The following is a 57671-nucleotide window of genomic DNA, read 5'->3' as shown; positions in this document are numbered from 1 at the left end:
CGCTGGACGGTTCGCGGCTTTGACGGTGAAAATACGCTTTCGGCCAATCAGGGCTGGTACTGGCGCAATGATTTTAGCTGGAATATTCCCACCCCCGACCGGCAGGTATATCTTGGCTTTGACTTCGGCAGGATCATTGGTACCGAGCGCGCCCGGCAGGGAAAAAGCCTTTCAGGCGCGGTCGGCGGTATTCGCGGAGAAATAGCGTCTACGCAATATGACTTTTTTATCGGCACGCCTGTCAGTAAACCTGATGACTTTCATAGCGATGCCATGAATATGGGTTTTTCATTACAGTGGAGGTATTAGTTTTCATCAGCACATTACTGCAATTTACTGATTCATTTTTTCATATTTAAAGGAATAAATTACATGTTTAAATTTAAGGTTTCATATGTTGCGCTGGCTGCAGCGCTAAGTTCATCCGTTGTTTATGCCGATCCGTCAAGCTATACGCATAGGTCAGGGGTAAATGTTATTGATATCGAAGCGCCTAATGCCGCAGGCGTCTCGCATAACTTATATCGCGAATTCAACGTCGGTCCTAACGGCACTATTTTAAACAACAGCGCCAGCGACGTGAACCATAGCACTCACGGTAACATCGCAAAAAATAACAACCTCACCAACGGCAGCGCTTCCGTGATTTTAAATGAAGTGACCTCGAATAAAATGAGTAACCTGCAGGGCTTTATCGAAGTCAACGGGCAAAAAGCCGATGTCGTTATCGCTAACCCCAACGGCATCACCTGCTCCGGGTGCAGCTTTATCAACACCAACAAAGCGGTACTCACCACGGGTCAGGTCAACCTGAGCGATACCGGCGCAATTGAGAGCTACACGGTCACGCAAGGGAAAATCACCATCGGTGATAAAGGTATGAATGCCTCAACTAACTATGCCGCCCTGCTTGCGGATGCCATTGCGATTAACGGCACCGTGGCCGCCGCCAATGCTACATTAGGCGCGGGTAACTTCACGTTTGACAACAACACCGGGAAAATAGCTTCCCTGGGGAAAACGGCGACGGTTAAGCAGATGCTTACACCGGAATACAGCATTGATATCAGTAAACTGGGCGGAATTAAGGCCAATAGTATTAGTATGGTGGGTAATACTTTAGGTCTTGGCGTGCGAAATAAAGGTACCATTACGACAAATACCGCGCTCGCCATGACCAGCTTTGGTTCTCTGGTTAATGAAGGGGCTATCAACGGGAACGGCATTATGGCGTCTATGATATCAGTCGGCGACATGAAAAATACGGGTTCGATCAATAGCAAAGCCTACGCTACACAGCTAAATAGCATGGGCGCGTTGACCAATGAAGGCACTATTGCCAGCAGCCAGACGCTAGCTATTGGCTCGACGGGTAACCTTGTTAATACAGGCAACATTAGCGGAACTGAAGCATTATCCGTGGCCAGCACAGGCAATATCACCACCCGCTATGGCTCATATATCGGCTCCGAAGGCCAGTTAGATGTGTCCGCCAAAAATATCGATAACGGAGGTTCAATCCGGGGCAATGCCACGAACATTTCCTTCAGCGGCGATAGCCTCAACGTTACCGGAAATATTTTGGGCTACTCCAACCTCAACGTGAAATCTGTAAAGGATGACAAAATCAATACGGGGAAAATATATAACTCAGGGCGAATTTCCGGCAATGACGTAACGATTACCACTAACGGAAAATTGGAGCAGGAAGGTAACCTTGTTGGCAGTAATTCGCTTACGATTAAAAGTGATGTCATATACAACGCTTATTATATTTACGGTGGTTCGCTGAATATCGAGAGTAACTACCTACGCAACAGGGCCACAATAGATGGGAACAATACCAGCATCAGCGCAAACAACGGTATTCTTAATGATGGTCTGCTTTATGCGAACAATGATATGACGCTGTATACACGAAATAGTGCAGACATCACTAACCGCTACCAAATTAAAGCTAATGGCACCTTGACAATGACTACCAGGAATGTCAAAAATGGCGGCTACCGCTGCGGCTTTTTGAACCTGGAAACCTGCGGTAAAGGTTCTATTTCCGCTAACAAACTGGTCCTCAATTCTTATCATAACTACGCCTCTGACATGGGCGGGAAACAGCAGTATAAATATGCTGAAATAAATACTATTCGCTAAAAATAAGCGATGCGCTGGTGACAGCGCATCGCCAATGATTAACCACTACTGACAACGCCTTGCATCAGGCGGAGCCCACCCACCTTTAGCAAGCGATCGCCAGCATCTTATTGCAAATTAATTTTGCCAAGAGAATATGCCATGATACCTGCGATGTGCTGCATGTCATGCTTCAGGATAAGTCGTAACTTAGTGAAAAAAGAATAAGTATCAAGCCAGAAGAGATAAAAAGGACGAACAGCATATTTTTAAAATGCAAGCCAATATATAACTTATATTGTCCAATAAATTTATCATTAATTATTTTTACACCGGCCCGGCGCAATCATTCAGCACCGGGCCCGATCGATCAGGGCTCAAACGGGCGACGCTGGAACTGATCGTGGCCGCACTTCGGACAGCGCGGTAGCACATCCGGGGTATACACCGCCAGGTGATAGTGACACTTCTCACACACCAGGTTACCTAAACCGACCACTTCGCCGCTGTGGTATACGCCGTGGTGATTCAGATCCTGAAAAACCTCCCGCCACTCAAGCTGGGTTTTGTCAGTGATATCGGCCAGCTCCTGCCACAGGCTCTCTTTGATCACCCGCATAAACACGCTGTCGCTCTCGTCTTCATGACTCTCTTCGTAGCTGCGGGCAAACTCCTCAAGATCGCGCTTGACCGCGGCTATCACCGACTCAATCTCGCTCTGCGTCAGATCGCCGGCGCGGACAATTTTATCGCGTGCCTGCGTCACCAGCGCGTCAATATCGCGCTCTCCATGGCGGAGCCGTTCGCTGAGCGAGGAGACCAGTTCACGGTAATATTGAGCAACCTTGTTCATCATTTCGCCTCCGGTGTGGTTAACGTCTTCTGATAATAGACCTTATTCCTCTCCCGCTGTGTCTGACAAGCCACAGACTTGCGAAATAATCTGCCCAGCTTTTGCCGATGTTGATGTGCGAAAAGCTGTTTTGACGTTGGCGTTTGGGCTATGCTATGCCGATCTGAAATAACACATCCATTGGCTACATTTTGTAGCTGTATTGAAAACAGGACCACTGGCTGCCATGCAAGAGCAATACCGCCCGGAAGAGATAGAATCGAAAGTCCAGCTTCACTGGGACGAAAATCGTACATTTGAAGTAACTGAAGACGAGAGCAAAGAGAAGTATTACTGCCTGTCGATGCTTCCTTATCCTTCTGGTCGACTACACATGGGTCACGTGCGTAACTACACCATCGGCGACGTGATTGCCCGCTATCAGCGTATGCTGGGTAAAAACGTCCTGCAGCCAATTGGCTGGGATGCGTTCGGTCTGCCTGCGGAAGGCGCGGCGGTAAAAAACAACACCGCGCCAGCGCCGTGGACCTACGACAACATCGCCTACATGAAAAACCAGCTCAAAATGCTGGGCTTCGGCTATGACTGGAGCCGCGAGCTGGCGACCTGCACTCCGGAATACTACCGCTGGGAGCAGAAGTTCTTCACCGAGCTGTACAAAAAAGGCCTGGTGTACAAAAAAACCTCCGCGGTGAACTGGTGCCCGAACGACCAGACCGTACTGGCCAACGAGCAGGTTATCGACGGCTGCTGCTGGCGCTGCGACACCAAAGTCGAGCGTAAAGAGATCCCGCAGTGGTTTATTAAAATCACCGCCTACGCCGATGAGCTGTTGAACGATCTGGATAAGCTGGACCACTGGCCGGACACCGTGAAGACCATGCAGCGCAACTGGATCGGCCGTTCTGAAGGGGTGGAAATCTCCTTTGACGTTAACCATTACGCCGACAAGCTGACCGTCTACACCACTCGCCCGGACACCTTTATGGGCTGTACCTACCTGGCGGTCGCTGCGGGTCACCCGCTGGCGCAGCAGGCTGCGGCCAACAATCCGGCACTGGCCACCTTTATCGACGAATGCCGCAACACCAAAGTGGCGGAAGCCGACATGGCGACGATGGAGAAAAAAGGCGTCGATACCGGCTTTAAAGCTATCCACCCGCTGACCGGCGAAGAAATTCCGGTATGGGCGGCTAACTTCGTGCTGATGGAGTACGGCACCGGCGCGGTGATGGCCGTTCCGGGTCACGACCAGCGCGACTACGAGTTCGCCAGCAAATACGGGCTGAACATCAAGCCGGTGATCCTCGCCTCCGACGGTTCTGAGCCAGATCTCTCGGAGCAGGCGCTGACCGAGAAAGGCGTCCTGTTTAACTCCGGCGAGTTCAGCGGCCTCGATTATGAAGCGGGCTTCAACGCCATTGCCGACAAACTGGCAGCCATGGGCGTCGGCGAGCGTAAAATTAACTACCGCCTGCGCGACTGGGGCGTCTCCCGTCAGCGCTACTGGGGCGCGCCGATCCCGATGGTCACCCTGGAAGACGGCACCGTGCTGCCGACCCCGGAAGATCAACTGCCGGTGATCCTGCCGGAAGACGTGGTCATGGACGGCATCACCAGCCCGATCAAAGCCGATCCTGAATGGGCCAAGACCACGGTTAACGGCCAGCCGGCGCTGCGCGAAACCGACACCTTTGACACCTTTATGGAATCCTCCTGGTACTATGCGCGCTACACCTGCCCGCAGTATCAGGAAGGGATGCTGGATTCGCAAGCGGCCAACTACTGGCTGCCGGTCGATATCTACATCGGCGGTATCGAACACGCGATCATGCACCTGCTCTACTTCCGCTTCTTCCACAAACTGATGCGCGACGCGGGCATGGTCAACTCCGATGAGCCGGCGAAACAGCTGCTGTGCCAGGGCATGGTGCTGGCTGACGCTTTCTACTACGTAGGCGAAAACGGCGAACGTAACTGGGTCTCCCCGGTTGACGCCATCGTCGAACGTGACGAAAAAGGCCGTATAGTGAAAGCGAAAGACGCGGCGGGCCACGAGCTGGTGTACACCGGCATGAGCAAGATGTCCAAGTCGAAAAACAACGGCATCGACCCGCAGGTCATGGTTGAGCGCTACGGCGCGGATACCGTGCGTCTGTTCATGATGTTCGCCTCCCCGGCGGATATGACCCTCGAGTGGCAGGAATCTGGCGTCGAAGGGGCGAACCGCTTCCTGAAACGCGTCTGGAAGCTGGTCTACGAACACACCACCAAAGGGGACGTTGCGGCCCTGAACGTGGCGGCGCTGAGTGAAGATCAGAAAGCGCTGCGTCGCGATATCCACAAAACCATCGCCAAAGTGACCGATGACATCGGTCGTCGTCAGACCTTCAACACCGCCATCGCGGCGATCATGGAGCTGATGAACAAGCTGGCGAAAGCGCCGCAGGAAGATGAGCAGGATCGCGCTCTGATGCAGGAAGCCCTGCTGGCGGTCGTGCGTATGCTCAACCCGTTCACCCCGCACGCCAGCTTCACCCTGTGGCGTGAGCTGAACGGTGAAGGCGATATCGACAACGCGCCGTGGCCGGTGGCAGATGAAAGCGCGATGGTGGAAGACAGCACCCTCGTCGTCGTCCAGGTCAACGGCAAAGTTCGTGGTAAAATTACCGTTGCGGTAGACGCAACTGAAGAGCAGGTCCGCGAGCGCGCCGGCCAGGAGCATCTGGTGGCGAAGTATCTCGACGGCAAAACCGTGCGTAAAGTGATTTACGTTCCGGGTAAACTGCTCAATCTGGTCGTTGGCTAAGCGCGGGAGGAAGCGTGCGATATCTGGTAACAATGTTGTTATCTCTGGCGGTGCTTGCCACCGCCGGCTGTGGCTGGCATCTGCGTAGCACTACCAAGGTGCCCACCACCATGAAAACCATGATCTTCCAGTCGAGCGATCCGAACGGGCCGTTAAGCCGCGCGGTGCGTAATCAGCTGCGTCTTAACGGCGTGGAACTGATCGACGCCAGCACGCTGCGTAAAGATGTCCCTTCTCTGCGCCTCGATGGATCGTCGATTCAGAAAGATACGGCATCGGTGTTCCAGGACGGTCGTACGGCGGAATATCAGATGGTCATGACCGTTCATGCCAGCGTCCTGATCCCGGGTCACGATATCTATCCGATAACCACCAAGGTCTATCGTTCGTTCTTTGATAACCCGCAGGCGGCGCTAGCCAAAGACGCCGAGCAGGATATGATTATCCAGGAAATGTACGATAAAGCGGCGGAACAGCTGATTCGTAAACTGCCAAGCGTTCAGGTAGCGGATGTTGAAGCCACCCAGCAGGAAGAAAAACCGGTCGCGGGCAGCACCGCGCCGGCGTCCTCGGGTAACCGCGTCTCCACCACGCTGGGTCAATGATGATTCGGTTGTACCCGGAACAGCTCCGCGCGCAGCTCACTGAAGGGCTGCGCGCGGCCTATCTGCTGCTTGGCAACGATCCTCTGCTGTTGCAGGAAAGCCAGGACGCTATTCGCGAAGCCGCTGCCGCGCAGGGCTTTACCGAACACCACACCTTCACTATCGATAACAGCACCGACTGGCAGGCGCTTTTCGCCTTAAGCCAGGCGATGAGCCTGTTTGCCAGCCGGCAAACCCTGCTGTTGATCCTGCCGGAAAACGGCCCCAACGCGGCGATCAACGAACAGCTGGCGACGCTGGTCGGTCTGCTGCACGACGACCTGCTGCTGATCGTTCGCGGCAGTAAGTTGACCAAAGCCCAGGAGAATGCCGCGTGGCTCACCGCGCTGGCTCAGCGCGCCGTCCAGGTCAGCTGCCAGACGCCGGAATACGCGCAGCTGCCGCGCTGGCTGGCCGCGCGGGCCAAACAGCATCAGCTGCAGCTCGACGACGCGGCCAGCCAGCTGCTGTGCTACTGTTACGAAGGCAATCTGCTGGCGCTGGCGCAGGCGCTGGAGCGTCTGGCGCTGCTCTGGCCGGACGGTAAGCTGACCCTGCCCCGCGTTGAGCAGGCGGTGAACGATGCCGCGCACTTTACCCCTTACCATTGGGTCGATGCCCTGCTGGCAGGCAAAAGTAAGCGCGTGCTGCACGTTCTGCAGCAGCTCCGTCTTGAAGGCTGCGAGCCGGCGATCCTGCTGCGTACGCTACAGCGGGAGCTGCTGCTGCTGGTCACCCTCAAGCGCCAGTCGGCACAGACGCCGCTGCGTTCGCTGTTTGATAAACATCGGGTCTGGCAAAACCGCCGTCAGCTGCTCAGCGACGCCCTCGCCCGACTCAGCGGCGAACAGCTGCGCCAGGCGGTGACCCTTCTGACCCGCGCGGAACTGACCTTTAAACAGGATTACGGGTACGACGTCTGGCCCGAACTGGAAAGTCTTTCGTTGTTGCTCTGCCACAAAGCCCTGGCGGACGTTTTTATTGATGGTTGATATGACTCACTTACAGGCAATCTATGGCGGCACCTTCGATCCGGTGCATTATGGTCACCTCAAGCCGGTCGAGATCCTGGCGAATCAGATTGGCCTGAGCAAGGTCATCATCATGCCTAATAACGTCCCGCCGCATCGTCCCCAGCCGGAAGCCACCAGCGCCCAGCGCGTGCACATGCTGAAGCTGGCGATTGCCGATAAGCCGCTGTTCACGCTCGATGAACGCGAACTGCGGCGCGATACCCCCTCCTGGACGGCGCAAACGCTGCAGGAGTGGCGCCAGGAGCAGGGGCCGCACAAGCCGCTGGCGTTTATCATTGGCCAGGATTCGCTGCTCACCTTTCCCACCTGGCATAACTATGAAACCATCCTCGACAATGTCCACCTGATTGTCTGCCGCCGGCCGGGTTACCCGCTGACCATGGCCCATGAGGCCGATCAGCGCTGGCTGGATCGCCATTTAACCCACGACGTGGAGTCTTTGCATCACCGCCCTTCCGGCGTGATCTACCTGGCTGAGACCCCGTGGTTCGATATTTCGGCGACGATCATTCGCCAGCGCCTTGAGCGCGGCGAGTCCTGCGCCGAGATGCTGCCGGCCGCGGTGCTGGACTACATCCGCGAGCAGGGTCTCTATTGCTGACCCCGGGCTGGGCCTGGCGCGAAAAAAGCGCTATCGTAACGCCACCTCTCCATCGCCTGTCAGAGCCTGTTCATGAAATTGTGGTTAGTACGCCATGGCGAAACCGAAGCCAACGTTGCCGGGTTATATAGCGGCCACGCCCCCACGCCTCTGACGCCGCGCGGCGTCGCTCAGGCGCGAGCGCTCGGTGAACGACTGCGCGCGGTGCCTTTCGATAAAGTCTTCTGCAGCGAGCTGGCGCGGACCGGGACAACGGCCGATCTGCTGCTTGGCGATCGCGCTATCCCGCGCGAATGCCATGCCGCGCTCAATGAGATGTTTTTCGGCGACTGGGAGATGCGCCATCATCGCGACCTCCAGCGAGAAGATGCGGAAAACTATGCCGCATGGTGCGCTGACTGGCAGCACGCGGCCCCGACCAACGGCGAAAGCTTTCAGCGTTTTGCCCGCCGCGTCAGCGAGTTTACCCCCACGCTGACCGACTGCCGCCATCTTGACCACCTGCTGATCGTCGGCCATCAGGGCGTCCTGAGCCTGCTGATCGCCCTGCTGTTGCAGATGCCCGCCGCGGCGATGTGGCACTTTCCGATAGCCCATGGCGCCTGGAGTCTCCTCGACATTCGCGACGATTTCACCACCCTGCGGGTATTAAATAGCCAGGCCGTCTGGCAGCCGCAAGAAGAATTCCCGCCGAACCATTGACAGGCCAGAGCAGGCTGCTATTCTCCGCTGCCAGGCAGCATCCGCCAAAGCAGGTTTGCAGAAATTGTTTTACAAAAATGGCGATGCAATCCTCGGCGAGGGATGGGATGATACTCCGCCGCGAACGCCTGCCGACAGACATTTCACCCGACTTTTTCATTAGTTCAGGTATACTGTCAGGCTCTTTATGATTATCAATCTTCACGCACCCAGGGGGAACACTTGCAGGGTAAAGCACTCCAGGATTTTGTTATCGACAAAATTGATGACCTGAAAGGTCAGGACATCGTTGCCATTGATGTACATGGCAAATCCAGCATCACCGATTGCATGATTATCTGCACCGGCACCTCCACGCGTCATGTGATGTCCATCGCCGACCACGTGGTCCAGGAATCCCGCGCCGCCGGCTTGCTGCCGCTGGGCGTTGAAGGGGAAGCCGCCGCCGACTGGATCGTCGTCGACCTCGGCGACGTGATGGTTCACGTCATGCAGGAAGAGAGCCGTCGTCTGTACGAGCTGGAAAAACTCTGGAGTTAATGCGTGAAGTTGCAGCTGGTGGCCGTTGGCACCAAAATGCCGGACTGGGTACAGACCGGCTTTAGCGAGTATCTGCGCCGTTTTCCCAAAGATATGCCGTTCGAACTGGTGGAGATCCCCGCCGGTAAGCGCGGCAAGAACGCTGATATCAAGCGCATCCTCGAAAAAGAGGGCGAGATGATGTTAGCCGCTGCCGGTAAAAACCGCATCGTGACCCTGGATATTCCGGGTAAACCATGGGATACGCCGCAGCTGGCGCGCGAACTGGAACGCTGGAAACAGGACGGGCGCGACGTCAGTTTGCTGGTCGGCGGCCCGGAAGGCCTCTCTCCAGCCTGTAAAGCAGCGGCGGAACAGAGTTGGTCGCTCTCCACCCTCACCTTACCTCACCCGCTGGTGCGCGTACTGGTGGCCGAGAGCCTGTATCGGGCGTGGAGCATTACCACCAACCATCCGTACCACCGTGAGTAATGATGATCAGGGTAGACTGAGCAGCGAATGAAATTACAGAATTCTTTCCGCGACTATACGGCTGAATCCTCGCTGTTCGTGCGCCGGGCGCTGGTCGCTTTTTTGGGGATTTTGCTGCTTACCGGCGTTCTGATCGCCAACCTGTACAATGTGCAAATCGTTCGCTTCGACGACTATCAGACGCGCTCGAACGAAAACCGCATCAAGCTGGTCCCGATCCCGCCGAGCCGCGGCATTATTTACGATCGCAACGGCACCCCGCTGGCGCTTAACCGCACCATTTATCAGCTGGAGATGATGCCGGAGAAAGTCGATAACGTGCAACAGACGCTGGATGCGCTACGCGACGTCGTCGATTTAACCGACGATGATATCGCCGGTTTCAAAAAGGAGCGCGCCCGCTCCCATCGCTTTACCTCGATTCCGGTCAAGGTCAACCTCAGCGAAGTGCAGGTGGCCCGCTTTGCCGTCAACCAGTACCGTTTTCCCGGCGTGGAAGTCAAAGGCTACAAGCGCCGTTACTACCCCTATAACTCGGCGCTGACGCACGTCATCGGCTACGTGTCGAAAATTAACGATAAAGACGTCGACCGCCTCGATAAAGAGGGCAAACTGGCCAACTACGCCTCGACCCATGACATCGGTAAGCTGGGTATTGAGCGTTATTACGAGGACGTCCTGCACGGTCAGACCGGCTACGAAGAGGTTGAAGTGAACAACCGCGGCCGCGTTATTCGTCAGCTCAAAGAGGTGCCTCCGCAGGCCGGACGCGACATCTATCTCACCCTCGACCTCAAGCTACAGCAGTATATCGAAACGCTGCTGGCCGGCAGCCGCGCCGCGGTGGTGGTCACCGACCCGCGTACCGGCGCCATTCTGGCGCTGGTTTCGACGCCGAGCTACGACCCGAACCTGTTCGTCGACGGCATCTCCAGCAAAGATTACTCCGGCCTGCTCAACGATCCCAACACGCCGCTGGTCAACCGTGCGACGCAAGGGGTCTATCCGCCGGCATCGACGGTCAAACCGTACGTCGCCGTCTCGGCGCTGAGCGCCGGGGTGATCACGCGCAATACCAGCCTGTTCGACCCGGGCTGGTGGCAGCTGCCCGGCTCGGAAAAACGCTATCGTGACTGGAAAAAATGGGGCCACGGCCACCTGAACGTCACCAAAGCGCTGGAGGAGTCAGCGGATACCTATTTCTATCAGGTCGCCTATGACATGGGCATCGATCGCCTCTCGGAGTGGATGAGCAAGTTCGGCTACGGCCACTATACCGGTATCGACCTCGCCGAAGAGCGCTCGGGCAACATGCCTACCCGCGAATGGAAGCTCAAACGCTTTAAGAAACCCTGGTACCAGGGGGACACCATTCCGGTGGGCATCGGCCAGGGTTACTGGACCGCCACGCCGATCCAGATGAACAAAGCGCTGATGATCCTGATTAACGACGGGGTGGTGAAAGTACCGCACCTGCTGCAAAGCACCGTGGAAGACGGCAAGCCCGTTCCGTGGGTCCAGCCTCATGAGCCGCCGGTAGGCGACATCCATTCCGGCTACTGGGAAATCGCCAAAGACGGCATGTTCGGCGTGGCCAACCGCGGCAACGGCACCGCGCACAAATATTTCGCCAGCGCGCCGTATAAAATCGCGGCCAAGTCCGGTACCGCCCAGGTGTTCGGCCTGAAGGCCAACGAAACCTATAACGCGCACCGAATCTCTGAGCGTCTGCGTGACCATAAACTGATGACGGCGTTTGCGCCTTATAACAACCCGCAGGTTGCCGTGGCGATGATTCTGGAAAACGGCGGTGCCGGCCCGGCGGTCGGTACGATTATGCGCCAAATCCTCGATCACATCATGCTGGGCGATAACAACACCACGCTGCCAAGCGAAAACCCGGCGGTAACCGCAGGGGAGGATCAATAATGACGGATAATCCGAACAAAAAATCGCTGTGGGATAAGATCCATCTTGACCCCACTATGGTGCTGATCCTGCTGGCGCTGCTGACCTACAGCGCGCTGGTTATCTGGAGCGCCAGCGGTCAGGACGTCGGCATGATGGAGCGTAAAATCGGCCAGATCGCCATGGGCGTGGTGATCATGATCGTCATGGCGCAGATCCCGCCGCGGGTCTATGAGGGCTGGGCGCCCTACCTCTATATTTTCTGTATTATTCTGCTGGTGGCCGTCGACGCCTTCGGCGCCATCTCCAAAGGGGCGCAGCGCTGGCTGGATCTCGGTATCGTCCGCTTTCAGCCGTCGGAGATTGCAAAAATCGCCGTGCCGCTGATGGTGGCGCGCTTTATTAACCGCGACGTCTGCCCGCCTTCGCTGAAGAATACCGGTATTGCCCTGGTGCTGATCTTCCTGCCGACGCTGCTGGTGGCGGCGCAGCCTGACCTCGGGACCTCGATTCTGATCGCCCTCTCCGGTCTGTTTGTGCTGTTCCTCTCCGGCCTCAGCTGGCGCCTGATCGGCATCGCGGTGGTGCTGGTCGCCGCCTTTATCCCGATTTTGTGGTTCTTCCTGATGCACGACTATCAGCGCCAGCGCGTGATGATGCTGCTCGATCCGGAAACCGACCCGCTGGGCGCGGGATATCACATTATTCAGTCTAAAATTGCCATTGGCTCCGGCGGTCTGCGCGGCAAAGGCTGGCTGCACGGCACCCAGTCGCAGCTGGAGTTTCTGCCGGAACGCCATACCGACTTTATCTTCGCCGTTCTCGCCGAAGAGCTGGGCCTGATTGGCGTACTGATCCTGCTGGCGCTCTATATTCTGCTGATCATGCGCGGACTGTGGATCGCCGCCCAGGCGCAAACCACCTTTGGCCGGGTAATGGCCGGTGGTTTAATGTTGATTTTATTCGTTTATGTCTTCGTAAATATTGGTATGGTGAGTGGTATTTTACCGGTGGTGGGCGTACCGTTGCCGCTGGTGAGCTACGGGGGCTCCGCCCTGATCGTATTGATGGCCGGGTTTGGTATCGTGATGTCGATCCATACCCACAGAAAAATGTTGTCGAAAAGCGTTTAAAGGGGTTCGCAATGCGTAAGCAATGGCTGGGGATCTGCATAGCAGCGGGGCTGCTGGCGGCATGTTCGAGTGATGACGTGCAACAAAAGACGGTCAGTACTCCACAGCCGGCCGTCTGTAATGGCCCGACGGTTGAGATCAGCGGCGCCGATCCGCAGTATGAAACGCCGAACGCGACGGCGAATCAGGATTATGAGCGCGATGGTAAGCGCTACAACATCGTCCAGGATCCGGCAAACTTTACTCAGGCCGGTTTCGCGGCGATCTATGACGCAGAACCCAACAGCAACCTGACCGCCAGCGGTGAAACCTTCGACCCGACGCAGTTGACCGCGGCGCACCCGACGCTGCCGATCCCGAGCTATGCGCGGATCACCAACCTCGCCAACGGGCGCATGATCGTCGTGCGGATTAACGATCGCGGTCCCTACGGCAACGATCGGGTTATCTCGCTCTCCCGCGCGTCCGCCGACCGCCTGAACACCTCGAATAACACCAAAGTGCGTATCGACCCGATCATCGTCGCGCCTGACGGTTCGCTTTCCGGCCCGGGAATGGCTTGTACCACCGTCGCCAAACAGACTTACGCCCTGCCCGCCCGTCCGAATCTGGACGGCGGTGACGCCGCTGGCATGAGCCAGCCCGCGCCCACTGACGTTCGCCCGATCAGCAACAGCACGCTGAAGCCGGAAGACAGCGTTGGCGCACCGGTGAACAGCGGCGGTTTCCTCGGCGCCCCGACGCCGCTGAACAGCGGCGTGCTGGAGAGCAGCGAACCCGCGGCCGCCGCCGCGACGGCACCTGCCGCCGGCGCCACGCCAGCAGCGCCGGTGACCGCGCCCGGCTCCATCCAGGGTAGCGTCGCGCCCGCAGCGGCCACCGCCGCAGCCGCCGGCGCCGTTGCCGCTTCGTCTTCCGCCACCTCCAGCGCCAGCGGTAGCTTTGTCGTGCAGGTGGGCGCAGTGAGCGACCAGGCGCGGGCGCAGCAGTATCAGCAGCGTCTGAGCCAGCAGTTCTCTGTGCCGGGCCGGGTCATGCAAAACGGCGCGGTGTGGCGTATTCAGCTGGGGCCGTTTGCCGACAAGGCGCAGGCCAGCGCCGTTCAGCAGCGCCTGCAAAGCGAAGCGCAGCTGCAGTCCTTTATTACTCGCGCCAACTAAAGGCCGCGGGCAGGCCGTTCACCTTGCGCATGTAAAAGTCATTAACAAACTCATGCGCAATGTCGGATGCTGGCCCGCAGAGCATTTGCTATAGTAAGGCACTTTTTTTAACTCCATCACGGATGCCGTTGTTCTGACCATGAAGACCTCTTTCACCGCTCGTTTACTCATCACGGCGCTCTCCGTTGCAGCGCTCTCCTCCGCTGCCCGCGCCGATGACCTGAATATCAAAACGATGATCCCAGGCGCCCCGCAGATTGACGCCGAATCCTGGATCCTTATCGATTACAACTCTGGCAAGGTGCTGGCTGAAAACAACGCCGACTCCCGCCGCGACCCGGCCAGTCTGACCAAAATGATGACCAGCTATGTTATCGGTCAGGCGATGAAAGCGGGCAAATTCAAAGAGTCCGATCTGGTCACCGTCGGCAACGACGCCTGGGCCACCGGCAACCCGGTATTCAAAGGCTCTTCCCTGATGTTCCTCAAGCCGGGGATGCAGGTGCCGGTTTCCCAGCTGATCCGCGGTATCAACCTGCAGTCCGGTAACGATGCCTGCGTGGCGATGGCCGACTATGTCGCCGGCAGCCAGGACGCCTTCGTCAGCCTGATGAACAACTACGTCAACGCCCTCGGCCTGAAAAACACCCATTTCCAGACTGTTCACGGCCTCGATGCTGACGGCCAGTTCAGCTCGGCGCGCGACATGGCGCTGATTGGCCAGGCGCTGATCCGCGACGTGCCGAACGAGTACTCCATCTATCGTGAGAAAGAGTTCACTTTCAACGGGATCCGCCAGCTGAACCGTAATGGCCTGCTGTGGGATAACAGCCTGAACGTCGACGGCATCAAAACCGGCCACACCGACAAAGCGGGCTACAACCTTGTCGCTTCCGCCACCGAAGGGCAGATGCGTCTGATCTCGGCGGTAATGGGCGGCCGGACGTTCAAAGGGCGTGAGTCGGAAAGCAAAAAACTGCTGACCTGGGGCTTCCGCTTCTTCGAAACCGTCAACCCAATTAAAGCCGGCAAAGAGTTTGCATCCGAACCGGCCTGGTTCGGCGACAGCGATCGCGCTTCGCTGGGGGTGGATAAAGACGTCTACCTGACCATCCCGCGCGGCCGGATGAAAGATCTGAAAGCCAGCTACGTGCTGAATAACACTGAGCTGCACGCCCCGCTGCAGAAAAACCAGGTCGTCGGCACCATTAACTTCCAGCTGGATGGTAAAACCATTGACCAGCGCCCGCTGGTGGTGCTGCAGGAAATTCCGGAAGGTAATTTCTTCGGTAAAATTATTGATTACATTAAATTAATGTTCCACCACTGGTTTGGTTAAAAATCGAACACTTGAAAGTGTGATTTCCATCCCCATATACTATTCATCCAAGTAACCTGATAACTCCCACCCTTGGTGGGAGTTATTATTTTGTCGTAACACCGGAGCTGACATGAAAACCAAACTTAACGAACTGCTTGAATTCCCTACGCCATTTACTTACAAAGTAATGGGGCAGGCGTTGCCTGAGCTGGTTGATCAGGTGGTGGAAGTGGTACAGCGCCATGCGCCTGGTGATTACTCGCCGTCAGTAAAACCGAGCAGCAAAGGTAACTACCACTCGGTCTCCATCACCATCAACGCCACTCACATTGAACAAGTGGAAACGCTGTACGAAGAGTTAGGCAATATCGATATCGTTCGGATGGTGCTGTAACCTTTTCCCTGACCCGGCCGCCGTGCCGGGTCTTCTCATTCCCTCCCGCACGGCTGTGATATACTCCCCGACCTGAATTCTCTCTTCCCGGCGGAGATGTTGTTTTGCAGCACAATAAAATTCTAATCCGGCAGCTTGGCCTGCAACCTTACGAACCCGTCTCGCAGGCGATGCATGAATTTACCGACGCCCGTGCTGAAGATACCCTCGATGAGATCTGGCTGGTGGAACATCACCCGGTCTTCACCCAGGGTCAGGCCGGCAAAGCGGAACACCTGCTGGTGCCCGGTGATATTCCGGTGATCCAGAGCGATCGCGGCGGCCAGGTAACCTATCACGGCCCGGGACAGCAGGTAATGTACGTCCTGTTGAACCTCAAGCGCCGCAAGCTGGGCGTGCGTGAACTGGTGACGCTGCTGGAGCAAACGGTCGTCAATACCCTTGCCGAATACGGTATTGAGTCGCACCCACGCGCCGACGCCCCTGGCGTCTACGTCGGCGATCGCAAAATATGCTCTCTGGGGCTGCGGATCCGCAAAGGCTGCTCTTTCCACGGCCTGGCGCTCAATATCGCGATGGATCTGACGCCGTTTCTGCGTATCAACCCCTGTGGCTATGCCGGTATGGAGATGACGCAAATTCGCCAGTGGCAGCCGGAAGCCACTCCGGAGACGGTCGCTCCGCGGCTGGTAGCCCATCTGCTGGCGCTGCTGAACAATCCCCCGCACGAATACCTTCCTCAGGGTTAAGGGCAGACCAGCGCCCCGCTGACGGCGGGGTGCTGAACGAGTAACACATTATTTTTGCAATCAATTGTCACGCACGGCAACGCGGTGGGCCGCTATACTTGGCCTATCATTCCCAACCGGACTCATCGCGTGCCAGAGAATACGCCGCCGTCAGAATCTCCTGACCGACAGGACGAACGTTACGACCGTCAGATGTTTCGCATCCTGCGTAATATTGACCTCAATCTGTTGACCATCTTCGAAGCCGTGTACGTACACAAAGGTATCGTCAATGCCGCGAAGATACTCAATATCACGCCGTCGGCCATTAGCCAGTCAATAAACAAACTGCGGGCGCTGTTCCCCGATCCGCTGTTTATCCGTAAAGGCCAGGGCGTAACGCCCACCGCCTATGCCACCCATCTTCACCAGTACATCAGCCGCGGTATGGAGGCTTTCCTCAGCGCGCTGGATATCACCGGCAGCCCGCATCAGCAGCGGGTGATCACTATCGCCACCACGCCAGCCATGGGGGCGCTGCTGATGCCTGGCCTGGCCAGCGCGCTGAAGCCGGTCTTTCCGCAGATCCTGCTGCACAACATCGCCCTCACCGACGCCGCGCGGCAGCTCGACCAGCGCCAGGTGGATTTGTTGATTGATACCCATCTGCACAGCGGCCAGGCGATAAGCCATCACGTGCTGTATCAGGAACGGGTGCAGATGTACTGCCGCGCTGGGCATCCCGCGCTGGACGGTCCGCAGGATGAAACTACCCTCGCGAAGTATGAATTTGCGCTGCTGCTGCCGGAAGGCCAGCGCTACCCTACGCTGCACCGTCGGCTGCAGGAGGAGATGGGCGAACGCCGCTGCGGTTTCAGCACCTTCAACCTGCTAACCCAGGCGGCAATGATCGCCGAGAGCGACATGCTGGGGCTGACCACCGAGCGCCTGTTCGCCATGGTATCCCGTCTCTGGCCGCTGCAGACCCTGGACTTCCCCTCCCTGAGGGAAGAGCAGATTGATGTTGCGCTGCACTTCAATAAGCAGAGCGGGAAAGAGCCATTGCTGAAAGAGATCATTGAGACCGTGATCCAGACGTTCAAGGCGTAGCGCACGGAAGGGAAAAAGGATAAAACAACAACTATTTTACAATTTGCCGGGCAGGCAGGCTGCTTTCTGCCCCTTTTCAATGGTATACTGCCTGCTCTTGATTCAAAAATAGTTGATAATTGCAACATTTCATTGAATTAATTCGCTTTCCTTCGTGACTCGCAACTGGAACACGCACGCTATGAGTAAACCCATTGTGATGGAACGCGGTGTTAAGTACCGCGACGCCGATAAAATGGCCCTTATCCCGGTGAAGAACGTGGCAACTGAGCGTGAAGCTCTGCTCAGAAAACCGGAATGGATGAAAATCAAACTTCCGGCAGACTCGTCCCGTATCCAGGGAATCAAAGCAGCGATGCGTAAGAACGGCCTGCACTCCGTGTGCGAAGAGGCCTCCTGCCCGAACCTTGCAGAGTGCTTCAACCACGGTACCGCGACCTTTATGATCCTCGGCGCGATCTGTACCCGCCGTTGCCCATTCTGCGACGTGGCGCATGGCCGCCCGATCGCGCCAGATGCGAACGAGCCACAGAAGCTGGCGCAAACTATCGCCGATATGGGGCTACGCTACGTGGTGGTCACTTCGGTGGACCGTGACGACCTGCGCGATGGCGGCGCACAGCATTTTGCCGACTGCATCAGCGCCATTCGCGAGAAAAACCCGACGATTAAAATCGAAACGCTGGTCCCGGATTTCCGCGGCCGCATGGATCGCGCCCTGGATATTCTGACGGTGACCCCGCCGGACGTCTTCAACCACAACCTCGAAAACGTACCGCGCCTCTATCGTCAGGTGCGTCCGGGCGCGGATTACAACTGGTCGCTGAAGCTGCTTGAGCGTTTTAAAGAAGCGCACCCGGAGATCCCGACAAAATCCGGCCTGATGGTGGGCCTGGGCGAAACCAACGACGAGATCATCGAAGTCATGCGCGACCTGCGCCGTCATGGCGTCACCATGCTGACGTTAGGCCAGTATCTGCAGCCGAGCCGTCACCACCTGCCAGTGCAGCGTTACGTGAGCCCGGAAGAGTTTGAAGAGATGAAAGCGGAAGCCATGGCGATGGGCTTCACCCACGCCGCCTGCGGCCCCTTCGTTCGCTCTTCCTATCACGCCGACCTGCAGGCTAAAGGGATGGAAGTTAAATAACCTGCCGCTTCTCCCGCTGCGTCACGTCCTGGCGCAGCGGCGCTCTCCGCTTCATTCGCTTCGCCTTCCCGTAACAGTTAGTTGCATCTTTCCTGCACGGCGTCGACAAAAACGACAAAGGCCGCAACGTCAAACGTCGCGGCCTCTTCGCCGTACCACCCGCATCCCGCCAGGGGACGCAGCCGGAGAATTACTCTTTATGAGAGAGCTTCTGCGCCGGTGCTTCGTCTTCAGCGGTGGTTTTTTTCGCGCTATCGTCATCTTCGTTCATGGCTTTTTTAAAGCCCTTGATAGCCGACCCCAGGTCGCCGCCCAGCGTACGTAATTTCTTGGTACCAAACACTAAGATAATCAGTGCTGCGACTACCAGCAGTTTGGTAATACTAATCTCACCCATAGCTAACCTTCTTCTCTATACAAGCTGCGAATAAGCCATCATACACGCATTTATCCGTCATATCGTAATCCACCTGTGCGTGGGCTGCGTGAATCAGCCCGAGGCCTCCCCTCCGGGAGTGAGCGCTGGGGTGTCCGTCCTGACGTGCACAGCGAATTATTGGGATAAACAATACGGGTATTTGGCGCGCGGACACAATAGCAATCTGTAACAAGGTGAATCAAGCCTTGTTTAAAAAAACGTCACAATAATTGCGGTGACGCAAACCGTCGGTTCTGCAGCACCGGCAAACGCTCGCGAACCCGCGCAAGGTAGTCTGCGGAAATATCGGCATAGATCAGCTGCGGCTCGCTCCCCGCGCCCGCCACGGTGGTCCCCAGCGGATCGACGATGCGGCTCTGCCCGATGTTACGCGTCCCGCATTCGCCTGCCGCCACGACGTAGCAGGTCGTGTCCAGCGCGCGCGCCGCCAGCAGCGTCGCCCAGTGATGCTCTTTTTGCGGCCCTTTCACCCATGCGGTGGGCAGCACCAGCAGCTGCGCCCCGTTCAGCGCCAGCGACAGCGCCAGCTCCGGAAAACGCAGATCGTAACAGGTCATCAGGCCAACGCGGAAACCCGCCACTTCAATCACCGGCGGGATTTGCCGGCCGGGATCCACCCGCCGGGACTCCTGCATTGCGAAGGCGTCGTATAAATGAAGTTTGTGATAATGGGCAATAACCTTCCCTTTACGCAATACCACCAGCGTGTTGGTTGCTCTCCCCTCCCCCGACGGCACATGCAGCGTCAGGATCGTCGTCAGGCCGTTACGCGCGCTCTCGGCCAGCAGCAGCTGTAAAAACTCTCCATCCAGCGTTTGGGCCGATTTCACCGACAGATCCGGGTCGTTGTCATCACGTGCCAGCAACGCCTCCGGCAGCACCAGCAGCGCCGCCCCTTCACGCGCCGCCTGCTGCATCATCGCCACACAAGTTTGCGCATTCGTCCGCCATACTGGCGTGACGATAAACTGCCCTGCCGCTACCCGCATGTTTTTCTCCCGTCAGGTTATGAATAGCCAATTGCGCCCGTTGCGCGCTACACTTGACACTCTCTTACATCAAATAGCAGGAAACGACCGTGTTTCAACTTCTTTGCGCCGTTTTTATTGGCGGCGGCACCGGCAGCGTTTTGCGCTGGTGGCTCGGCATGAAGCTCAATCCTGTGCACCATGCTATCCCGATTGGGACACTGACTGCCAACCTGTTAGGCGCCTTTGTGATCGGCGCCGGGCTGGCGTGGTTTAATAGACTGACCGGCATTGACCCGATGTGGAAACTGCTGATCACCACAGGTTTCTGCGGCGGGTTGACCACCTTCTCCACCTTCTCTGCGGAAGTGGTGTTTCTTCTGCAGCAGGGGCGAGTGAGCTGGGCGCTCCTCAACGTCGCGGTGAACTTGCTGGGCTCATTTACCATGACGGCTGTCGCCTTCTGGCTCTTCTCGCAGGCCGCCAGCCGCTAAAGGCGTAATCAACAGGCAAAAAAAAACCCGCTGATTAGCGGGTTTTTATATTCTACTGACGCGTTGCTTACAGAGCGATTACGTTTGCAGCAGAAGGGCCTTTGGCACCGTTAGTGATTTCGAACTCTACGCGCTGACCTTCAGCCAGAGTTTTGAAACCGTTGGACTGGATTGCAGAGAAGTGTACGAATACATCTTTGCTGCCATCTTCCGGAGTAATGAAACCGAATCCTTTGGACTCATTAAACCACTTAACGTTACCTTTAATCTTAGACATCAAAATTACCTTTATATGAAAAATCGACACTAATGCTGTGTCGGGTATCAGTACACCAATTGTGGTACCTTTTGTCCAGTGCAACTTTGCTAAAAAGTGATAAAAGTCGCTATCTTTTTTAGTGGGTAACGCTTTAGTCCTTGTTTTTCCACAAGACGCATCGCTTATCTCATTTATTGCTAAGACTTAGCGAATTAAAACTGTATGCGAGCCCAGGCGAAGTAAACGTTACCGTTATTGTAGGTACCGGGAATATAGGTCATCTGGAACGTTGCCGGACCGTAACCTATTGACGCTAAGGGCAAGATCACCGGAATCGGGATGTAGTTCCAGTTATCGCGCGCCGTCACCCCGAGGGTATAGCCGAGACCGAGGCGGAAGTTCTGGTCCGTCAGCGGCCGCCAGGTTTTCTCCCAACCGTAGCCGCCGATGGGTTCCCACTTATTGAAAGAGTCTTTAAACGCCATCAGGTACAGGCCGTGCCAGTTCCCTTTCTCATCCCAGCGCGAAACGCCGAAGCCTGCCCCCCACGGACGTTCATTATACTTGTCCGTCTTTTCCTTATCATAAGCAAAGCGCGCGTGCCAGGTGATGGCTGGAACGTACAGATCATAGTGCTCCGGCTCATTCCAGGTCTGCGCAACGTTATTACTTAAGGTATGGTAACCTTCGCTAAGGGTCGATGAAAACGACGCGCTGGCGTTTCCGGATACCAATAACCATCCTAAAAAACCAAGAGAAAACAATGAAAAACGACGTAACATCAACACTTTTCTATTACCACTTTCATTTAAAAGCCACCTAAAATAGCAAAGATAGTCTCAATACAGGTTGAACGAAATAAGGCAAACTCCTGATTTTCGCCCGCTGACCATCAGAACCGCTTAACTATCCATCTGGTGATTATATCCAGGCGGGACGGGAGGGGCGTAGTTCTTATCGCTTTATTGATTTGCATCAGCGAGTTTCGTCCGTTTTTTCGGCACATTCGCACATTAAAATTTGGTGTGGCGCTTTTTAACTACATATTCTTTGGGCTTAGGGGAAATGAATGCTGACGTTTGTTGAGATCCTGATCGGGATTGCGGTCATTGTGGGCGTCGCCCGCTATATCATTAAGGGCTATTCAGCCACCGGCGTGCTGTTCGTCGGCGGCTTAATATTGCTGATCGTCAGCGCCCTGCTGGGTCATAAAGTCTTACCAGGCAATACCGAGGGCACCGGTTACTCCGCCACTGACATTATTGAATACATTAAGATTCTACTCATGAGCCGTGGCGGCGATTTGGGTATGATGATCATGATGCTGTGCGGTTTCGCCACCTATATGACGCATATTGGCGCCAATGATATGGTGGTGAAATTAGCCTCAAAGCCATTGCGCTATATCAATTCGCCCTATCTGCTGATGATTGCCGCCTACTTTGTCGCCTGCCTGATGTCGCTGGCCGTCTCCTCCGCGACCGGCCTCGGCGTCCTGCTGATGGCGACGCTGTTCCCGGTGATGGTAAACGTTGGTATCAGCCGCGGTGCGGCGGCGGCCATCTGCGCCTCCCCGGCGGCGATTATCCTTTCGCCTACCTCGGGTGACGTCGTGCTGGCGGCAAAAGCGGCCGAAATGCCGCTGATCGACTTTGCCTTCAAGACCACGCTGCCGATCTCCATCGCCGCTATCATCTGCATGGCGATCGCCCACTTCTTCTGGCAGCGCTACCTGGATAAAAAAGAGAACATTTCCCACGAAATGCTCGACGTCAACGAGATCACCACCAATGCCCCGGCGCTGTACGCCATCCTGCCGTTTACCCCGATTATTGGCGTACTGATCTTTGATGGCAAATGGGGGCCGGAACTGCACATTATTACCATCCTCGTCGGCTGCATGCTGCTGGCGGCGATCCTCGAATTCCTGCGCGGGTTCAACACCAAAAACGTCTTCAGCGGACTGGAAGTCGCCTACCGCGGGATGGCTGACGCCTTCGCCGGGGTGGTGATGCTGCTGGTCGCCGCCGGCGTTTTTGCTCAGGGATTAAGCACCATCGGCTTCATCAACGGTCTGATCTCCATCGCCACTTCCTTCGGCTCGGCCAGTATTATTCTGATGCTGGTGCTGGTGATCCTGACCATGCTGGCGGCGATGACCACCGGCTCCGGCAATGCCCCGTTCTACGCCTTTGTCGAGATGATCCCCAAGCTGGCGCACTCCTCCGGCATCAATCCCGCCTATCTGTCGATCCCGATGCTGCAGGCCTCTAACCTTGGCCGCACGATCTCGCCGGTCTCCGGCGTGGTGGTGGCCGTCGCCGGGATGGCGAAGATCTCCCCGTTCGAAGTGGTCAAACGCACCTCGGTGCCGGTGATGGTTGGCCTGCTGGTGGTGATTGTCGCGACCGAGATCCTCGTCCCGGGCAGCGCGGTCCACTAATGGTCTAACCACGTGAAAAGGCGCCAGCAGGCGCCTTTTTTATGCTTTAATAACTCCCCGTTATCTTTTGCCATCCACAATCAGGAATAAACATGTTCAGGAAGGAATTCGCCGCGCTTGCCCTTGTGCTTACCGCCACTCAGGCCGGCGCTGAACCGCTCACCGCGACGCGATACGCTGATTTTGACCGCTATGTCCTGGCCCTCTCCTGGCAAACCGGATTCTGTCAGAGCATGTATGACCGTAACCGCAACGAACCGGAAGAGTGCCGCCTGCAGCAGGAAACCGCGAATAAAGCCGATTTTCTGACCGTGCACGGTCTGTGGCCCGGGCTGCCAAAGTCCATTGCCGCGCGCGGAGTGGATGAACGACGCTGGATGCGCTACGGCTGCGCCACGCGCCCGCTGCCCGACATGCCGGAGGTGAAAGCGAACCGCAAATGTCAGGCGGCGGAGACGGGATTGTCGCTGGAGATGGCCAACAAACTGAATAGCGTAATGCCGGGCGCGGGCGGCACCTCCTGCCTCGAACGTTACGAATATGCCAAACATGGCGTCTGCTTCGGCTTCGATCCCGACAGCTATTTTGGCGCCATGGTGCGCCTGAACGGGGAAATTAAGCGCAGCCCGGTTGGTGATTTCCTTGCCAAACACTATGGCCAAACCGTCAGTCGGGCCGACTTCGACGCCGCCGTGGCCCGCGCCTGGGGTCCGCAGAGCGTGAAGGCGTTTAAATTAACCTGTAACGGTAATCCTGCCTATTTGACCGAGATGCAAATCTCGCTCAACGCCGCGTCCATCAACGCCCCACTGGCCACCTCCGCCTTTCTGCCCCAGCCTCACCCGGGTAACTGCGGCGCGCAGTTTATCCTCGATAAGGTTGGCCACTAGCGCAACGCGGCATACTGTTCAGAAAACGTCCTTCGCCGGAGGCGTTGCGCGCTGATTGTGCGTTTCATCACTTCAAACTGCCGGCAACTCTCAGTATGATGGGAGAACCTTAACCCTTGCCTTTTTCGGCGAGGGTTTTCTTTTACGGACAGGTTCCTGGATAACATGGAGTATGCAATGACCAGACCCGCAATCATCATTAACGAACTGGATGCCGAACGTATCGACAGGCTGCTGGAGCAGCCGGCTTTCGCCAGCTCGCCGGTTGCCGATGCCCTGAACGACGAGCTCGACCGCGCGCAAATGCTGGCGCCGGAAGCGATGCCGCACGATGTCGTCACCATGAACAGTACGGTTAAATTCCGCGATTTGACCAGCGGCGAAGAGCGCGTGCGGACGCTGGTGTTTCCGACGCAGGTGACCGACAGCGCCAGCCAGCTCTCCGTCCTCGCGCCGGTGGGCGCCGCGCTGCTCGGCCTCAAGGTCGGCAGCACCATTCACTGGGAGCTGCCGGGCGGGGCGTCGACGCACCTGGAAGTGCTGGCGCTGCTGTACCAGCCGGAAGCCGCTGGCGAATTCCACCGTTAATCCCCGCTGCCTGAGGCGTATCGCGCTTTATTCAGAGGATGTCCACACATCCTCTTTCTGCTGTCTTTCCCCCCGCTAACCTTTTTTTACGCTTTGCGCCTGCCTGACTGACAGTTTTGCGACCTGAATGACACAATATCCGCATATAATATGTTGATATAGACGCAAACGAACAAGGAGGATTGCATATGTATAAGACTATCATTATGCCGGTTGATGTCTTTGAGATGGCTCTGAGCGATAAAGCCGTCCGGCATGCGGAGTTTCTGGCCCAGCAGGACGGGGTGATCCATCTGCTCCACGTGTTACCCGGTTCAGCGAGCTTCACGATGAGCCGTTTTACCGCCGACCTGCGGCGTTTTGAGGAACATCTGCAGCACGAGGCGGAAACCCGCCTGCAGACCATGGTCAGCCATTTCAGCATTGACCCATCGCGGATCAAGCTGCATGTGCGTTTCGGCAGCGTGCGCGACATGGTCAACGAACTGGCCAGCGAAATAAACGCCGACGTGGTGGTGATTGGCTCACGCAATCCCTCCATCAGTACCCACCTGTTGGGCTCCAACGCCTCGAGCGTCATCCGTCACGCCCATATCCCGGTGATGGTCGTCAGGTAAGGCTGAGGAAAAGCGCATAAAAAAAGAGGCTACCCCTGGGTAGCCTCTTTGTTATGCAGGTCTATTGTCTGACTTGTTATGCGGTTTTCGTGCGAATCAGGTAGTCGAAGGCGCTCAGCGACGCTTTCGCCCCCTCCCCTGCCGCGATGATAATCTGCTTGTACGGCACGGTGGTGCAGTCACCGGCGGCGAATACGCCTTTAACGTTGGTTTCGCACTTCGCATCGATGATGATCTCGCCCATGCGGTTACGCTCAACCGCGCCTTCCAGCCAGGTGGTATTAGGCAGCAGGCCGATCTGCACGAAGATGCCCGCCAGCGCGACGTGATGCTCATCGCCGCTCACCCGGTCACGATACTGCAGACCGGTGACCTTGCTGCCGTCGCCTTTCACTTCCGTGGTCTGCGCATTGAGAATGATGTCGACATTCTTCAGACTGCGGACTTTATCCTGCAGCACCTGGTCGGCCTTCATCTCCGGTGCGAATTCCAGCAGGGTCACGTGTTCCACGACGCCCGCCAGGTCGATGGCGGCTTCCACGCCGGAGTTCCCCCCGCCGATCACCGCCACGCGCTTACCTTTAAACAGCGGGCCATCGCAGTGCGGGCAGTAGGTTACGCCCTTGGTGCGATACTGATCTTCGCCCGGCACGTTCATGTTGCGCCATTTCGCCCCGGTGGCAATGATGACGCTGCGCGCCTTCAGCACCGCGCCGGAGGCGGTTTCGATCTGATGCAGGCCGCCCTCTGTCGCCGCTGGCGTCAGTTTGGTCGCGCTCTGGGAGTCGATCACATCGACGTTATAGTCGCTAACGTGCGCTTTCAGGGCCCCGGCCAGCTTCTGGCCTTCGGTTTTCGGCACCGAAATGTAGTTTTCGATATCCACGGTATCCAGCACCTGGCCGCCGAAGCGCTCGCCCATCAGGCCGGTACGAATCCCTTTACGCGCAGAGTAAACCGCGGCCGCCGCGCCGGACGGGCCGGAACCGACGATCAGCACATCGTAAGCGTCACGCTGATTCAGCTCTTCCGCTGCGCGTTTTTCCGCACCGGTGTCCACTTTGGCGACGATTTCCGTCAGCGTCATCCGCCCCTGACCAAACTCCTGGCCGTTCATGAATACCGCCGGCACGCCCATCACGTTGCGCTCGGTGATCTCATTCTGGAACGTCCCGCCGTCAATCGCCGTATGTTTGATACGCGGGTTGAGCACCGCCATCAGGTTCAGCGCCTGGACCACGTCCGGGCAGTTATGGCAGGAGAGCGAGTAGTAGGTTTCAAACTCGAAGTCGCCATCGATATCGCGGATCTGCTCCAGCAGAGACTGGGCCTCTTTCGACGGATGACCGCCGGTCCACAGCAGCGCCAGCACCAGCGAGGTAAACTCGTGGCCCAGCGGGGAGCCCGCAAAGCGTGGGCCCTGGTCGGAACCGGGGTTAGCAATCAGAAACGATGGCTTGCGTACCGCCAGCGTGTTGTCTTCTTTAAAGGTGACTTTGTCTGACAGTTCAGCAATTTCAGCCAGCAGTTCCCTGATTTCTGCCGATTTAGCGCTGTCATCCAGCGTGGCAATCAGCTCAACAGGCTTGGTCAGCTTCTCAAGATAGGCCTTGAGCTGGGTTTTCATGTTGGTGTCGAGCATTGTTATCTCCTGGGCTTAAAACATCATCATGCAAGCGGCCTCGTCCAGGCAGCCTGAATGCGCTTGCATCATGGTGTTGGAATGAAATGGGCGCAGGTGCGCCCATGACTGAAGTAATTTCCAAAGTATTTCGCGTCAGAGCAAGGCGGCTAGCCTGAGAATCCCCGAGAGCTTACTAAAGTAAGCGACCGGGGTGAGCAGGCGACGCCAACGCAGCTATTGCGTGAAAGACGACGGAAATTTTAATTCACCAGTATTTCGCGTTAGAGCAAGGCGGCAAGCTTATGAACCCCCGGGAGCTTACACGAGTAAGTGACCGGGCTGATTAAGCGCAGCCAACGCCGCTATGATGCGAAAGACGCCGTGATTATTAGATTTTGCCGACCAGGTCCAGAGATGGAGCCAGCGTCGCTTCGCCTTCTTTCCATTTCGCCGGGCACACTTCGCCTGGGTGGGAAGCAACATACTGCGCCGCTTTGATTTTACGCAGCAGGTCAGACGCGTCACGGCCGATACCTTCAGCGGTAACTTCGATCGCCTGGATGATACCCTGCGGGTCAACCACGAAGGTGGCGCGGTCAGCCAGACCTTCATCTTCACGCATGTTGTCGAAGTTACGGGTCAGGGCGCCAGTCGGGTCGCCAATCATCGCGTATTTGATTTTCGCGATGGTTTCAGAGCTGCTGTGCCACGCTTTGTGGGTGAAGTGGGTATCGGTAGAAACAGAGTAAACGTCTACGCCCAGCTTCTGCAGTTCTTCGTAATGGTCAGCCACGTCGCCCAGTTCGGTCGGGCAGACGAAGGTGAAGTCAGCCGGATAGAAGAAGAAGACGCTCCAGCGGCCTTCGGTGTCTTTCTCGGTGACTTCGATGAATTCACCATTTTTGAATGCCTGGTTTTTGAACGGTTTGATTTTGGTGTTAATTAAGGACATCTATACTTCCTCCGTGTTTTCGTTGAGGTCTAAGTTAACGAATTTTTCCTGACCCGACCAATGCGTTTACATTATCGAATCAATAAGCGTTATCTAACAACCGGAACAAGACAACTATGTGAACCTGTCGACGCGTTCAGCGCAGTTCGCTGTTTTTCGCATCATTTGCCGCGACAAAAGTAAAAAGGCCACCCTTTCAGGCGGCCCCGTTACCTGAAATACCCGAAGGTAGGTTCAGCGCCAGTCAGACTGGCTATGTGTTGCGCTCTACATTACCTTAATGTAACAGCATCCAGGATTACATCACCCACGCCAGGAAAGGGCAATCCGTCGTTCTGCTGATCCTGCCTATAACTGTAATAGGTTTGGCAATGTTTCTTCCTTTCCTGCTGATTTTACAAGGAATACTCATGTTAAAACGTCTGCTGTTGCTCAGCCTTTTGCCTTTTTGTAGCTATGCGGAAGAACTGCCCGCCCCGGTAAAAGCAATTGAAAAACAGGGCATTACCATCATCAAACCCTTTGACGCGCCGGGGGGAATGAAGGGCTGGCTGGGGAAATACCAGGATATGGGCGTCGCCATCTACCTCACGCCTGACGGCAAACATGCCATTTCCGGTTATATGTACGACGAAAACGGCAACAACCTCAGCGAGCAGTTATTTCAAAAAGCGCTCTACACGCCGGCGGGACAAGAGATGTGGAAGAAGATGGCCAGCGCCCACTGGCTGCAGGATGGCGACAAGGACGCCCCCATCGTGCTGTATGTCTTTGCCGATCCCTTCTGCCCTTACTGCAAACAGTTCTGGCAGCAGTCCCGTACCTGGGTGGAGGCCGGTAAAGTGCAGATCCGCACCCTGCTGGTGGGCGTGATCAAGCCGGAGAGCCCGGCCACCGCCGCGGCGATCCTCGCCAGTAAAGATCCGGCGAAAACCTGGCACGATTACGAACAATCGAACGGCAAAATGGCCCTGACGATACCGAAGGCTATCCCGCCGGAGAAGATGAAAATGCTCAACGTCAACCAGCAGCTGATGGACGATCTGGGGGCCAACGTCACGCCAGCTATTTATTATATGAATAAGGATAATATGCTGCAGCAGGTGGTCGGCCTGCCGGATAAAGAGAAGCTGTCTATTATGATGGGTGAAAAAGAGTAATTCCGTCCCGGTGTGGCGCCTGGCGAAACCGATCTCTGGTGCCACTACCGATAGTAAGATATATTAAGCAAAACTTAACTTTATTTGCCCACAATTAAATTCACACCACAAATACTAAGACTCAAGATATTATCGTTAGAAATATTTTAACTTACACTGGCAATTAACAGGACTGTATTAATGGCAAATCTTTACGATCTGAAAAAGTTCGATCTAAATTTATTGGTAATTTTTGAATGTATCTATCAGCACTTAAGCATCAGCAAAGCAGCGGCAATGTTATTTATCACCCCGTCAGCGGTAAGTCAGTCATTGCAGCGTCTGCGTCAGCAGTTAGACGATCCGCTATTTGTGCGCGTCGGGAAGGGAATGACGCCCACCACCGCCTGCGTGAATCTTCATTACCACCTGCAGCAAAATCTGGAGCAGCTGGAAAAAACGATCAATCTCAATAACCGCTCCGATTTACGTAAACGTATTGTAATATATGGCCCCCCGCTGTTCTGTTCAGTAAACAGCCACTTTATGATTAACCAGCTTTGTCATCAGGCCAACTTGCAAATTGAGCACCATAACCTGACCACCACCGAATCGGCTGAGGAGCTGCTGGCATATCGCCAGGCTGACCTGGTGTTCACCCGAATGCCGATAACCAACCGCGCCACGATCTGTCAGCCCTATCAGACGGTGCAGACCCTCGCGGTGTGTCGGACGAACCATCCGCGGCGCGAGGCGCTCACGTCAGTTGACGCGCTGGCGCAGGAGTTTTTCACCCACTATATTACCAACGATCCCGTTATTCAGCGCGTTCAGCAAAGCAGCACGCCCTGGCTAAATCCGCGTAATATTGCCTTTCGCAGCGACTCTTTTATGACCATTCTTAACATGATCAATAAAACCGATCTGATTGGCTTCTTGCCGTCCTATTTATATGATTTTATTTCGCCAGCCATGCAACTTCACGTCCTCGATATAAATGAACTTTTCCCAGACATTACGATATATATTAACTACCATCAATCATCTACAGAAAATCATTTTTTATCTGAATTAATCACCATTTTAATGAATGACAGAGAGATATCACGCCCCCTACTCAATAACAGCAAATAACGATCCGACTTATTGCCCCTCCCCAAGGGAAGGGAAAGTCGACCATTAATTTCCCACGCATCATCGTTTATACTGAGCGAACGGGAATCTCTAGTATTAAAGGATTAATGGTCATGTCGTTTATCAAATATCCCTTACCGGAATCGGTGCTGCAGGCGACGGAGCAGCGGATCGATTGGGTTCTGGATAATTTTTCACGCATTTGCGTCTCTTTCTCTGGCGGAAAAGACTCTACCGTTATGCTCCATTTAACCGCGCAGGCAGCGCGGTTACAGGGTAAGAAAATCAGCGTACTGTTTATTGACTGGGAAGCGCAGTTCTCCTGCACCATCGCTCACTGTGAAAAACTGCGCGCCCTCTATCAGGATGTTATCGATACCTTTTACTGGGTCGCCCTGCCGCTCACTACCCAAAATGCCCTGACGCAGTATAAGCCGCAATGGCAATGCTGGCAGCCCGGCACCGCCTGGGTCCGCCAGCCCCCCTCCTGGGCCATTACCCACCCGGGCTATTTTTCGTTTTATCAGCCGGGGATGAGCTTTGAAGCCTTCGTCAGCCACTTTGCCGAGTGGTTTTCACAGCGCCGTCCCGCCGCCGTGCTGGTGGGTATTCGGGCAGATGAGTCGCTGAATCGCTTTATGACCATCTCTTCTCAGCGAAAACAGCGCTTCGCCGACGATAAACCGTGGACCACCTCGGCGCCGGGCGGCCACGCCTGGTACATCTACCCGCTCTATGACTGGAAAACCGCCGATATCTGGACCTGGTTTGCTAAAAGCGGCCAGCCCTATAACCCGCTGTACGATCTGATGTATCAGGCCGGTGTGCCGCTGCGCTATATGCGCATCTGCGAACCCTTCGGTCCGGAGCAGCGCCAGGGGCTATGGCTGTACCATGTGCTGGAGCCGGAGCGCTGGGCCGCGATGTGCCAGCGGGTGAGCGGCGCGCACAGCGGCGGCGTCTATGCCGGGCATGATAATCAATTCTACGGTCACCGAAAAATCGACAAACCGGACCATTTGACATGGAAAAGCTATGCGCTGTTTCTGCTCGACAGCATGCCGGAAACCACCGCCGAGCATTACCGTAATAAGATCGCCGTCTACCTGCGCTGGTACCAGAAAAAAGGCATGGAAGAGATCCCCGATACTCAGCCCGCGGACGTTGGCACCAAAGATATCCCCTCCTGGCGACGGATCTGCAAAGTGCTACTCAACAATGACTACTGGTGCCGCCAGCTCTCCTTCAGCCCAACCAAAAGCAGCCACTATCAGCGCTACCGAAAACGTATGGAAAAACATCGCCAACAATGGGGGATATTATGCAACAACAACTAACGCAGGCGTTGGACGATTTCCTGCAAACGCTGGATGACGAAGCGCGTATCGAGGCTATCAACGCGTTTCGCCAGGTGCTCCACCAACACAGCCCCTTCCGCTCGCAGCCCGTTGACTGTGTGCTGTGGGTCAAACAGGAGCAGGTTATCCCCAACGACTATAACCCGAATAACGTGGCGCCGCCGGAGAAGCGCCTGCTGCAGACCTCGCTGGAGGCCGATGGCTTTACCCAGCCGGTGGTGGTCATCAGGCAGGGACCGCAGGGGTACGCGATTGTCGACGGTTTTCACCGCCATGAGCTGGCCTGCAGCAAAGCGTCGCTGAAAAAACAGCTGAAAGGCTATCTACCGGTCACCTGTCTGACGAATGAAGAGGCCTCACGCGACGGGCTGATGGCAGCGACAATACGCCACAACCGGGCGCGCGGACGCCACCAAATCCACGCCATGTCAGATATTGTCCGCGAGCTAACCCGGCTCGGCTGGACGCCGCAGAAGATCGGCAAAGAGCTGGGAATGGATGCCGATGAGGTGCTGCGCCTGAAGCAAATTAGCGGCCTGGCAGAGATGTTCGCCGACCGCCAGTTCTCTCAGGCGTGGACCATAAAGTAACTACAGCTCGCACAAACGCGCCGCCGCGGCCAGCAGGGTCTCCGGTTGTTTAGCGAAGCACAAGCGGATCAGCTTGTGCGGGAACGGGTCGGCGCAGAAGACGGAGAGCGGGATCGCCGCCACCCCAACCTCGGTCGTCAGCCAGCGGCAGAAGCTGACGTCGTCAAGGTCGGAGATGGCGCTGTAGTCCGCCAGCAGGAAATAGGTCCCCTCACAGGGCAGGAGCTCCAGCCGGCTGGGGCGCAGCGCCTCAATAAACAGATCGCGGCGTTCACGATAAAAGGCCGGTAGTTCTTGGTAATGATCCGGCTCCTCGCGCAGCATGTCGGCGATCGCCAGCTGCGCCGGGGTATTTACCGAGAAGGTCAGATACTGGTGCACCTTGCGCAGCTCCGCGCTGATGGCCGCCGGGGCCACGCAGTAGCCAACCTTCCAGCCGGTCATATGAAACGTTTTGCCAAACGAAGAGACCGCCACCGCCCGCTCGCGCAATAGCGGATGCGCCAGCACGCTGGCGTGGCCGTCTACGGCAAAGTTGATATGCTCATAGACCTCGTCGCTGAGAACATAGATCTCGCGTTCGGCAATCGCCTGCCACAGGGCGGCAAAATCCTCGCGTTGCCAGACCGTGGCCGAGGGGTTGTGCGGGGTGTTGAGGATCACCAGCCGGGTTTTGTCGCTCAGCGTCGCGGCAAACTGCTGCCAGTCGACGCGAAAATGCGGCGGCTGAAGGGCAATACGGCGTAATTCGCCGCCGGCCAGCGCCACCGCGGGGGCATAGCTGTCGTAGCTGGGATCGAAACAGACCACCTCGTCGCCGCGACGCACCAGAGCGGTAATCGCCGCGAACAGGGCCTCTGTCGCCCCGGCGGTGACCGTGATATCGCTGTTGACGTCGGGTCGATATCCATACCGCTCCGCCGTCTTGTCAGCGATCGCCTCGCGCAGCGCCGGCACGCCGGTCATCGGGGCATACTGATTCGCCCCCTGCGCCACGTGGTACGCCAGACGCTCCTGAAGATAGCGCGGGCCGTCGAAATCGGGAAAGCCCTGCGACAGGTTTATGGCCTGATGCTGCTGGGCGAGAGCGCTCATCTGGGTAAAAATGGTGGTGCCAAGTGACGGGAGTTTACTCTCTGGAATCAATGGGTTATTACTCATTCTTTTTGTACCGATTGTAATGCTGTTGTTGAAGCCACTATAACACGATGTTAATATTTGGCAATCAAGACGCTTAGACGTCTAAATGCTAATGTTATTCCACGCTACGCCCACTCTGGAGAAACCATGATCCGCGCCATCGTGACCGACATAGAAGGCACCACCAGCGATATCCGCTTCGTGCATAACGTGCTGTTCCCCTACGCCCGCGAACGACTGGCCGGCTTTGTGACCGCTCAACAGCACGCTGAACCGGTGAGAACCATCCTCGACAACTTGCGCCGCGAGACAGACGCCCCCGCCGCCAGCACCGCCGACCTGATTGCTACCCTCTTCGCTTTTATGGACGAAGATCGGAAATCCACTGCGCTGAAGGCGCTGCAGGGGATCATCTGGCGCGATGGCTACCTCAACGGCGACTTTACCGGCCATCTCTACCCGGACGTGCTGCCGGCGCTGGAGAAATGGAAAGCACAGGGCATTGATCTGTATGTATATTCTTCTGGCTCCGTGGCAGCGCAGAAATTGTTATTTGGCTACAGCGATGAAGGTGATATTACTCATCTGTTTACGGGCTATTTCGATACCCTGGTAGGCGCCAAACGCGAAGCGCAGTCCTACCGCAATATTGCTGAACACCTGGGCCACGCCCCCGGAGCCATCCTGTTCCTGTCGGATATCCATCAGGAACTCGACGCCGCCGAAGCCGCGGGGTTGCGCACTGTCCAGCTGGTACGCGGCGACCGCGACCCGGCAAGCCGCCACCCTCAGGTTCAGCGTTTTGACGACATTCATCCGGAGCAGATCCCAGCATGAGCGCATTAACCCTTTTTTCCGTGAAAGATCCGCAAACGCCGGTCTGGCACAGCACCGACGCCAAAGCGATTCAGGAGCAGCTTAACGCCAAAGGCGTCCGTTTTGAGCGCTGGCAGGCTGACCGCGATCTCGGCGCGGCCCCCAGCGCAGAAACAGTGATTGCCGCCTACCAGCATGCGATTGACAAACTGGTCGCCGAAAAGGGCTATCAGAGCTGGGACGTCATCAGCCTGCGCGCCGATAACCCGCAGAAAGAGGCGCTGCGGGAAAAATTCCTGAACGAACACACTCATGGCGAAGACGAGGTCCGGTTTTTTGTCGAGGGCGCCGGCCTGTTCTGCCTGCACATTGGCGACGAGGTGTTCCAGGTGCTGTGCGAAAAGAACGATCTGATTTCGGTTCCCGCCCACACTCCGCACTGGTTTGATATGGGTTCAGAACCGAACTTTACCGCCATTCGCATTTTTGATAACCCGGAAGGCTGGATCGCCCAGTTTACCGGCGACGATATCGCCAGCGCCTACCCACGGCTGGCGTAACGTCGCCCTGTCATCAGTCTTAAACCGCCTGACGCGCGCTTTCCCGGAGGCGGCGCATACCGCGCCTTCTCCGGGATAGCCGACCCGCCGCCGGCGATCCCTGACACCTAAACCGCAATAAACTTCGGCGGGTCAAAGGCGGTGATCGGCGGCAGTTCCTCTCGCCACGGGGCGATCTCCACCCAACAGCTCTGGGCGCTACAGCCCTGTCCCAGGCGCGAACTGCCGCGATCCTCGGTTAACACGTTGGGATTACCGTGCTTATCGAGGGATCCTTTTTCATTCGGATCCAGAGGGTCATACCAGGCGCCGGTGGACATCTGTACCACCCCCGGCAAAATCTGCTCGCTCAGGTGCACGCCCGCCAGAATCGCCCCACGGTCGTTATACACTTTCACCACGCTGCCTTCGCGGATGTCTCTTGCCTGCGCATCCTGCGGATGCATCCACAACGGCTCGCGTCCCTCAATTTTCGTCGCCCGGCTAACGCTGCCGTGGTCGTACTGACTGTGCAGACGGGCGCGCGGCTGACTGGAGAGCAGATGAAGCGGCCAGCGCGCCGCCTCCTGTCGCTGCCGGGCGGCCTCTTCCTCATCCCACCAGGGATGGCCGGGGCATTCGCGATAGCCAAACCCGGCGACGGTAGCGGAAAAGAGTTCAATCTTGCCGGAGGGCGTGGAAAGCGGATAGCGCTGCGGATCGGCGCGAAAATCGGCGAGAAAGACCTGCGGCCGCGCCGGCGCGCTGTACTCCAGCACCCCTTGCTGCCAGAAGACTTCGAACGAGGGCAGCGCAATGCCCTCCTCCTGCGCCCGCGGTCTTGACTCCTCATAGAGATGGCGCAGCCACTGCCCGGCGTCCCGCCCCTCGCTGAACTGTTCTCCGAAGCCCAACCGCCCGGCAAGATCGAGGAAAATAGCGTAATCATCACGCGCCTCGCCCACCGGCGGGATCTGCGCGCTCATGGCAATCATAAACCCGTCGTGACCGCCGCTGCCGATATCCTCTCGCTCCAGCGAGGTGGTAGCCGGCAGAACGATGTCGGAGAATTTGGCCTGCGCGGTCCAGTACTGCTCATGCACCACCACCGTCTCCGGACGGCGCCAGGCCTCGCACAGTCGGTTAATATCCTGGTGATGATGAAACGCATTGCCTCCCGCCCAGTAGACCAGACGGATGTCGGGATAATGCAGCTGCTGACCGTCGAACTCATAGGCTTCTCCCGGGTGCAGCAGCATATCGGACAGCCGCGCCACCGGGATGACGCTGTCCACTGCATTCTCCCCGGCGGGCAAGCGCGGGCCGGAAAACGCTTTTCGCACCGCGCCCGCCAGGTTGGTACAGGCATAGCCAAACCCGAGGCCGCCGCCGGGCGTGCCGATCTGTCCCAGCAGCGCGGTCAGGGCCACCGTCGCCCAGTAGGCCTGCTCCCCCTGACGGGCGCGCTGGATAGACCAGGAGATATTCACCATCGTCCGGTGGCGGGCCATCTCCCGCGCCAGGTCAGCGATGCGCTGCGCGTCCAGGCCGGTTATCGCCGCCGCCCACGCCGGGGTTTTCGCCACGCCGTCATGCTCGCCCAACAGATAGGCGCGATAGGGGGCAAACCCGACGGTATGGCTGGCGACAAACGCCCGGTCGTAGAGGGACTCAACGATCAGCACATAGCTCAGCGCCAGCAGCAGTGCGGTATCGGTGCCCGGCCGAATGGCCAGCCACTCGGCGTCGGCCACCGCGCTGAGGTCATTGCGCACCGGACTGATGTTTATAAACCGCGTGCCGTTGGCCTGCATCTTATCCAGCCAGTACGGCAGCATATGGTCATTGGCGCCGCCGCCATTGACCTGGGCATTGCGCAGCGGCAGACCGCCAATCGCGACAAACAGCTGACACTCCCGCGCCAGCTCGGAAAAATGGGTATGCTGACGGTGCAGCGGGCTCAGCGGCCCAAGAATATGCGGCAGAATGCGCTCGCCCGCGGCGCTGCTATAGGTATTGGTGCTGGCGGTATACCCGCCAAAGCCCTTAAGAAAACGGTGCAGCTGGCTTTGCGCATGGTGAAAGCGCCCGGCGCTGGCCCAGCCGTAGGAGCCGCCGTAAATCGCCTCATTGCCGCAGCGCGCCTTGACCGAGCGCAGCTCGCGAGCCACCAGGTCCAGGGCCACCTCCCAGCTGACTTCGACAAAGGGCTCCTTGCCTCGCCCTTCTCGTGACGCCGGCCCATGCTGCAGATAGCCGGCGCGCACCGCCGGGCGGCGAATGCGCGTTTGGCTGGTCACCGCGTCGGGGAGCGATTGACCGATGCGTGAGGGGTTTTTATCCCAGGGCACCGGCTTAACCGCCACGATCTCGCCCTCGCGGCTCTCCACCTGCCAGGTTCCCCAGTGCATCACCGTATAATTATGCTGTTTCTTCATAGCGCCCGCGTTCTTCTCAGCCTAAGGTTCGTTAAAATAAAGCGGGGAAATGCGGTAATATTGCTTACCCGGCCAGATATTGCTCTGCTAAAAAAAGCGTTAGCCCGCGCAATCTTCTCTTTTTCGCAGTAGAGGCCGTATTTCCCATGCACTCATAATATTAAGAAAATTGTCTTTATCCGCTAAATAAACACAGAACAAACCAAAAATAAAACCACAAAATAAAAAGGCCTACCCGGCATCATGAAATATTTTCAGGTTCTTCATGACAAAATAAACTTTTTCTCTGACGTTTCCGCGATATAACATTGCCGGCATAACTTAGACTTATTTTGTATTTGAGGTGGCGAGGTGCTTCTTGTCATGCTACCGGTCCGCAACCACCTTCATCACAGGATCATAATAACAATGTCGCAGAAGAGAAAATTATTGCCTGCCGCGCTGGGACTGCTTTCCCTTGCTTCGCTGAGCGTCACCGCCGCTGACGCCCTCTCCTTACAGGGAAAAACCATTGGCGTTGCCGTCGTAGGCACCCAGCATTTCTGGGATCGCGAGGCTTTTAAAGGCGCGACAGAGGAAGTGGAGAAGCTGGGGGGCAAAGTCATTGGCGTCGATGGCGGCCGGGATAATCAGGTTCATGCCAATAATCACGATATTTTACTGTCACGCAAGGTGGACGCGGTAATTAGTATTCTCGGCGACAGCGCCGTCGAACCCAAATTTAAAGCATTACGTGATGCCGGCATCCCGGTATTCACCGTGGATCATGTTTCACAATATTCGGTCAACAATTCCACCTCCGATAACTACACTCTGGGCTCCACCATCGGTCGCTACATGGCGGACGAATTAGGCGGCAAAGGTAATGTGGCTGTATTTAACGCGTTCTCCAGCGCGCTGCGTATTTGCGGAATTCGTTACGATCAGTGGAAATATGTCCTTAAGGATTATCCGGATATTCATATTATCCAGCCTGAGCTCGCGGAACAGTTCGCCAACTCGCCGGAAGACGCGCGGAAGAAAACCCTCGAATTACTCAGCCAGTATCCGAAAGGCAAACTGGATGCCATCCATGTCGCCTGCTGGGATCAACCGGCCATCGGCATCGTCCAGGCGCTGGAAGAGACCGGTCGTGATAAGGACGTGAAAGTGACGGCCATCGACGCCGGCCCGGAGACACTGGAGATCATGGCGGAGCCCGGCAGCCCCTTCGTGGCTAACGTCGCGCAGCAGCCGCATCTGATCGGCCAGACCTCCGCCGATAACGTGGCCCGCTACTTTGCCGGTCAGAAACTGCCGGTGCAAACCTTTATCCCGGTCATACCGGTGAAAGGTCCGCAGGAAGCGAAAGCGGTGTATAAACAGTTGGGATACGGCGAACTGCAGTGATAAATCAACACCCTGGCGGGGAGCGCCCCGCCGCGGGTCTGGTCATGGACCAGATCGGCAAACGTTTTGCCAGCGTAACGGCGCTTAATGCGGTTACCCTGCGCCTCAATCCGGGGGAAATTCATGGCCTGATTGGCGAGAACGGCGCCGGTAAATCGACGCTGATCAAAATCCTCGCCGGCGTCTATCAGGCCGACAGCGGTAGCGCGACCCTCGACGGCCGCCCGCTGCCCCTCGGCAACCCGGCAGCCATCGAAGCCGCCGGCATCCGCGTGATCCACCAGGAGCTCAACCTGATCCCGCACTTTACCGTCGCGGAATCGGTGTTTCTGGGTCAGGAGTATCGCACCCGCTGGGGGGCGCTGGATCGCCGACGAATGAGGGCCGCCACGGCGCAATTTTTCCAGCAAAACTGGCAGCTGGCGATCGACCCCGAACGCCTGGTGCGGGATCTGAGCCTGGCCGAGCGCAAGCTGGTGCAAATCGCCCGCGCGCTGATCGACGGCGCGGCGCGGCTGGTGGTGTTCGACGAGCCCACCGCCCCTCTCGAGGCCCAGGAGGCCAGTCTGGTCTCCTCCGCCATTCTGCGCCTGCGCGACCAGGGCATTGCCATTCTGTATATTTCCCACTACCTCAATGAGATAGCCACGCTCTGCGACCGCGGCACCGTGCTGCGCAACGGGGAAGTGGTCGGCTACCCGGACCGCGACCTGCTGCAGAATACCGAGGCGCTGATCGCCATGATGGTCGGCCGGGAAATCGACCAGCTGTATACCCCGCGCCAGCGCCCGGCGGCAGACAACGGGGCGGCTCCATTACTCTCGGTGCGCCAGCTGAGCGACGGACGGCAGCTGCAGGACCTCTCTTTTGATATTCACCCGGGGGAGATCGTCGGCGTCGCCGGCCTGCTCGGCGCCGGGCGCGATGTGCTGGTTGACTTACTCTACGGCTTACGCCCGGCGGAGCGCGGTAGGATCCATCTCGACGGTCAGCCGCGACGTATCCGTACGCCAAAGCAGGCGATCCGCGCCGGAATGGCGCTGGTCCCGCGTGACCGCCGTCATCAGGGGCTGATCCTGCCTTTCACCACCGCTGACAACATTAATCTCGCCTCGCTGCCCGAGACCGCCACCTTTGGCTGGGAGCGGCGGGGGCTTGCCGAGCAGAAAGCGCGCGACTGGATAGCGCAGCTGGCTATCCGCCCGGGACGCCCGGCCCTGCCGGTACGCTACATGAGCGGCGGCAACCAGCAAAAAGCGATCCTCGCCCGCTGGCTCGGTACCGATGCCCGGCTGTTTATTCTCGATGAACCCACCCTTGGGGTTGATATCGGCGCCCGCCGCGATATTTATCAACGTACGCGCCAGCTGGCCGATCAAGGACGGGCGGTGCTGGTCTCCTCCAGCGACGCCACCGAATTACTCGGACTATGCGACCGGATCCTCGTCCTCTGGCGCGGCGCGCTGGCGGCCAATCTGCCCACCCGCGGGCTGACCCTCGACGCCCTGCTGGTGGCGATCAACGGCGGACAGGAGCCTTCACCATGAGTACCGCTATCCAGCGTCGCAGCCGTCCGGGCCTGGCGACGCTTATTGAAAAATTCCCCCTGATCCTGTTTCTGGCGCTGCTGGTGTGGCTGAGCGTGCAGTCTCCCTACTTCCTCAGCTGGCAAAATATCAGCCTGATGCTGGTCCAGAGCGTTCCGCTGGCGATCCTCTGTTTCGGCCTGGTCTGCGTCATCGCCGTTGGCGGAGATGACGTGGTCTCCGGCGGCATCGACCTCTCCCTGCCGGCGACCGCGGTGCTCGGCGTCGCGCTGCTCAGCCTTGGGCTGGCCGAATGGCACACGCCGTATCTCCTGCTGCTGGCGCTGCTGGCGGCGGTTTGCCTGCTCTGCGGGGCGATCAACGGCTTCCTGGTGCTGGCGGCCGGCCTGCCGCCGCTGCTGGCCACCCTCTCGACCTCGGTGGCGTTTACCGGCCTGACGGACCTGTTGACCGGCCAGCGGCGCATCGCGGTCAGCGATCCGCTGATGGTCGCCTTTCGCGATAACAGCGTGCTGGGCCTGCCCTGGCCGCTGGTCTATCTGCTGGGGGTGTTTATCCTGTTCCAGTTCCTGCTCCATCACTCCCGCTTCGGCCAGCATGTGCAGGCGGTGGGCGGCAATCGCGATATGGCGCAGATGAGCGGCCTGAACGTGCGCCGCTTAACCCTGCTGGTCTGGCTGTTAGCGGGCATCGCCGCCGGGCTGGCTATTCTGCCGCTGCTCAGCCAGGGCTCCGGCAGCTCCAGCGGAACGGCCACGCCGCTGCTGCTGGAAACCGTGCTGGCGACCTTTATCGGCGCCGCCTTCTCGCGTCGTCGGGTGGTCACCATCTGGGGCGCGCTGCTGGGGGCGATTCTGGTTAACGCCCTCTCTAACGGGCTCGGCCTGCTGGGGGTCAATATCTTCTGGATGGGCGCCATTAAAGGCGGCCTGATCCTGGTGGTGCTGGCGGCATCGGCGGTCAGACACAAAGGAGGCGAGGCATGAGCCAAATCACCCTGAAAACCCCAGCGCCTGCGGAACAGACGGTCAGCAGCCCGCTGGCCTGGCTGTCGCGGGCCGGATTCGGCGTCATCACCCTGCTGGCCATTGCCCTGTTCGGCTGGGCGAATCCGGTATTTTTAACCGTGGATAACTGGGCCAACCTGCTGCAGGGCAGCGCGATCCTGCTGATTGTGGCGATGGCGATGACCCTGATCGTCAGCGCGGGCGCGATTGACCTGTCGGTAGGCGTCGCGCTCGATTTTGGCGCCGCCTTCGCCCTCGTCGCCCTGAAAACCTGGCATCTGCCGTGGCAGGCGGCGGTGGGCTGCGCCCTGCTCGGCGGGGTGCTGATTGGCCTGCTCAATGCTTTTCTGATCCTCATCTGCCGGATCCGCCCCTTCCTCGCCACCCTCGGCACCTGGTTTATCGCCAGCAGCGCGGAACGCATCTATACCGATGGCGGCGGCGCGATAGCCTATCGGCGGATGGCCCCCGAGTATCACGACCTGGCGGTGGGTAACCTTGGCGGCATCCCCACGCCGGTCGCGATCGTGCTGGCGCTGTGGCTGGCGGCCTGGCTGGTCACTGAGCGTACCCTGTGGGGCAAATATATCCGCGCCATCGGTCAGAACAGCGAAGCGGCGCGCATCGCCGGGATCCGCGATCGCCTGACCATGCTCGGCGTGCTGGTGGCCGCCTCGGCCCTCTGCGCCGTCGGCGGGGTGATCCTCTCCGCCAACCTGCGGCAATTTACCCCGCTGGCCGGGCAGTCTTATCTGATGGACGCCATTGCGGCGGTGTTTATCGGCACCGCCTTTAACCGTCTGGGCCGGGTCAGCATCGCCGGCACGCTGGGCGGCGTGTTGTTCCTCGCCATTATTGATAATGGTCTGAACCTGATGGGGCTCAATTATCTGGTGAAAGACGCGCTGGTCGGCGTGATTCTGGTGGTGGCCCTCGCCCTATCCTTCTGGCAGGCGCGCCTGCGCCAAAAGCATCGCTAAACGGGAGAACGATGGCAACCTTTGACGCCGTGTTTGTCGGCCTGACTATTCTGGATATCGCCGGGCGCCCGGTGGTGGCGATCCCGCCGCGCGGCGGCGTCGCCTTTATTGAGCAAATTAGCCTCAACCCCGCCGGCACCGCCGCGGGGGCCAATATTAACGCCGCGAAGCTCGGGATCCGCACCGCAGCGGTGGCCTGCCTGGGCGAAGATGAAAAAGCCGACTTTATCCTCGCCAGCTATGCCCGGCTGGGCATCGACTGCTCGCTTATCCAGCGCACCGCGCTGAAGGAGACCTCGGCGACGATCCTGCCGATTCGCCCCAACGGCGAACGTCCGGCCCTGCACTGCCGGGGCGCGTCTGACGCCCTGTTCGTCAGTGAGGCGGAATTTGACGCCGTCCTTGACTGTCGCTTCCTGCATCACGGCGGGACCGGACTGCTGGCGGCAATGGACCAGGGACAGAGCGCGCGGCTGTTGCAGGCGGCCAAAGCGCGCGGGGTCACCACCAGCTTTGATCTTATCGCCCCGAATGAACACACTCTGGAACTGCTGCGGCCCCTGCTGCCGTCGGTGGATTATTTCATGCCTTCCCTGGAGGAAGCCGCCTTTCTCTCCGGGGAGACGCAGCCGGAGGCCATCGCCCGCTTTTTCTTTGCGCTGGGCGTGGGCACCTGCATTCTGAAAGACGGCGAGAACGGCTCCTGGCTTATCGGCCGCGATGGCGCGCTGGAGCATATTGCGCCGTGGCCGGTCGAGGCGGTGGATACCACCGGCTGCGGCGACAGCTACTGCGGCGGGTTTATAGCCGCGCTGGCGCGCGGACTCAGCGTGAAAGCAGCGTGCGACGTCGCCTCGGCGGTGGCCGCGCTGGTGGCGACCGGGATGGGATCGGATGCCGGGGTGGTGGACTGGGAACAGACCCGGGCTTTTATGGCGGCCCATCGCCCCTGACGCTGGACCCGCGCCGCCGCAGGCGCGGCGGCGCAAGCGGCTTAACGCCACTGGTACAGCAGCGGCTCCCCGGCGACATAGCGCTGAAGATCGGCGGCAATCATCGCCGTGTGTTTGGCGATACTCTCCCGGGTAGCCCCGGCGATATGCGGCGTAATAATCACGTTATCAAACTCGGTGACAAATGGGTGATCGCGCCACAGCGGTTCGCGGTGATACACGTCCAGCGCCGCGCCGCCCAGCGGGCCGTGACGCAGGGCATCAATCAGCGCCGCTTCGTCGACCACCGCCGCGCGGGAGGTATTGATCAGCAGCGCGCCGGGCTTCATGCTGTTTAACAGCGCCGCATTCACCAGCCCGTCGCTGTGCGGTCCGCTGCTCAGATGCAGGCTGACGATATCCGCGTCGCGGAACAGCGCCTCGAGGGTCGTTTTCTGTAGCCCTGGCTCATTGATATCCTCTGCGGCGACGAACGGATCCACCACCCGCACCGCCATGCCGAACGCCCGGGCGATACGCGCCACCCGGCGGCCAATGTTGCCATAGCCCACCAGCCCCAACGTTTTATTGCGCAGTTCACTGCCCTTAAACACTTCATAGGGGCTTTCCGGGCTCACGTCCCAGACCACATCGCGCCGCAGGCCCTGCTGAGTGGCGGCGGCGGCATTATCAGCCTGCGTGAACTCCCCCCGCTTCAGCGCCGCATGGGATTGCGGAATGTGGCGCGCCAGGCTGAGCATCAGGCCAAGCGTCAGCTCCGCGGCGGCATCGGCATTGCGTCCCGGGGTGTAGAGCACCCGGATGCCGCGCGCCTGCGCGGCCTGGGTATCAATATTCACCGGATTGGCGCGGGTACAGGCGATCACCTGCAGGCGCGGACAGGCGGCCATCACCGCGTCCGTCACTTCATCATAGCTGGTCACCAGCACCTCGGCGTCGTGGGCCAGCTCAATCAGCTGACCGGCGCTGAGTTTCGGTTTGCCCAGCGCCCATCCCTCCACCAGCAGTTCGCCCAGCTGGTGGAAGGCGCTAAGGTCGCCAGCATGCTCGGCGGTAAAAACGATTTTCATGGTTGTACTTCCTGAGAAAGACGTTGAAGAGCGGCCTGCCTGGCCTGCCATACCGGCAGCATCTGCTCGCGCAGCAGGCGATAAACGGGATACAGCGCCGCATAGCGGGCATTCGCCTGAGGGCGCGGCTGATAGCGGGTCTGCGTCAGCGGAGGCGTCTCGGCCAGCGCAGCGACGCTGCGGGCCGCCAGAATCGCCGCCCCGCGCGCGCTCAGTTCGTTAAAGGCGCTGGAGACCACCGTGCGCCCGGTACAGTCGGCGATAATCTGCAGCCAGGTGGCCGAGGCGGCGCCGCCGCCGGTCAGATACAGCTCGCCGCCCTGCGGATAACCCTGCAGCGCATCGACAATGGCGAAGGCCAGGCCTTCAAACACCGCGCGCTGCAGTTCGGCGCGGGTGGTGTGCGGGCTAATGCCGATAAAGCCGGCCCGCGCGTCGGGACTGTAAAACGGCGCGCGTTCGCCATTGAGGTACGGCTGCCAGAAGACGCCGCCGCTGCCCGGCTCCACGTCCGCGATCGCCTGCTCCAGCCGACCCAGATCGGCGTCCAGCGAAATATGCTGCTGCAGCCAGTCAATGTTTGGCGTACCGGCCTGCATCGGAAACAGCGAGATCACCTGCCCGGCTTCGGTATGGGTGACGAAGCGCGTCGCCTCGTTCACCGTCTGCGGGCCGCGGCAGACGATCCCGGTGCAGCAGGTGGTGCCGAGGATCGTGTAGATGTCCCCTTCGTTGACCGCGCCGCAGCCCAGCGCGGCGCTGCAGACATCCAGCGCCCCGGCGGCCACCGGCGTCGCGGCGGGCAGCCCGGTCAGCGCCGCCACCGCGTCGCTCAGCGTGCCGGCCGGAGCATCCGGAGCCAGCAGCGGGGGAAACAGCGGCAGCAGTTCGTCCAGCCCCATCTCGTTCATCACCACCGAGGACCAGCTGCCGCTCTGCTGATTGAGTAACGAGCTGCTGGCGTCCGTCAGCTCCAGCGCCGCCACGCCGGTCAGGCGAAAGCGGATCCAGTCCTTGGCGAAAAACAGATAGCGCGCGGCCGCCAGCCGCTCCGGCTGATACTGTTTCAGCCAGTACAGCTGCAGGCTGGTATTGCAGGGCTGCAGGTGGGTGCCGGTATCGGCGAAATAGCGGCGGTCAAAGCCGGTCCGGCGCAGCAGGTCGCTCATCAGCGCGTGGCTGCGGGTATCGCTCCACAGGATCCCCGGACCCACCGGTTCGCCCTGCTCATCGCTGAGCCAGACTCCCTCCCCTTGCCCGGCGAGGCCGATGGCCCGCAGCCGCCCCGCCTGCAGCGCCGGGTGGCGGGCAATCTGGCGCAGAATAGCCAGCACCGAATGCCACAGCTGGGTCATATCCTGTTCCGCGTAGCCATTGGCCGACAGGCGGGGGGAGGTGTTTTCCGCGGCGCTGGCGCGCGCGGTGAAATGCTGATCAAACAGCACCGCTTTCACCCGGGAGGTGCCGATATCGATACCAAGATAAAAATCCATACCTGCTCCGGCTCAGGGCTCGTAGCGGCGGCGCATCAGCTCGCACTCGAACAGGAACTCCAGCCCTTCCAGTTGTCGGCGGGCCTCCTGAATATCTTTCCCCCAGCAGGTCAGACCATGTCCGCGCAGCAGAAAGCCGTAGCGCAGCGGGCGGGTTTGCGCATAATCGGCAATCCGCGCCGCCAGGGCGTCAATATCCTGATCGTTATCGAAGATGGCGACCGGAACGGTGTCGAGATGGCTGTGCTGCCCGCTGAGGGTTTTCTGCATTTCATACCCCTGCAGCGCCAGCGTGTCGCTTTTTTCGATGCGCGACAGCACGGTGGCGTTGACGGTATGCACATGCAGCACCACGTTGGCCTCCGGGAACAGGCGATAGACCAGCGTGTGCAGGCCGGTCTCGGCCGACGGTTTCCGTCCGGAAGGGGCCTGGTTGGTGGCGATCTCCACCTGCAGGAAATCCTCGGTCGTCAGGCTGCCTTTGTCGCGGCCCGACTCGCTTAGCCAGCACCAGGTGTCATCCTGACGTACCGACATATTGCCGCCGGTCGCCGGCGCCCAGCCTTTCGCGCCGATCCAATGACAGGTGGTGACCAGTTGCGCGAGTCTTTCTTGCCACATAGCAGTTCCTTAGGTTAGCGATGGTTTATTTAGCCGTCTAAATGGCTATTTACCCGATACTAACACCGCTAACCGGAGGGAACAATATTTCAGGAAACACACACAAGCCAAATGGTTATATCATAAATGCATATTAAATAACCTTTATTCACAGCAATTTAACCAACCGCGGTGAGTCCGCTACGATTCCCTCCTGTCTGGCGCCAAAACGCTGGCGGATTCTGCTGGCTGAAATTCTCCGCCTGCGCCGGGAATGCCGTCGCCGCTCTCCTCTGCCCCCGACTGGTGCAAAACATGGCAGGATGCACACTAAAATGGCATTACTCCCCCTTCATTCTGCAATAACTGTGCATATTGCACACCGCGCGCTATTCCCCGTGCCCGGTTTTTCCTGGCACATCTCTTGCTACTTCCGGCTATCACCGCCCATCTAACCAGCCAGAGGTTCCAGGATGTCAAACAGCAATGATTTTCCCCTCGTCGAAGCGCCCGCCGCCGGACGCAAAGGCGTATTTTCCATCGCCATGGTGTTATTCAGCTTTACCTTTTTCACCGGCACGATGTTCGCCGGCGGTAAACTCGGCGTCTCCTTTTCCATCGTCAATCTGCTGTGGATAGCCTTCATCGGCAACGCCTTGCTGGCCCTGTATGCCGCATCGCTGGGCTGGATCGCCGCGCGCAGCGGTCTCAATACGGTGCTGATGGGCCGCTTCTGCTTCGGCGAGATCGGCAGCAAGCTGGCCGATTTTATCCTTGGCTTTGCCGAGCTGGGCTGGTACGCGTGGGGGACGGCCACGGTCGCTATCTCGCTGGTGAAGATCCTCGCCCTGCCCGAGGCGCTGACCCTGCCGCTGATGGTGCTGTTTGGCATTCTGTTCTGCGTCACCGCGCTGGTGGGCTACAAGGGGCTGGACGCTCTGTCGCGCCTGTCGGTGCCGCTGATGTTCGTGCTGCTGGTGGTCTCCATGTATCTGGCGCTGCGCCACGCTGGCGGCTGGCAGGCGATGACCCGCATTGCGCCTGGCGACGCCATGACCTGGTCGGCGGCCATCACCATGGTCTTTGGCACCTTCGCCAGCGGCGCCACCCAGGCGACAAACTGGACCCGGCTTGCCAACTCCAGCCGTACCGCCATTCTCGCCAGCATGGGCAGCTTCCTCGTCGGCAACGGGCTGATGATCGTCGCCGGCGCCTGGTGCGCTATCGTCTATCAACAGGCCGATATCGTCGAAGTGCTGATCCTGCAGGGGCTGTCGGTGGCCGCGGTGATCATGCTGTGTCTCAATCTGCTGACCATCCAGGGCCCCACCATCTATAACGTCTCCGCCGCCGCCTGCCATCTGCTGCGCAGCGAACGTCGCCGCACGCTGACCCTCGCCGCCGCCGGGGTGGGCATTGTGCTGGCCATTGGCGGTATGTACGAAATGCTGATCCCGTTCCTCGTGCTGCTGGGCAGCATTATCCCGCCCATCGGCGGGGTGATCCTCGCCGACTACTGGTTCGCCCGCGGCGGGCGCTATCCCCTGCTGCAGAACGCCCGCCTGCCGCGTTTTAACTGGCTGGGACTCGGCGCCTACGCCGCCGGCGCGGTGGTGGCTTATCTGTCGCCGTGGATCGCGCCGCTGGTGGGGATCACCGTCTCCGCGCTGGTCTATATCGCCCTGACCCTGCTAAGCAAGCGTCAGCCTGCCGCCGTCGCGGAGCAGGAGCCATGAGCCTGACGGTCAGTGAACTGCTGGCCCTTGAGGGACTCTCCGCCCTGCGTCTGCGGGCGGGAAAGCAAGGGCTGCAGCGGGCGGTACGCTGGTACTACGTGGCGGAAAATGAGCACATCGCCGAGTGGATCATGGGTGGCGAGTTGGTCTTTATTACTGGCATCAACCATCCCCGGGATGAAGCCAACCTGATCCAGCTGCTGATGGAGGGCAAACAGCGCGGCATCGCCGGGATGGTGATCCTCACCGGCGAGGCCTATATCCACGCCATTCCCGCCACGCTGATCGCCCTTGCCGACGAGCTGGGCATTCCGCTGATCGAGCAGCCCTACCTGCTGAAGATGGTGATTGTCACCGAGCGGGTCGGCACCGCGCTGGTCCGCAGCGAAAGCGCCCTGCAGTCGCAGCGCGACATCCTGATGCAGCTGGTCACTGGCGACTATCCGGACCTGCAGATGCTCCACCAGCGCGCCCTCCACCAGCAGCTCGATTTTACCCGCCCGCTGCGGCTGGCGGCGCTGCGCCTGGAGGGACTGTCCCGCCTGTTTCGCCAGTTTCCGCCCGAGCAGGCCGAAGCCTGGCTGCAGCAGGCCCACCGCAGCGTGCGCCAGCAGCTGCAGCTGCAGCTCAACCAGCAGGGCAACCCCTTCCCGCTGCTGGAGCGCAGCAACATGTTCCTTTTCCTGCTGCCGGATGAGGAGGGGGAAGGCTTTCAGCAGAAAAAGTGGCTGCAGCAGTGGCTGCAGACGCTGGCGGAGGGAGAAGAGAGTTTGTCGCTGCTCTGCGGCCTTTCCGCGCCGGTCAGGCAGCTGCAGGGCTACCCGCGGGCGCTGTCGCAGGCGCGACAGGCGCTGGATCTTTGCGATACCCTGCGGCCGACCCAGCGGATCAGCGACTATCAGCAGCTGGGGTTTATCAAACTGCTGTCCGCGGTCAGCGACCCGGCGCTGCTCAACGATTTTATGCACGACACCCTGGGCTGCCTGATCGAGCCGGGCCGTAAAGCGCCGTGGCTGCTGCTGGAGACTCTCGAGACGCTGCAGCAGGAGAACGGCAACGTGGTGCGGGCCGCCGACCGGCTGGGTCTCCATCGCAACACCCTGCATCAGCGCATCCAGCGTATTGAAAAACTGACCGGCTACCCGGTCAGCCACCCTCAGTTTCATCTCAACGCCTCGGTCGCGCTGGTGATCTGGCGTTTATCGCAAAACCATTTACAGGACCAACCATGAAAATTGTTAACGCCCGCCTGCGCCGCCAGGAGGCGCTGTTTACCCTTGAGCTGCAGGACGGCCTGATTCAGCGCATGACCGCCCAAACCGCGATGCAGACCGCCGTCGCCGGCGATATCGACGCCCAGGGCCGGCTGGCGATCCCCCCCTTCGTCGAGCCGCATATTCATCTTGACGCCACCCTCACCGCGGGCGAGCCGGAGTGGAACCGCAGCGGCACCCTGTTTGAAGGCATCACCCGCTGGAGCCAGCGCAAAGCGAGCATCACCCCGGAGGACACCCGCCAGCGGGCGCTAAAAACCATCGGCATGCTGCGCGATTTCGGCGTCCAGCACGTCCGGACCCATGTGGATGTCACCGACCCGTCGCTGTCGGCCCTGCAGGCGCTGCTGGCGGTGAAAAAAGAGGCCGCCGATCTCATCGATCTGCAGATTGTCGCCTTTCCGCAGGAGGGGATTGAATCCTACCCCGACGGTCGGGGGCTGATGACGCGCGCCATCGAGATGGGCGCCGACGTGGTGGGCGGTATTCCGCACTATGAAAACACCCGCGACAAAGGGGTCAGTTCGGTGATGTTTTTGATGGACCTCGCCCAGCGCTATGGCCGGCTGGTGGATGTCCACTGCGATGAAATCGACGATCCGCAGTCGCGTTTCCTCGAAGTGCTGGCGGAAGAGGCCCGGGTGCGCGGTATGGGGGCGCAGGTCACCGCCAGCCACACCTGCGCGATGGGCTCTTATGACAACGCCTACTGTTCGAAGCTGTTTCGCCTGCTGAAAGCCTCGGGGATCAACTTTATCTCCTGCCCGACCGAAAGCATTCATCTGCAGGGCCGGTTTGACAGCTGGCCGAAACGGCGCGGCGTCACCCGGGTAGCGGAGCTGGATCGCGCCGGCATCAACGTCTGCTTTGCTCAGGACTCGATTCAGGATCCGTGGTATCCGCTGGGGAACGGCAATATCCTGCGCATTCTGGATGCCGGACTGCACATCTGCCATATGCTCGGCTATGACGATCTGCAGCGCTGCCTCGACTTCGTCACCGACAACAGCGCCCGGGCGCTCTGTCTGGGCGATAACTACGGCCTCGCCGAAGGCCGCCCGGCTAACCTGCTGATCCTCGATGCGGAAAACGACTACGAGGCCGTCCGCCGCCAGGCGCGGGTGCTAACCTCCATTCGCCACGGTAAGGTGATTTTGCAGCGTGAGGTGGAGCACATCCGCTACCCGGCATAAGGCGCAAGGCGCTGCGCGTCGGCGCCTTTCTGTGATACCTTTTCAGGCAGTGTGCGTGACCGACGCCCGCCCGGGCGTCGGCTTCCTGGAAAACAGACGGCGCGAAACGACGATGAGCGATAAAAAATGGATTAAGGCCGAGGATGTGGCCAGACTGGCCGGCGTCTCGCGCTCGGCGGTCTCCCGTACCTTCACCCCCGGCGCCTCGGTGTCGGAGAAGACCCGGCAGAAGGTGCTGAGCGCCGCGGAAGCTCTGGGCTATCAGGTGAATATCATCGCCCGGACGATGATCACCGGCAGCAGTAATTTTATCGGCATCGTCACCGCCGGTTTCGACAACCCGTTTCGCAGCAAACTGCTGGCGCCGCTGGTCCATCAGCTGGCGCTCAACGGCTTTATGCCGCTGCTGATGAACGCTGACGATCCGCAGCAGCTCGCCCCTTCGCTTAAACAGCTGCTGAGCTACCACGTCGCCGGCGTGATCATCACCTCCGGCGCGCCGCCGCTGTCGCTGGCGGAAGAGTACCTGGCGCGCAAGATCCCCGTCACCCTGATCAACCGTCATGCGGACCTCGCCGGCTGCGACCGGGTGTGCAGCGATAACGCCCAGGGGGCGAAGCTGGTGGCGGGCTTGTTCAGTCGTCGAGGCTGGCGGCAGGTTGGCTTTATTGGCGAAAATCGCGAGAACTTCAGCACCCGCCAGCGTTATGACGCTTTCATCGCTCAGACGTCGGGCATGACGGTGACCAGCCGCTTCTGCGACGGCGGCGGTTATCAGGCCGGCCACCAGGCCGCCCGAGAATTAGTTGCTGAAAACCCCGGGGTGCAGGCCCTGTTCTGCGCCACCGATATGCTGGCGCTGGGCGCCCTGGACGGCCTGCGGGACGCCCCCGCCGCCGCCCCGCTACCGGCCATCGTCGGCTTTGACGATATCCCGCAGGCGGACTGGCGCCCCTATCAGCTCACCACCGTTCAACAGAATACCGCCCTGCTGGCCCACCACGCGGTGGATCTGTTGATGACGCGGATCGCCCGCTTCAGCCTGCCCTCGCGCCATCGCGAAGTGCCGGTGAAACTAATTATTCGTCAAAGTGCGAAATGAAAAAATCATTTTATGCTGGATCGATCACAGAATCTTCTGTGAAACCCGGCCACACTCATTCGGCCCTTCGGGGCTGTTTTTTTCACGCAAAATGCACACGTGTGCAAAATAGGGAGTCACTATGCAATCTCAGGAATCAGAAGCGCTACAGGCCCGCTACCGCCTGGCCTGCGAGCTGGCGAAAGCGGGGGCTGAGCTGGCGTTTGAATACTATCAACAACGCGAAGCGCTGACCGTCGACCATAAGGGCGACGATCTGCAGGATGTGGTCAGCGTGGCCGATAAGCGGGTGGAGGCCTTTGTGAAACAGCGCATTCAGAGCGCGTTTCCGGAGGATGGCTTTCTCGGCGAAGAGAGCGGCGCCCGCCTGTCCGACGCGCGGGTGCTGTGGGTGGTCGACCCCATCGATGGCACCAGCTGTTTCCTCAACGGCCTGCACACCTGGTGCCTGTCGCTGGCGATCGTCGCCGACGGCGAACCGGTCATCGGCGTGGTCTATGACCCTAACCATCGCGAGCTGTTTCACGCCCTGCGGGGCCATGGCGCCTGGCTCAACGACGCCCCGATCCGTCCGCACCCCGCGACGACGGTCAGGGAGGGGGTGATGGGCGTCGGCACCTCGCATCGCGTCACCCCGGCGGACTTTCTGCCGTTTCTGCAGGCGCTGCTCAGCGACGGCGGCATGTTTATCCGCAACGGCTCCGGCGCGCTGATGAGCGCCTGGGCGGCGGCAGGCCGGTTGATTGGCTACTACGAGCCGCACATGAACCCGTGGGACGCCCTGCCGGGGCTGGTGCTGATGCGCGAAGCGGGCGGCGCCAGCAACGATTTTCTGGCGCAGGAGGGGATCCAGCGCGGCAACCCGCTGCTGCTGGCCAGCCAGACGCTCTACCCGCAGCTGAAAAAGATGATCCTACAACCATTACATTAACCCTTACGGGTCAGGCTATTTCTGATTATGTACTCTACACAGTAACGATAACTTCATTCACGGACGAACCACATCAATCAGTCAGGCCTCCGACCTGCGGAGAACCACCTATGTCTGGAATTATCGCTTTTTTCCGGGCGTCGCCGCCGAAAGCGGGCGCCGCGTTTGATGAACACCGTTTTCGCCGGGTGCGCTGGCAAACCTTTATCGCCATGACCCTGGCCTACGTCACCTTTTACGTCTGCCGGTTATCGTTCACCGTCGCCAAAAGCGCGCTGGTGGAGCTGGGGATCACCCCGACGGAGCTCGGCATGATCGGCTCCACCCTGTTCTTCAGCTACGCCATCGGCAAACTGGTCAACGGCTTTATCGCCGATCACGCCAACGTGGTGCGCTATATGAGCCTCGGTTTATTGCTCAGCGCCGGGATGAACCTGATGATGGGGATGACCACCAACGCCCTGCTGCTGGCCATCTTCTGGGGGATCAACGGCTGGGCGCAGTCGATGGGCGTCGGCCCCTGCGCGGTCTCGCTGGCGCGCTGGTACGGCGTTAAGGAGCGCGGCACCTTCTATGGCATCTGGTCGACGGCGCATAATATCGGCGAGGCCGTCACCTATATGGTGATCGCCGCGGTGATCGCCGGGTTTGGCTGGCAGATGGGCTACCTGTCCACCGCCGCGCTCGGCGCCGCCGGCGTGGTGCTGCTGGTGCTGTTCATGCACGATTCGCCGCAGAGCAGCGGCTTCCCGTCCATCAACGTCATCCGCGATGAACCGCAGGAGGAGGCCGAAGCCCGCGGCTCGGTGTTTAAAAACCAGCTGCTGGCGCTGCGCAACCCGGCGCTGTGGACCCTCGCCCTCGCCTCCGCCTTTATGTACATCGACCGCTACGCCGTCAACTCCTGGGGGATCTTCTTTCTGGAGCAGGATAAAGCCTATTCCACGCTGGAGGCCTCAGGGATTATCGGCGTCAACGCCATCGCCGGCATCGCCGGGACCATCATCGCCGGCATGCTCTCCGACCGCTTTTTCCCGCGCAACCGCAGCGTGATGGCCGGGTTTATCAGCCTGCTGAACACCGCCGGCTTCGCCCTGATGCTCTGGTCGCCGCACAATTATTACACTGATATTCTGGCGATGATTATCTTCGGGGCAACCATTGGCGCTCTGACCTGCTTCCTCGGCGGGCTGATCGCCGTCGATATCTCCTCGCGCAAAGCGGCGGGGGCCGCGCTCGGCACCATCGGCATCGCCAGCTACGCCGGCGCCGGCCTGGGCGAGTTTCTCACCGGGATCATTATTGATAAAACGGCTATCCTTGAGAACGGCAAAACGCTGTATGATTTCAGCACGTTGGCGCTGTTCTGGGTGAGTACCGGTCTGGGTTCCGCGCTACTCTGTTTTACCACTGCCGCCATCGTCGCCCGGCGCCATGCCGTCGAACGGCAGACCTCGTTCTCCTCATAACCGATTAACGAATTAAGGAAGAAGATATGATGCCTGCAAGACATCAGGGGCTGTTACGCCTGTTTATCGCCTGCGCGCTGCCGCTGCTGGCGCTGCAATCTGCCGCCGCCGCGGACTGGCAGCTGGAGAAAGTGGTGGAGCTTAGCCGCCACGGGATTCGTCCGCCGACGGCCGGCAACCGGGAAGCCATCGAGGCCGCCACCGGACGACCATGGACCGAGTGGACCACCCATGACGGCGAGCTCACCGGTCATGGCTATGCCGCCGTGGTCAATAAAGGGCGTGAGGAAGGCCAGCACTATCGCCAGCTTGGCCTGCTGCAGGCGGGATGCCCGACGGCGGAGTCGATTTACGTGCGCGCCAGCCCGCTGCAGCGGACGCGGGCGACCGCCCAGGCGCTGGTGGATGGCGCCTTCCCCGGCTGCGGCGTCGCTATCCATTACGTCAGCGGGGACGCCGATCCGCTGTTTCAGACCGACAAATTCGCCGCCACGCAAACCGACCCCGCCCGCCAGCTGGCGGCGGTAAAAGAGAAGGCCGGGGATCTGGCGCAGCGTCGGCAGGCACTGGCGCCGGCCATCCAGCTGTTGAAACAGGCGGTTTGTCAGGCCGATAAGCCCTGCCCGGTCTTCGACACCCCGTGGCAGGTCGAGCAGAGCAAAAGCGGGAAAACCACCATTAGCGGACTGAGCGTGATGGCCAATATGGTGGAGACGCTGCGTCTCGGCTGGAGTGAAAACCTGCCTCTCAGCCAGCTGGCGTGGGGCAAGATCGCCCAGGCCAGCCAGATCACCGCCCTGCTGCCGCTGTTAACGGAAAACTACGATCTGAGTAACGACGTGCTGTATACCGCGCAAAAACGCGGGTCGGTGCTGCTCAACGCCATGCTCGACGGCGTCAAACCAGAGGCGAATCCGAACGTACGCTGGCTGCTGCTGGTGGCCCATGACACCAATATCGCCATGGTGCGCACGCTGATGAACTTTAGCTGGCAGCTGCCGGGCTACAGCCGGGGAAATATCCCGCCGGGCAGTAGCCTGGTGCTGGAGCGCTGGCGCGACGCGAAGAGCGGGGAACGCTATCTGCGGGTCTATTTCCAGGCGCAAGGCCTCGACGACCTGCGTCGTCTGCAGACGCCGGATGCGCAGCACCCGATGCTGCGTCAGGAGTGGCGTCAGCCGGGCTGCCGTCAGACCGACGTCGGTACGCTGTGTCCCTTCCAGGCGGCTATCACCGCGCTGGGTCAGCGTATCGACCAGCCCTCCGCCCCGGCGGTAGCGATGGTCCTGCCGTAGCGGCCAGGCGATTGCCCGGGCCCGGGAAACCGTTTTTTCCAGGCCCGGCACAGGGTCCGCTATCCGTGGTCCGGCGCAAACGCCCCGGCGGCAACTTGCGCCGGGGTGACCACCCCGCTGTCCAGCACCCAGCCGCTAATCAGCCCGGCAGGCGTGACGTCGAACGCCGGATTGTAAACGGCGGCCCCGGTCGGCGCCCATTGTACCGCGCCAAAGCTGCCCGCCACCCCGGTCACTTCCGCCGCGGCGCGCTGCTCAATGGGGATGGCCGCCCCGTTCGGGCAATGGCGATCGAGGGTCGTCTGCGGCGCAGCGACGTAGAACGGGATCTGGTGGTAATGGGCCAAAACCGCCAGCGAATAGGTGCCGATTTTATTCGCCACATCGCCGTTGGCGGCGATACGGTCGGCGCCGACCCACACCGCATCCACCTGCCCCTGCGCCATCAGGCTGGCGGCCATTGAATCGGTGATCAGCTGATAGGGCACGCCCAGTTCGCCCAGCTCCCACGCGGTTAAACGTCCGCCCTGCAGCAGCGGCCGGGTTTCATCGACCCACACGCTGGCCACCTTTCCCTGCCGGTGCGCCAGCGCGATAACGCCCAGGGCGGTCCCCACCCCGGCGGTCGCCAGGCCACCGGTGTTGCAGTGGGTCAGCAGACGGCTACCGGGCTTCACCAGCGCACTGCCCGCCTCAGCGATGCGGTCGCACAGCTGTTTATCTTCTTCGACCAGACGCAGGGCTTCCGCTTCCAGCGCCTGCGGATAATCCTCCCGGGCCAGCGCCTGCTTCATGCGATCCAGATTATTCATCAGGTTGACCGCCGTCGGCCGCGCCGCGCGCAGCGTCTCCAGCGCCTGCTGGAGTTCATCCCGGCTCAGGCCGCGCTGGGCCAGCAGGGCCAGCAGCAGGCTGGCGGACAGGCCAATCAACGGCGCGCCGCGCACCCGCAGGGCGTGAATATGGTCCACCAGCAGCGCAACGTTATCCGCCGCCAGCCAGCGTTTTTCCTGCGGCAAGGCCTGCTGGTCGAGAATAAAAAGCTGATTTTCACTCACCCGCAGGCTGGTGGTCTGTAATGTCTGCATGTCGTTAAATCCCTGTTGCGTTGTTGTATCACATTGTGTCAGGATGAAATCCAGAAGTATAGACGTCTGAACGGCTTAATCAGAATTCGAGGATCGAGGCAATGTCGCAATACCATACCTTCACCGCCCACGACGCCGTGGCTTACGCGCAGCAGTTCGCCGGCATCGACAACCCATCTGAGCTGGTCAGCGCGCAGGAAGTGGGCGATGGCAACCTCAATCTGGTGTTTAAAGTGTTCGATCGCCAGGGCGTCAGCCGGGCGATCGTCAAACAGGCCCTGCCCTACGTGCGCTGCGTCGGCGAATCCTGGCCGCTGACCCTTGACCGCGCCCGTCTGGAAGCGCAGACCCTGGTCGCCCACTATCAGCACAGCCCGCAGCACACGGTAAAAATCCATCACTTTGATCCCGAACTGGCGGTGATGGTGATGGAAGATCTTTCTGACCACCGCATCTGGCGCGGGGAGCTTATCGCTAACGTCTACTACCCTCAGGCGGCCCGCCAGCTTGGCGACTATCTGGCGCAGGTGCTGTTTCATACCAGCGATTTCTATCTCCATCCCCACGAGAAAAAGGCGCAGGTGGCGCAGTTTATTAACCCGGCGATGTGCGAGATCACCGAGGATCTGTTCTTTAACGACCCGTATCAGATCCACGCGCGCAATAACTACCCGGCGGAACTGGAGGCCGATGTCGCCGCCCTGCGCGACGACGCCCAGCTTAAGCTGGCGGTGGCGGCGCTGAAGCACCGTTTCTTTGCCCATGCGGAAGCGCTGCTGCACGGCGATATCCACAGCGGGTCGATTTTCGTTGCCGAAGGCAGCCTGAAGGCCATCGACGCCGAGTTCGGCTACTTCGGCCCCATCGGCTTCGATATCGGCACCGCCATCGGCAACCTGCTGCTGAACTACTGCGGCCTGCCGGGCCAGCTCGGCATTCGCGACGCCGCCGCCGCGCGCGAGCAGCGGCTGAACGACATCCACCAGCTGTGGACCACCTTTGCCGAGCGCTTCCAGGCGCTGGCGGCGGAGAAAACCCGCGACGCGGCGCTGGCTTACCCCGGCTACGCCTCCGCCTTTCTGAAAAAGGTCTGGGCGGACGCGGTCGGCTACTGCGGCAGCGAACTGATCCGCCGCAGCGTCGGGCTGTCGCACGTCGCGGATATCGACACTATCCAGGATGACGCTATGCGGCATGAGTGCCTGCGCCACGCCATTACCCTGGGCAAAGCGCTGATCGTATTGGCCGAGCGTATCGACAGCGTCGACGAGCTGCTGGCGCGGGTGCGCCAGTACAGCTGAGCGCGGCCTGTTGCCCTCACCCCAGCCCTCTCCCCCAGGGAGAGGGAGCAAAGCCTAAAAAGTGCAATCTTCTGGGATTGCCCGGCGGCGCTGCGCTTGCGCGGGCCTACAGATAACCGCATGACGGTTT

Annotated in this window: 54 protein-coding genes (1 of these 54 running past the window's edge); 41 read left to right on the top strand and 13 right to left on the bottom strand. The window is 59.1% G+C overall.

Going from position 1 to position 57671, the window contains the following annotated elements; all coding sequences use genetic code 11:
- A protein-coding gene (locus tag ABLX76_RS16770) for a ShlB/FhaC/HecB family hemolysin secretion/activation protein (protein ID WP_087849766.1) crosses the window boundary here: on the top strand, window positions 1-309 show its end. 1362 nt of this gene lie to the left of the window's left edge; 309 of the gene's 1671 nt are visible here — the last part of the coding sequence; its start codon lies off the left edge, out of view; the stop codon is at window positions 307-309.
- 63 nt (window positions 310-372) lie between these two features.
- Entirely contained in the window at window positions 373-2151 is a 1779-nt protein-coding gene (locus ABLX76_RS16765) for a filamentous hemagglutinin N-terminal domain-containing protein (protein ID WP_086075255.1), read from the top strand.
- A 349-nt stretch (window positions 2152-2500) separates the two neighbouring features.
- On the opposite strand, the gene ABLX76_RS16760 is transcribed toward ABLX76_RS16765, so the two are convergent.
- The gene (locus tag ABLX76_RS16760) at window positions 2501-2983 is read right to left on the bottom strand and encodes a zinc ribbon-containing protein (protein ID WP_025999140.1); all 483 of its coding nucleotides are present in this window, start codon (window positions 2981-2983) and stop codon (window positions 2501-2503) included.
- Window positions 2984-3209: 226 nt separating this feature from the next.
- On the opposite strand from ABLX76_RS16760, the gene leuS reads away from it, so the two are divergent.
- The 15 genes from leuS (at window position 3210) to lipA (ending at window position 18685) form a co-directional block, all read left to right on the top strand.
- Window positions 3210-5792, top strand: coding sequence for a leucine--tRNA ligase (leuS, locus tag ABLX76_RS16755; RefSeq protein ID WP_023288838.1), 2583 nt, complete (start codon window positions 3210-3212; stop codon window positions 5790-5792).
- A 14-nt stretch (window positions 5793-5806) separates the two neighbouring features.
- On the top strand, window positions 5807-6397 hold the full coding sequence (gene lptE, locus ABLX76_RS16750; protein ID WP_004885890.1) for an LPS assembly lipoprotein LptE: 591 nt from the start codon (window positions 5807-5809) through the stop codon (window positions 6395-6397).
- Complete coding sequence (gene holA, locus ABLX76_RS16745; RefSeq protein ID WP_048297049.1) at window positions 6397-7428, top strand: DNA polymerase III subunit delta; 1032 nt, start codon at window positions 6397-6399, stop codon at window positions 7426-7428. Before lptE ends, holA begins: the two co-directional genes overlap by 1 nt.
- Complete coding sequence (gene nadD / locus ABLX76_RS16740) at window positions 7421-8071, top strand: nicotinate-nucleotide adenylyltransferase (RefSeq protein ID WP_032455122.1); 651 nt, start codon at window positions 7421-7423, stop codon at window positions 8069-8071. The genes holA and nadD overlap by 8 nt, the downstream gene beginning before the upstream one ends.
- A 72-nt stretch (window positions 8072-8143) precedes the next feature.
- Window positions 8144-8773 (top strand): adenosylcobalamin/alpha-ribazole phosphatase, encoded by a 630-nt coding sequence (locus ABLX76_RS16735; protein ID WP_072421312.1) that lies wholly within the window; start codon window positions 8144-8146, stop codon window positions 8771-8773.
- A 222-nt stretch (window positions 8774-8995) separates the two neighbouring features.
- A complete protein-coding gene (rsfS, locus tag ABLX76_RS16730) occupies window positions 8996-9313 on the top strand; it encodes a ribosome silencing factor (protein ID WP_023288834.1) in 318 nt (105 codons plus the stop codon).
- A 3-nt stretch (window positions 9314-9316) separates the two neighbouring features.
- Window positions 9317-9784 (top strand): 23S rRNA (pseudouridine(1915)-N(3))-methyltransferase RlmH, encoded by a 468-nt coding sequence (gene rlmH / locus ABLX76_RS16725; protein ID WP_002894620.1) that lies wholly within the window; start codon window positions 9317-9319, stop codon window positions 9782-9784.
- 27 nt (window positions 9785-9811) lie between these two features.
- Window positions 9812-11713 (top strand): peptidoglycan DD-transpeptidase MrdA, encoded by a 1902-nt coding sequence (gene mrdA / locus ABLX76_RS16720; protein WP_023288833.1) that lies wholly within the window; start codon window positions 9812-9814, stop codon window positions 11711-11713.
- Complete coding sequence (gene mrdB, locus ABLX76_RS16715) at window positions 11713-12825, top strand: peptidoglycan glycosyltransferase MrdB (RefSeq protein ID WP_004885876.1); 1113 nt, start codon at window positions 11713-11715, stop codon at window positions 12823-12825. Before mrdA ends, mrdB begins: the two co-directional genes overlap by 1 nt.
- 11 nt (window positions 12826-12836) lie before the next feature.
- Complete coding sequence (gene rlpA / locus ABLX76_RS16710; RefSeq protein ID WP_023288832.1) at window positions 12837-13985, top strand: endolytic peptidoglycan transglycosylase RlpA; 1149 nt, start codon at window positions 12837-12839, stop codon at window positions 13983-13985.
- Between the two features lie 139 nt (window positions 13986-14124).
- Window positions 14125-15324: a D-alanyl-D-alanine carboxypeptidase DacA gene (dacA, locus tag ABLX76_RS16705; protein WP_023288831.1), complete on the top strand. Its 1200-nt coding sequence runs from the start codon at window positions 14125-14127 to the stop codon at window positions 15322-15324.
- A gap of 112 nt (window positions 15325-15436) precedes the next feature.
- On the top strand, window positions 15437-15700 hold the full coding sequence (gene ybeD, locus ABLX76_RS16700) for a DUF493 family protein YbeD (protein WP_002894474.1): 264 nt from the start codon (window positions 15437-15439) through the stop codon (window positions 15698-15700).
- 104 nt (window positions 15701-15804) lie between these two features.
- Window positions 15805-16449, top strand: a complete 645-nt coding sequence (gene lipB, locus ABLX76_RS16695; RefSeq protein WP_348874916.1) for a lipoyl(octanoyl) transferase LipB — start codon at window positions 15805-15807, stop codon at window positions 16447-16449.
- Window positions 16450-16578: 129 nt separating this feature from the next.
- A complete protein-coding gene (locus ABLX76_RS16690; protein WP_101977980.1) occupies window positions 16579-17538 on the top strand; it encodes a YbeF family transcriptional regulator in 960 nt (319 codons plus the stop codon).
- A 181-nt stretch (window positions 17539-17719) separates the two neighbouring features.
- Window positions 17720-18685 carry a lipoyl synthase gene (gene lipA, locus ABLX76_RS16685; protein WP_065882536.1) on the top strand — a complete coding sequence of 322 codons (966 nt, stop codon included), beginning with the start codon at window positions 17720-17722 and terminating at the stop codon, window positions 18683-18685.
- Window positions 18686-18875: 190 nt separating this feature from the next.
- Here the strand turns inward: lipA and tatE are convergent, their stop codons facing one another.
- Both tatE and ABLX76_RS16675 read right to left on the bottom strand, forming a co-directional pair.
- Entirely contained in the window at window positions 18876-19082 is a 207-nt protein-coding gene (gene tatE / locus ABLX76_RS16680; RefSeq protein ID WP_023288827.1) for a twin-arginine translocase subunit TatE, read from the bottom strand.
- Window positions 19083-19324: 242 nt separating this feature from the next.
- Window positions 19325-20113: a deaminated glutathione amidase gene (locus tag ABLX76_RS16675; protein ID WP_065882538.1), complete on the bottom strand. Its 789-nt coding sequence runs from the start codon at window positions 20111-20113 to the stop codon at window positions 19325-19327.
- An 89-nt stretch (window positions 20114-20202) separates the two neighbouring features.
- On the opposite strand from ABLX76_RS16675, the gene crcB reads away from it, so the two are divergent.
- Window positions 20203-20586 (top strand): fluoride efflux transporter CrcB, encoded by a 384-nt coding sequence (crcB, locus tag ABLX76_RS16670; protein ID WP_065882541.1) that lies wholly within the window; start codon window positions 20203-20205, stop codon window positions 20584-20586.
- A 67-nt stretch (window positions 20587-20653) separates the two neighbouring features.
- Here crcB and cspE read toward each other — a convergent pair whose 3' ends face one another.
- Entirely contained in the window at window positions 20654-20863 is a 210-nt protein-coding gene (gene cspE, locus ABLX76_RS16665) for a transcription antiterminator/RNA stability regulator CspE (protein WP_002439184.1), read from the bottom strand.
- A 194-nt stretch (window positions 20864-21057) separates the two neighbouring features.
- Window positions 21058-21579 (bottom strand): lipid IV(A) palmitoyltransferase PagP, encoded by a 522-nt coding sequence (gene pagP, locus ABLX76_RS16660; protein WP_223171797.1) that lies wholly within the window; start codon window positions 21577-21579, stop codon window positions 21058-21060.
- A 335-nt stretch (window positions 21580-21914) separates the two neighbouring features.
- Between pagP and dcuC the strand changes: the two genes are divergently transcribed.
- The 4 genes from dcuC to uspG all read left to right on the top strand — a co-directional run bounded on the left by dcuC (window position 21915) and on the right by uspG (window position 25383).
- Entirely contained in the window at window positions 21915-23288 is a 1374-nt protein-coding gene (dcuC, locus tag ABLX76_RS16655; RefSeq protein WP_023288824.1) for an anaerobic C4-dicarboxylate transporter DcuC, read from the top strand.
- A 92-nt stretch (window positions 23289-23380) separates the two neighbouring features.
- Window positions 23381-24178: a ribonuclease I gene (gene rna, locus ABLX76_RS16650; RefSeq protein WP_048297041.1), complete on the top strand. Its 798-nt coding sequence runs from the start codon at window positions 23381-23383 to the stop codon at window positions 24176-24178.
- A 177-nt stretch (window positions 24179-24355) separates the two neighbouring features.
- Window positions 24356-24766: a nucleoside diphosphate kinase regulator gene (gene rnk / locus ABLX76_RS16645; RefSeq protein WP_032455114.1), complete on the top strand. Its 411-nt coding sequence runs from the start codon at window positions 24356-24358 to the stop codon at window positions 24764-24766.
- A 188-nt stretch (window positions 24767-24954) separates the two neighbouring features.
- Window positions 24955-25383 carry a universal stress protein UspG gene (uspG, locus tag ABLX76_RS16640; protein ID WP_002894401.1) on the top strand — a complete coding sequence of 143 codons (429 nt, stop codon included), beginning with the start codon at window positions 24955-24957 and terminating at the stop codon, window positions 25381-25383.
- A 76-nt stretch (window positions 25384-25459) separates the two neighbouring features.
- On the opposite strand, the gene ahpF is transcribed toward uspG, so the two are convergent.
- Window positions 25460-27025 (bottom strand): alkyl hydroperoxide reductase subunit F, encoded by a 1566-nt coding sequence (gene ahpF, locus ABLX76_RS16635; RefSeq protein ID WP_218810263.1) that lies wholly within the window; start codon window positions 27023-27025, stop codon window positions 25460-25462.
- Between the two features lie 370 nt (window positions 27026-27395).
- Window positions 27396-27959, bottom strand: a complete 564-nt coding sequence (ahpC, locus tag ABLX76_RS16630) for an alkyl hydroperoxide reductase subunit C (RefSeq protein ID WP_002894394.1) — start codon at window positions 27957-27959, stop codon at window positions 27396-27398.
- 410 nt (window positions 27960-28369) lie between these two features.
- Between ahpC and dsbG the strand changes: the two genes are divergently transcribed.
- The 4 genes from dsbG to ABLX76_RS16610 all read left to right on the top strand — a co-directional run bounded on the left by dsbG (window position 28370) and on the right by ABLX76_RS16610 (window position 32180).
- Window positions 28370-29119, top strand: coding sequence for a thiol:disulfide interchange protein DsbG (gene dsbG, locus ABLX76_RS16625; RefSeq protein ID WP_348874913.1), 750 nt, complete (start codon window positions 28370-28372; stop codon window positions 29117-29119).
- A gap of 180 nt (window positions 29120-29299) precedes the next feature.
- Window positions 29300-30232 (top strand): LysR family transcriptional regulator, encoded by a 933-nt coding sequence (locus ABLX76_RS16620; protein ID WP_319864864.1) that lies wholly within the window; start codon window positions 29300-29302, stop codon window positions 30230-30232.
- Between the two features lie 113 nt (window positions 30233-30345).
- The gene (locus ABLX76_RS16615) at window positions 30346-31569 is read left to right on the top strand and encodes a DUF3440 domain-containing protein (RefSeq protein WP_065882547.1); all 1224 of its coding nucleotides are present in this window, start codon (window positions 30346-30348) and stop codon (window positions 31567-31569) included.
- Window positions 31554-32180, top strand: a complete 627-nt coding sequence (locus ABLX76_RS16610) for a ParB/RepB/Spo0J family partition protein (RefSeq protein WP_101977985.1) — start codon at window positions 31554-31556, stop codon at window positions 32178-32180. Before ABLX76_RS16615 ends, ABLX76_RS16610 begins: the two co-directional genes overlap by 16 nt.
- Here the strand turns inward: ABLX76_RS16610 and ABLX76_RS16605 are convergent, their stop codons facing one another.
- The gene (locus tag ABLX76_RS16605) at window positions 32181-33326 is read right to left on the bottom strand and encodes a pyridoxal phosphate-dependent aminotransferase (protein WP_192870674.1); all 1146 of its coding nucleotides are present in this window, start codon (window positions 33324-33326) and stop codon (window positions 32181-32183) included.
- A gap of 141 nt (window positions 33327-33467) precedes the next feature.
- On the opposite strand from ABLX76_RS16605, the gene mtnC reads away from it, so the two are divergent.
- Window positions 33468-34157, top strand: coding sequence for an acireductone synthase (gene mtnC, locus ABLX76_RS16600; RefSeq protein ID WP_023288816.1), 690 nt, complete (start codon window positions 33468-33470; stop codon window positions 34155-34157).
- Complete coding sequence (locus ABLX76_RS16595) at window positions 34154-34696, top strand: acireductone dioxygenase (RefSeq protein ID WP_023288815.1); 543 nt, start codon at window positions 34154-34156, stop codon at window positions 34694-34696. Before mtnC ends, ABLX76_RS16595 begins: the two co-directional genes overlap by 4 nt.
- 107 nt (window positions 34697-34803) lie before the next feature.
- Here the strand turns inward: ABLX76_RS16595 and ABLX76_RS16590 are convergent, their stop codons facing one another.
- Window positions 34804-37113, bottom strand: coding sequence for a molybdopterin-dependent oxidoreductase (locus ABLX76_RS16590; protein ID WP_348874909.1), 2310 nt, complete (start codon window positions 37111-37113; stop codon window positions 34804-34806).
- Between the two features lie 408 nt (window positions 37114-37521).
- On the opposite strand from ABLX76_RS16590, the gene ABLX76_RS16585 reads away from it, so the two are divergent.
- From ABLX76_RS16585 to ABLX76_RS16565, 5 genes are read left to right on the top strand one after another with little or no spacing between them, the layout of a single operon-like run.
- Window positions 37522-38502 carry a sugar ABC transporter substrate-binding protein gene (locus ABLX76_RS16585; protein ID WP_023288813.1) on the top strand — a complete coding sequence of 327 codons (981 nt, stop codon included), beginning with the start codon at window positions 37522-37524 and terminating at the stop codon, window positions 38500-38502.
- A gap of 44 nt (window positions 38503-38546) precedes the next feature.
- Window positions 38547-40049 (top strand): sugar ABC transporter ATP-binding protein, encoded by a 1503-nt coding sequence (locus ABLX76_RS16580; RefSeq protein ID WP_074442611.1) that lies wholly within the window; start codon window positions 38547-38549, stop codon window positions 40047-40049.
- Window positions 40046-41035: an ABC transporter permease gene (locus ABLX76_RS16575; protein ID WP_049015308.1), complete on the top strand. Its 990-nt coding sequence runs from the start codon at window positions 40046-40048 to the stop codon at window positions 41033-41035. Before ABLX76_RS16580 ends, ABLX76_RS16575 begins: the two co-directional genes overlap by 4 nt.
- A complete protein-coding gene (locus tag ABLX76_RS16570) occupies window positions 41032-42036 on the top strand; it encodes an ABC transporter permease (RefSeq protein ID WP_065882554.1) in 1005 nt (334 codons plus the stop codon). Before ABLX76_RS16575 ends, ABLX76_RS16570 begins: the two co-directional genes overlap by 4 nt.
- A gap of 11 nt (window positions 42037-42047) precedes the next feature.
- The gene (locus ABLX76_RS16565; protein ID WP_065882555.1) at window positions 42048-42989 is read left to right on the top strand and encodes a sugar kinase; all 942 of its coding nucleotides are present in this window, start codon (window positions 42048-42050) and stop codon (window positions 42987-42989) included.
- A gap of 41 nt (window positions 42990-43030) precedes the next feature.
- Here the strand turns inward: ABLX76_RS16565 and ABLX76_RS16560 are convergent, their stop codons facing one another.
- Genes ABLX76_RS16560 through ABLX76_RS16550 form a run of 3 tightly spaced genes read right to left on the bottom strand, consistent with a single transcriptional unit; the run spans window position 43031 to window position 46173 of the window.
- A complete protein-coding gene (locus tag ABLX76_RS16560; RefSeq protein ID WP_023288808.1) occupies window positions 43031-44059 on the bottom strand; it encodes a 2-hydroxyacid dehydrogenase in 1029 nt (342 codons plus the stop codon).
- Window positions 44056-45552: an FGGY-family carbohydrate kinase gene (locus ABLX76_RS16555; RefSeq protein WP_348874907.1), complete on the bottom strand. Its 1497-nt coding sequence runs from the start codon at window positions 45550-45552 to the stop codon at window positions 44056-44058. Before ABLX76_RS16555 ends, ABLX76_RS16560 begins: the two co-directional genes overlap by 4 nt.
- Window positions 45553-45564: 12 nt before the next feature.
- Entirely contained in the window at window positions 45565-46173 is a 609-nt protein-coding gene (locus tag ABLX76_RS16550; RefSeq protein ID WP_008805607.1) for a methylthioribulose 1-phosphate dehydratase, read from the bottom strand.
- 452 nt (window positions 46174-46625) lie between these two features.
- Between ABLX76_RS16550 and codB the strand changes: the two genes are divergently transcribed.
- The 7 genes from codB (at window position 46626) to ABLX76_RS16515 (ending at window position 55152) form a co-directional block, all read left to right on the top strand.
- Entirely contained in the window at window positions 46626-47888 is a 1263-nt protein-coding gene (gene codB, locus ABLX76_RS16545) for a cytosine permease (RefSeq protein WP_044521587.1), read from the top strand.
- Window positions 47885-49120, top strand: a complete 1236-nt coding sequence (locus ABLX76_RS16540) for a PucR family transcriptional regulator ligand-binding domain-containing protein (RefSeq protein ID WP_023288805.1) — start codon at window positions 47885-47887, stop codon at window positions 49118-49120. Before codB ends, ABLX76_RS16540 begins: the two co-directional genes overlap by 4 nt.
- On the top strand, window positions 49117-50355 hold the full coding sequence (codA, locus tag ABLX76_RS16535) for a cytosine deaminase (RefSeq protein ID WP_023288804.1): 1239 nt from the start codon (window positions 49117-49119) through the stop codon (window positions 50353-50355). Before ABLX76_RS16540 ends, codA begins: the two co-directional genes overlap by 4 nt.
- 145 nt (window positions 50356-50500) lie before the next feature.
- Complete coding sequence (locus ABLX76_RS16530) at window positions 50501-51457, top strand: LacI family DNA-binding transcriptional regulator (protein WP_072096504.1); 957 nt, start codon at window positions 50501-50503, stop codon at window positions 51455-51457.
- A gap of 121 nt (window positions 51458-51578) precedes the next feature.
- Window positions 51579-52388, top strand: coding sequence for an inositol monophosphatase (locus ABLX76_RS16525; RefSeq protein ID WP_023288802.1), 810 nt, complete (start codon window positions 51579-51581; stop codon window positions 52386-52388).
- A 110-nt stretch (window positions 52389-52498) separates the two neighbouring features.
- Window positions 52499-53857, top strand: coding sequence for an MFS transporter (locus ABLX76_RS16520; RefSeq protein ID WP_348874904.1), 1359 nt, complete (start codon window positions 52499-52501; stop codon window positions 53855-53857).
- A 26-nt stretch (window positions 53858-53883) separates the two neighbouring features.
- The gene (locus ABLX76_RS16515) at window positions 53884-55152 is read left to right on the top strand and encodes a histidine phosphatase family protein (RefSeq protein ID WP_060589611.1); all 1269 of its coding nucleotides are present in this window, start codon (window positions 53884-53886) and stop codon (window positions 55150-55152) included.
- Between the two features lie 59 nt (window positions 55153-55211).
- Here ABLX76_RS16515 and mtnA read toward each other — a convergent pair whose 3' ends face one another.
- A complete protein-coding gene (mtnA, locus tag ABLX76_RS16510) occupies window positions 55212-56240 on the bottom strand; it encodes an S-methyl-5-thioribose-1-phosphate isomerase (protein ID WP_023288799.1) in 1029 nt (342 codons plus the stop codon).
- 101 nt (window positions 56241-56341) lie between these two features.
- Here mtnA and mtnK point away from each other — a divergent pair, with 101 nt between their 5' ends.
- Window positions 56342-57541, top strand: coding sequence for an S-methyl-5-thioribose kinase (gene mtnK / locus ABLX76_RS16505; RefSeq protein WP_072421324.1), 1200 nt, complete (start codon window positions 56342-56344; stop codon window positions 57539-57541).
- Window positions 57542-57671: the final 130 nt, after the last annotated feature.

The organism is Klebsiella sp. JB_Kp004 (assembly GCF_040065795.1).
Classification (GTDB): Bacteria; Pseudomonadota; Gammaproteobacteria; order Enterobacterales; family Enterobacteriaceae; genus Klebsiella; species Klebsiella quasipneumoniae.
Note: the sequence above shows the minus strand (reverse complement) of the source record. Positions and strands in the feature narration are given on the sequence as shown.

Bases quoted from the DNA above. Each gene is read 5' to 3' on its own strand.
- mrdB (WP_004885876.1), top strand. From the start codon at position 11,713: ATGACGGATAATCCGAACAAAAAATCGCTGTGGGATAAGATCCATCTT.
- ybeD (WP_002894474.1), top strand. From the start codon at position 15,437: ATGAAAACCAAACTTAACGAACTGCTTGAATTCCCTACGCCATTTACT.
- ABLX76_RS16620 (WP_319864864.1), top strand. From the start codon at position 29,300: ATGGCAAATCTTTACGATCTGAAAAAGTTCGATCTAAATTTATTGGTA.
- ABLX76_RS16515 (WP_060589611.1), top strand. From the start codon at position 53,884: ATGATGCCTGCAAGACATCAGGGGCTGTTACGCCTGTTTATCGCCTGC.
- ABLX76_RS16615 (WP_065882547.1), top strand. From the start codon at position 30,346: ATGTCGTTTATCAAATATCCCTTACCGGAATCGGTGCTGCAGGCGACG.
- rlpA (WP_023288832.1), top strand. From the start codon at position 12,837: ATGCGTAAGCAATGGCTGGGGATCTGCATAGCAGCGGGGCTGCTGGCG.
- rna (WP_048297041.1), top strand. From the start codon at position 23,381: ATGTTCAGGAAGGAATTCGCCGCGCTTGCCCTTGTGCTTACCGCCACT.
- codB (WP_044521587.1), top strand. From the start codon at position 46,626: ATGTCAAACAGCAATGATTTTCCCCTCGTCGAAGCGCCCGCCGCCGGA.
- ABLX76_RS16735 (WP_072421312.1), top strand. From the start codon at position 8,144: ATGAAATTGTGGTTAGTACGCCATGGCGAAACCGAAGCCAACGTTGCC.
- ahpC (WP_002894394.1), bottom strand. From the start codon at position 27,959: ATGTCCTTAATTAACACCAAAATCAAACCGTTCAAAAACCAGGCATTC.
- ABLX76_RS16575 (WP_049015308.1), top strand. From the start codon at position 40,046: ATGAGTACCGCTATCCAGCGTCGCAGCCGTCCGGGCCTGGCGACGCTT.
- uspG (WP_002894401.1), top strand. From the start codon at position 24,955: ATGTATAAGACTATCATTATGCCGGTTGATGTCTTTGAGATGGCTCTG.
- dcuC (WP_023288824.1), top strand. From the start codon at position 21,915: ATGCTGACGTTTGTTGAGATCCTGATCGGGATTGCGGTCATTGTGGGC.
- ABLX76_RS16540 (WP_023288805.1), top strand. From the start codon at position 47,885: ATGAGCCTGACGGTCAGTGAACTGCTGGCCCTTGAGGGACTCTCCGCC.
- rnk (WP_032455114.1), top strand. From the start codon at position 24,356: ATGACCAGACCCGCAATCATCATTAACGAACTGGATGCCGAACGTATC.
- cspE (WP_002439184.1), bottom strand. From the start codon at position 20,863: ATGTCTAAGATTAAAGGTAACGTTAAGTGGTTTAATGAGTCCAAAGGA.
- ABLX76_RS16565 (WP_065882555.1), top strand. From the start codon at position 42,048: ATGGCAACCTTTGACGCCGTGTTTGTCGGCCTGACTATTCTGGATATC.
- mtnC (WP_023288816.1), top strand. From the start codon at position 33,468: ATGATCCGCGCCATCGTGACCGACATAGAAGGCACCACCAGCGATATC.
- ABLX76_RS16520 (WP_348874904.1), top strand. From the start codon at position 52,499: ATGTCTGGAATTATCGCTTTTTTCCGGGCGTCGCCGCCGAAAGCGGGC.
- ABLX76_RS16580 (WP_074442611.1), top strand. From the start codon at position 38,547: ATGGACCAGATCGGCAAACGTTTTGCCAGCGTAACGGCGCTTAATGCG.
- mtnK (WP_072421324.1), top strand. From the start codon at position 56,342: ATGTCGCAATACCATACCTTCACCGCCCACGACGCCGTGGCTTACGCG.
- ahpF (WP_218810263.1), bottom strand. From the start codon at position 27,025: ATGCTCGACACCAACATGAAAACCCAGCTCAAGGCCTATCTTGAGAAG.
- mrdA (WP_023288833.1), top strand. From the start codon at position 9,812: ATGAAATTACAGAATTCTTTCCGCGACTATACGGCTGAATCCTCGCTG.
- ABLX76_RS16610 (WP_101977985.1), top strand. From the start codon at position 31,554: ATGCAACAACAACTAACGCAGGCGTTGGACGATTTCCTGCAAACGCTG.
- codA (WP_023288804.1), top strand. From the start codon at position 49,117: ATGAAAATTGTTAACGCCCGCCTGCGCCGCCAGGAGGCGCTGTTTACC.
- ABLX76_RS16585 (WP_023288813.1), top strand. From the start codon at position 37,522: ATGTCGCAGAAGAGAAAATTATTGCCTGCCGCGCTGGGACTGCTTTCC.
- dsbG (WP_348874913.1), top strand. From the start codon at position 28,370: ATGTTAAAACGTCTGCTGTTGCTCAGCCTTTTGCCTTTTTGTAGCTAT.
- ABLX76_RS16595 (WP_023288815.1), top strand. From the start codon at position 34,154: ATGAGCGCATTAACCCTTTTTTCCGTGAAAGATCCGCAAACGCCGGTC.
- ABLX76_RS16550 (WP_008805607.1), bottom strand. From the start codon at position 46,173: ATGTGGCAAGAAAGACTCGCGCAACTGGTCACCACCTGTCATTGGATC.
- dacA (WP_023288831.1), top strand. From the start codon at position 14,125: ATGAAGACCTCTTTCACCGCTCGTTTACTCATCACGGCGCTCTCCGTT.
- ABLX76_RS16570 (WP_065882554.1), top strand. From the start codon at position 41,032: ATGAGCCAAATCACCCTGAAAACCCCAGCGCCTGCGGAACAGACGGTC.
- ABLX76_RS16590 (WP_348874909.1), bottom strand. From the start codon at position 37,113: ATGAAGAAACAGCATAATTATACGGTGATGCACTGGGGAACCTGGCAG.
- nadD (WP_032455122.1), top strand. From the start codon at position 7,421: ATGGTTGATATGACTCACTTACAGGCAATCTATGGCGGCACCTTCGAT.
- lipA (WP_065882536.1), top strand. From the start codon at position 17,720: ATGAGTAAACCCATTGTGATGGAACGCGGTGTTAAGTACCGCGACGCC.
- ABLX76_RS16525 (WP_023288802.1), top strand. From the start codon at position 51,579: ATGCAATCTCAGGAATCAGAAGCGCTACAGGCCCGCTACCGCCTGGCC.
- ABLX76_RS16560 (WP_023288808.1), bottom strand. From the start codon at position 44,059: ATGAAAATCGTTTTTACCGCCGAGCATGCTGGCGACCTTAGCGCCTTC.
- mtnA (WP_023288799.1), bottom strand. From the start codon at position 56,240: ATGCAGACATTACAGACCACCAGCCTGCGGGTGAGTGAAAATCAGCTT.
- ABLX76_RS16765 (WP_086075255.1), top strand. From the start codon at position 373: ATGTTTAAATTTAAGGTTTCATATGTTGCGCTGGCTGCAGCGCTAAGT.
- ABLX76_RS16675 (WP_065882538.1), bottom strand. From the start codon at position 20,113: ATGCGGGTAGCGGCAGGGCAGTTTATCGTCACGCCAGTATGGCGGACG.
- leuS (WP_023288838.1), top strand. From the start codon at position 3,210: ATGCAAGAGCAATACCGCCCGGAAGAGATAGAATCGAAAGTCCAGCTT.
- ABLX76_RS16555 (WP_348874907.1), bottom strand. From the start codon at position 45,552: ATGGATTTTTATCTTGGTATCGATATCGGCACCTCCCGGGTGAAAGCG.
- holA (WP_048297049.1), top strand. From the start codon at position 6,397: ATGATTCGGTTGTACCCGGAACAGCTCCGCGCGCAGCTCACTGAAGGG.
- tatE (WP_023288827.1), bottom strand. From the start codon at position 19,082: ATGGGTGAGATTAGTATTACCAAACTGCTGGTAGTCGCAGCACTGATT.
- ABLX76_RS16760 (WP_025999140.1), bottom strand. From the start codon at position 2,983: ATGAACAAGGTTGCTCAATATTACCGTGAACTGGTCTCCTCGCTCAGC.